Raw genomic sequence first — 57,671 nt, forward strand, 5'->3', positions numbered from 1 at the left:
TCGAAGGTGGAGTGGGGGTCGGTGCGGGTGCTGACCGAGGCGCGTGCGTGGCCGGTGGTCGATCGTCCCCGCCGCGCCGCCGTCTCCTCCTTCGGGGCGTCCGGTACGAACGCCCACCTCATCCTCGAACAGGCCGAACCGGAGCCCGCCGCGCGGCCCGAGGCATCGGGCTCCGGCACCATGTCGTCCCGGCCGGGCGACGCCGTGGTGCCGCTGGTGCTCACGGCCAGCACCCCGGCGGCACTGCGGGCGCAGGCCGAACGGCTGCTCGACGTCATCGACCGCGACCCGACCGACCACGACCCGACCGACCACGGCCCGACCGACCGCGACCCGACCGACCACGACCTGACCGACCTCGCCCGTGCGCTGAGCACCACCAGGGCGACACTGCGCACCCGCGCGGTGTCGGTCGTGAGCACCGTCGCCCAGGCGCGCGCCGCCCTGCGCGCCGTGGCCGACGGACAGCCCGGCGCCGACGTCGTCACCGGCACCGCCCGTGCGGAGACCCACGACGTCGTGTTCGTGTTCCCGGGACAGGGGGCTCAGTGGGTGGGCATGGCGGCGGAGTTGTGGGACTCGTCGCCGGTGTTCGCCCAGGCGATGGAGGAGTGCGCGGCGGCGCTGGCCCCGTTCGTGGACTGGTCGTTGGCGGATGTGCTGGGCGACGAGAAGGCGCTGGCGCGGGTGGATGTGGTGCAGCCGGCGCTGTTCGCGGTGATGGTGTCGCTGGCGCGGTTGTGGCGTTCGTTCGGAGTGGAGCCCGCGGCGGTGGTGGGCCATTCGCAGGGGGAGATCGCGGCGGCCTGCGTGGCGGGCGCCTTGTCGCTGGAGGACGCGGCACGGGTGGTGTGTGTACGGTCGCGGCTGATCGCACAGGAACTGGCCGGGCGCGGCGGGATGATGTCTCTGCCACTCCCTCTGGCCGAGGTGGAGGACCTGATCGCGGCCCGCGACGCCGAGCTGTCGATCGCTGCGGTCAACGGCCCGCTCTCGGTGGTCGTATCCGGCGCGCCCGAGGACCTCGACGAGCTGATGTCCCACTGCGCACGACAAGACGTACGGGCCCGCCGGATCGACGTGGACTACGCCTCCCACTCCGCGCAGGTCGACATCCTCGCCGACGAACTGCTGCGCGCCCTGGACACCATCACTCCCCGCCAGGCCACGGTGCCGTTCTTCTCCACCGTGACCGGGCGATTCGAGCCGACGGCCGCGTTGGACGCCGGGTACTGGCTGCGGAACCTGCGCCGACCCGTCCGCCTCGACTCGGCGGTACGTGGCCTCGCCGAGGCGGGCTTCGATACGTTCATCGAGGTCAGCAGCCATCCCGTGGTGCTGCCCGGGGTGCAGGACATACTCGCGGAGCTGGACGTTCCCGCGACCACGGTGGGTACGCTGCGCCGCCGGTCCGGTGGCATGGACCAGTTTCTGCGCGCGCTGTCCGCGGCGTTCGCCGGTGGCGCGGCGGTGGACTTCGGCCCGCTGTGGGCGGACCGCCCGCCCGCCTTCGTCGACCTGCCCACCTACGCCTTCCAGCGTGAGCGGTACTGGCTCACCGACACCGGAGCCGGCGACGTGTCCACGGTCGGTCTGGCCGGTGCCGAACACGGTCTGCTCGGCGCGGTGCTGGAGGTCGCCGAGACCGGGGCCACCGTGCTGACCGGCTCGTTGTCCATCGACTCCCACCCCTGGCTGGTCGATCACACCGTGCTCGGCTCGGTGATGTTCCCCGGCGCGGGCTTCGTGGAGATGGTGCTCAGGGCGGCGGACGAGGCCGACTGCGGGCGCGTCGAGGAACTGACCCTGCACACACCGCTGGTGTTCGAGGGCCATGAGCGGGTCGACATCCAGGTGGCCGTGGCGGGCGACCGCGCCGGGCGTCGTGAGGTGACGGTGCACTCGCGCGCGGCGGGCACCTCGACGGCATGGGTGCTGCACGCGACCGCGACCGTGGCCCGCGAACCAGCCCCGGCACCCCCGGTCTGGGAGGCATGGCCACCCCCGGGCGCCGTCGAGGCGGACCTCGGCGGCTTCTACGACGCCCTCGCGGCGGACGGCCTCCGGTACGGGCCGATGTTCCAGGGCGTGCGACGGGTGTGGCGCGACGGGGAGGTGCGCTACGCGGAGATCGCCCTGCCGGAAGCGGCCACCCCCGAGGGCTTCGTACTCCATCCCGTCCTGCTGGACGCGGCGCTCCAGGTGATGGCGCACGGCAGCCTGGCGGAGGGCGCGACGTTCCTGCCGTTCACCTGGTCGGACATCTCGGTGTCCGCCTCCGGCGCCCGCGCGCTGCGGATGCGGATGGAGCCCCGGGGCGACAGCGGTGTGTCGTTGCTGGCCACCGACTCCCGGGGCGTCCAGGTGCTGGCCATCGGCGAGGTCGTCACCATGAAGCTCCCCGCGGGCAGGCCGCTGTCCACCCACCGCGGATCGACCGCGAAGCTGCTGCGCGTCGACTGGGTACCGGCGCCCGTGGACACCCGGGCGCCCGCGGACACCTCGCCCCCGCCGAGGACGGCGGTCCTTCCCGGCCGGCCGGAGCCCGGGGAGTCCGCCCCGCCCCCCTTCGACGGTCTCGCCGCCCGCCCGTACGCCGGGCTGGACGCGCTGGCGGCCGCGATGGGCACCGGCACCGCCCCCGATGTCGTTCTGCTGCCCCTCGTGCCGCGGTCCGGCGACGCGGTGGCCGACGGGTACGAACTCACCGGACATGCCATGGCCGCCATCCAGACCTGGCTGTCCGACGACGCGTTCGCCGACGCCACGCTCGCGTTCGTGACGAAGGGCGCGTTCCCGGCCGGTCAGCGCCGGGGGCCCGATCCGGCCGCGGCCGCCGCCGCCGGGTTCATCCGCTCGGCGCAGAGCGAGCACCCGGGGCGCTTCCTGGTCATCGACCTCGACCCCGACGCCGATCCGCCCGTACTGCCGCCCGCCGCCGTCACCCCCGGCGACGAACCCGTCGTCGCCGTGCGGGGCGACGGGCTGTTCGTGCCCCGCCTCGCGGAGCACGCCCCCCTTCCCGCCCTCACCGTGCCGGCGGACGCCGAGGCGTGGAGCGTCGACCTGGACTCCGCGGACACCCTGGACGACCTGGCCATCGTGCCCGCGCCCGACGCGCTGGCGCCGCTGACGAAGGGCCAGGTCCGGCTGTCCGTACGCGCGATGGGCGTCAACTTCCGGGAAGTCCTGGTCGCCCTCGACGTCGTACCCGGCGGGGACCGGCCCGCGGGCGGCGAGGCGGCCGGTGTGGTCACCGAGGTCGGACCGGGCGTCACCGGCTTCTCGGTCGGCGACCGGGTGATGGGGCTGGTCACCGGCGCCTACGCCGGGCCAGTCGCCGTGGCCGACCACCGCACGCTGGTGCCGCTGCCCACCGGCTGGACCTACGCCCAGGGAGCGGCGGCCCCGGTCGCCTTCCTCACCGCCTACTACGGGCTGACCGACCTCGGAGGCGTCCGGCCCGGTGACCGGGTGCTGATCCACGCGGCGGCCGGCGGCGTCGGCATGGCCGCGGTGCGGATCGCCCGGCACCTGGGGGCCGAGGTGTTCGCCACGGCCGGCCCGGCGAAGTGGCCCGAGGTGCGGGCCGCCGGTGTCAGCGCGTCCCATCTGGCGTCCTCGCGGACCACCCGGTTCGAGCGCACCTTCCGGGAAGTGCTCGGAGAGCACCGGATCGATGTCGTACTGAACTCGCTGACCGGCGAGTTCGTCGACGCCTCCCTGCGGCTGACCGCCGAGGGAGGCCGGTTCCTGGAAATGGGCAAGACCGACATCCGCGACGCCGACGAGATCGGCCTGCGCCACCCCTCGGTGCGCTACCGGGCGTTCGACCTGGTCCTCGACGCCGGTGCCGACCGGATCCAGGCGATGCTGGCCGAACTGACCGCCCTGATCGGGCAGGGCGCGCTGACCCCGCTGCCGGTCCGCGCATGGGACGTCCGCCGCGCCGCGGAGGCGCTGCGGTACGTCAGCCAGGCACGTCACGTCGGCAAGGTCGTCCTCACCGTGCCCCGGCCGTGGGATCCGGCGGGGACGGTGCTGCTCACCGGCGCGAGCGGCACGCTGGGCGGCGTGCTCGCCCGGCACCTGGTCGCCGAGCGCGGGATCCGGCACCTGCTGCTGCTCAGCCGCCGGGGGAGGGACGCGGAGACGGCCGCCGCGCTGGAGGCGGAGCTCACCGCCCTCGGCGCGTCCTCGGTGACCTTCGCGGCCTGCGACGTCGCCGACCGGGAGGCGGTGCGCGGCGTCCTGGCCGCGATACCGCCACAGCGCCCCCTCACCGCCGTCGTCCACGCCGCCGGTGCCCTCAGCGACGGTCTGGTCGGCTCGCTCGGTCGGACCGATGTCGACGCGGTCTTCCGCCCCAAGGCCGACGGCGCCGCGGTACTCGACGAGCTGACCCGGCCGGACGACCTCGCGGGCTTCGTGATGTTCTCCTCGGCGGCGGGCGTCACCGGAAACGCCGGTCAGGCGAACTACGCCGCCGCCAACGCGTTCCTCGACGCACTGGCCGAACGCAGGGCCGCCGAGGGCCTGCCCGCGCAGTCGCTGGCCTGGGGGCTCTGGGCGGACACCAGCGATCTCACCGCCACGCTCAGCGAGACCGGCCGGGCGAGGATCGCCCGCTCCGGTGTGCGCGCGCTGTCCGCGACGGCCGCGCTTGACCTGTTCGACCAGGCGCTCTCCCGCGACGAGGCACTGCTGCTGCCCATCGACGTCGACCCGTCCGGCGAGGCGGAACCGCCGCCGCTGTGGCACAACCTGGTGCGCCGCCGGGTCCGCCGGGTGGTCGCCGCGACACCCGTGGCCGAGACCTCGACCGCCGACCTGCTGGCCGATGTCCCCGCCGCCGAGCGGGTACAGGTGCTGACCGACCTGGTGTGCGCGCACACGGCCGCCGTTCTCGGGCACGACGCCGACCGGGTGGACCCGCTGCGGGCGTTCGGCGAGATCGGATTCGACTCGCTCAGCGCGGTCGAACTGCGCAACCGCCTCAACGCCGCCACGGGGCTCCGGCTCCCCGCCACGACGGTGTTCAGCAACCCCAACCCCCAGGCCCTGGCCCGGAAACTGGCCGCCGAGCTGTTCCCCGGGGCCGACGCGCCCGAGCCCGACGCGCCTGAACCCGACGCGGCTACGGAACGGGCCGGGGAGGAGCGCACGCGCGACGGGGCGCTGACCGACGTGGACATCGACGGCCTCGGCGTGGAGGAGCTGATGTCCCTCGCGCTCGGCACGGCCGAACCGCACACCTCCGAAGGTTGACTTCCTCCCCCTCCTGAAGGAGGGGGATTCCTACGGCTCGCGCCGTGGGGGTTTCTGCTTCATCGCCGACTGCCCCATCCGGGAGGACTCCCGTTGAGGTCTTACACCAGCTCCACAGACAGACACCGCCAGCCCGGCGGCCAGAAGGTTCTTCGCGGCGTTCACATCACGGTCGTGGACCATTCCACAGTCGCACGTCCAGGTGCGGACGTCGAGCGACAGCTTCCCGGCGAGGGTGCCGCAGTGGGAACACAGCCTGGACGAGGGGAAGAAGCGGTCAACCGCGATCACTTCCCGTCCGTACCACCGCGCCTTGTACTCCAGCATGCTCCGGAACTCCGTCCACGCCGCGTCGCTGATGGCGCGGGCCAGACTCCGGTTCCTGACCATGTTGCGGACGGGCAGGTCCTCGATCACGAGCGTTTGGTTCTCACGCACGAGTCGAGTGGTCAGCTTGTGCAGGTGGTCGCGCCGGCGGTCGGTGATCCTGGCGTGGATCCTGGCGACCTTGCGGCGGGCCTTGGCCCGGTTCGCGCCATCGCCCCAGACCTTCTTCGCCAGGCGCCGCTGCGCGAGCGCCAGACGTCTGCGGTCGCGGCGCTCGTGCCGGGGGTTGGCGACCTTCTCGCCGGTGGACAGGGCAAGCAGATGGCTGAGGCCGACGTCGATACCGACCGCGTTCTCGGAGCTGGGCAGTGGCCGGACGAGCGGGTCCTCGACGAGGAGGGACACAAACCAGCGTCCGGCCGGGTCCTGCGACACCGTCACCGTGGACGGCTTCGCGCTCTCCGGCAGGGGGCGGGACCACACGATGTCCAACGGTTGCGTCATCTTGGCGAGGGTCAGTTTCCCGTCGCGGAAGCGAAACGCGCTGGTGGTGTACTCCGCGCTCTTGCGAGAGTTCTTCCGCGACTTGAACCGCGGGTACTTCGCCCGCTTGCCGAAGAAGTTCGTGAACGCGACTTGCAGGTGCCGCAGCGCCTGCTGGAGGGGAACCGACGACACCTCGTTGAGGTAGGCCAGCTCTTCGGTCCTCTTCCACTGTGTCAGCAGAGCCGACGTCTGGTTGTAGGTGACCCGCTCCTGTCGCGCCCATGCCTCCGTACGGGCCGCGAGGGCCATGTTGTAGACCTTCCGCACGCACCCGAACGTGCGCGACAGCTCGGCCGCCTGCGCATCGGTCGGATAGAAGCGGTACCGATACGCCCGCTTCACGTGCGTGGTCATGGCTCACAAACTAGCGCATCAGCTTGCGACTTCCTGCGGGTTCATGGGGGCGGACGCCGCTCCGCCCTGACGGCGAATCAGCTTGCCTTGCCCTGCTCCGCAGGAGTCCGTTTCCTCCCCGGCCTGACGGCCGGGGTATCCACGGAGGAATCACGATGACCGTCTCACCCGACCGCCTCGTCGACGCGCTGCGCTCATCGGTCAAGGAGGCCGAGCGACTGCGGGAGCACAACCGGGCCCTGACCGAAGCGGCCACGGAGCCGATCGCCGTGGTGGCGATGGCCTGCCGGCTGCCCGGCGGGGCCGACTCGCCGGAGAAGCTGTGGCAGCTGGTCGACTCCGGCGCGGACGTGCTCACGCCCCTGCCCCGGGACCGGGACTGGGACCTGGAGGCCCTCAGCCCCTTCGTCACGGACGCCTACTTCGTCGACGACGTGGGCGGATTCGACGCGAACCTGTTCGGCGTCTCACCCCGCGAGGCGGCCGCGATGGACCCTCAGCAGCGGTTGCTGCTGGAGGCCGCCTGGGAGGTGTTCGAACGCGCCGGGTTCGCGCCCGACGCGCTGCGGGACAGCGGTACGGGCGTGTTCGTCGGCGCGGGGCCGGGCGACTATCTGATCCGCCTCCTGGACAACCCGGACGCCGCGGAGGGCTATGTCGCCACCGGTACCGCGCCGAGCGTCACCTCCGGACGGATCGCCTACACCTTCGGCCTGCGCGGGCCCGCCGTCACCGTCGACACCGCCTGCTCCTCCGGGCTGGTCGCCCTGCACCTGGCCACTCAGGCGCTGCGCAAGGGCGACTGCTCGAAGGCGCTGGTCGGCGGCGTCTCGGTGATGTCCGCGCCATACGGCTTCGTCGAAATCGCCAAGCAGGGCGGCCTGGCCGCCGACGGACGCTGCAAGGCGTTCGCCGACGCCGCCGACGGCACCAACTTCGGTGAGGGCGTCGCCGCGGTGCTCGTCGAGCGGCTGTCCGACGCCCAGCGGCTCGGACATCCGGTACTCGCCGTGGTGCGTGGGTCGGCGATCAACCAGGACGGCGCCTCCAACGGGCTGTCCGCGCCCAACGGGGCCGCGCAGGAGGAGGTGATCCGGCAGGCACTCGCCGACGCGGGGGTCCGCGCCGACGAGGTCGACGCCGTCGAGGCGCACGGCACCGGCACCGCCCTGGGCGATCCGATCGAGGCGGACGCCCTGCTGGCCACGTACGGCCGGAACCGCGAGCACCCCCTGTGGCTGGGCTCGGTGAAGTCCAATGTCGGGCACACGCAGTCGGCCGCCGGTCTGGTCGGCCTGATCAAGATGGTGCAGGCGCTGCGCGCGGGCCGGCTGCCGAAGACCCTGCATGCCGACCGGCCCTCCCGGCACGTCGACTGGTCCACCGGCCCGGTGCGGCTGCTGCGCGAGGCCCGGCCGTGGCCCGCCGCCGACCGCCCGCGCCGGGCCGGTATCTCCTCGTTCGGGATCAGCGGGACCAACGCGCACGTCATCGTCGAGAGCGTTCCCGCGCCCGAGGAGCGGCCCCGCGCCGAGCTCTCCGGCCCGGTGCCGCTCATCCTGTCCGGCAGGACCGACGGCGCGCTGCGGGCCCAGGCGGCCCGGCTGCGCGCGCATCTGCTGGAGCGTGAGGAGCCGCTCGCCGATGTCGCGTTCACGCTGGCGACCACGCGCGCGCGGTTTCCGCACCGGGCCGTACTGCCGGTGCTCGACCATGCCGAGGCGCTCGAGGCGCTGCACGCCGTGGCCCTGGGAGAGCGGGCGCTCGGCACCGGGCGGCCGCCCCGCCGGGAGCGGGTCGCGTTCGTCTTCCCCGGACACGGCTCCCAGTGGACCGCGATGGGCGCGCGGCTGTGGGATGAGTCACCGGTGTTCGCCGAGGCCATGCGGGAGTGCGAGAAGGCGCTGTCCGCGTACGTCGACTGGCCGCTGCGGGAGGCGCTGTCCGACGAGCGGGCGCTGGCCCGGGCCGAGGTCGTGCAGCCGGCGCTGTGGGCGGTCATGGTCTCGCTCGCCGCGCTGTGGCGCTCGTTCGGTGTCGAGCCCGCCGCGGTGATCGGCCATTCCCAGGGCGAGATCGCCGCCGCCTGCGTCAGCGGTGGTCTGTCCCTGGAGGACGGCGCCCGTGTCGTGGCGCTGCGCAGCCGCCTCATCCACGAGCGGCTGTCCGGGCGCGGGGCGATGATGACGGTGATGGCCTCGCCGGACCGCGTGCGCGAACTGCTGGCGGACGAGGGGACGGAGGCCGTGTCCATCGCGGCCGTCAACGGGCCGCAGAACGTGACCGTCTCCGGTGATCCCGCGGTGCTGGACGCCGTCGAGCGCCGGCTGTCCGCCGCCGGGATCATGCGCTGGCGGCTCGCCGGGGTGGACTTCGCCGCCCACTCACCCCATGTCGACGGGATCGAGGCCGAGCTGCTGGAGGCGCTGGCGCCGATCCGGCCCCGGCCGGGGAAGGTGCCGTTCTACTCCACGGTGACCACCTCCCGCCTGGACACGGAGGGGCTGGACGCCGGGTACTGGTGCCGCAACCTGCGGCGGACGGTGGACTTCGCCGACACGGTGGACGTCCTGGTACGGGACGGACACGGGCTCATGGTCGAGGTCAGCCCGCACCCGGTGCTCGCGCACATCACCGCGGCGGGCCCGGTACTGGACACCCTGCGCCGCGACGACGGCGGACTGCGCCGGATGCTGGCCTCGCTGGCCGCCGCCGATCTGCACGGCCTGCCGGTGGACTGGACCGCGGCGCTGCCCGAGGCCCGCGCCGTGGACCTGCCGACGTACCCGTTCCAGCGCGAGCGCTACTGGGTGGCACCCGCGGAGCGGACGGCCGGGGGCCCCGCACCCGCGGCGAGCCCCCTCGACCGGTTGCGGTACCGGACCGACTGGACGCCGCTGCGGCTGTCCGCCGATCCGGTACTGGCCGGCACCTGGCTGGTCGTCACGGACCGGGCCGACGCCTGGTCCGACAGCGTCCTCGACGCGCTGCGGCGGTACGGCGCCGAAGTGGTCGTCCGGGCGCCGGGCGAGCTCGACCTCGCCGCCCTCCCCGAGCCGGCCGGTGTCCTCGCGCTGCTGGCCCACGACGAGGACCCCGAGCCGGACCACCCCGCCGTCCCCCGCGGCTTCGCCCGGACCGTGCGGCTGGTGCGGCAGTTGGGCGCGGCGGGCGTCGAGGCGCCGCTGTGGTGTGTGACCAGGGACGCGACGCGATCCCCGGCGCAGGCGATGACCTGGGGGTTCGGCAGGGTGGCCGGGTTCGAGCGGCCGCGCGCCTGGGGCGGTCTCATCGACCTGCCGCAGCCGCTGGACGACACCGGCCAACGCCGCATCGCCGCCGTGCTGCTGGGCGACACCCATGAGGACCAGGTCCGCATCGACCGGAACGGAGCGTTCGGACGGCGGATCGTGCGCGCCTCCGCGCCCCCGGAGAGCGGAGGGGACTGGCAGGTCCGCGGCACCGCCCTGGTGACCGGTGGCACCGGCGGACTCGGCAGCCATGTCGTGCGCTGGCTGGCGGCCGAGGGCGCGGAGCACGTGGTCGTGGTGAACCGGCGCGGGACGGACGCCCCCGGCGCGCGCGAACTGGCCGCGGACCTCGACGGCTCGGGGACGCGACTCAGCATCGTCCCCTGCGACCTGTCCGACCGCGCCGCCCTCGCCCGGGTGATCGACTCCATCGACCCGGCGGCACCGCTGCGCACCGTGGTGCACACCGCCGCCGTACTGGACGACGCCGCGATCGACGCCCTGACCATGGAGCAGTTCGACCGGGTCTTCGCGGTCAAGGCGCGGGGCGCGGCCCATCTGCACGAGCTCACCCGCGACCTGGACCTCGACGCGTTCGTGCTGTTCTCCTCGCTCGCCGGCACGGTTGGCGCCGCGGGTCAGGGCACCTACGCACCGGCCAACGCCTACCTGGACGCGCTGGCCGAACGGCGGCGTGCCGAGGGGCTGCCGGCCACGTCGATCGGCTGGGGGGTGTGGGCCGGGGACGGGATGGGCGACGGCCCCCTCGGAGAGGCCGCGCGACGGCATGGAGTACCGGGAATGTCCCCGCGGGACGCGACGGCGGCGATGCGGACGGCGGTGGAACACGGCGACGCCGCGGTCGTGCTCGCCGACATCGAGTGGGACCGCTATCACACGGCGGTCACCGCCTTGCGGCCGAACCCGGCGCTCTCGCGGATCCCCGAGGTCAGGTCGCTGCTCACCACCGAGACGGCGCCGGCGGAGGCCACCGATCCGCTCGCGGTCGTACGCGCCCAGACCGCGGCGGTCCTCGGCTACGCCTCCGGGACCCAGGTCGAGCCCTACCGGCCGTTCAACGAATTGGGATTCGACTCGGTGACCGCCGTCGAGTTCCGCAACCGCCTCAACGCCGTGACGGGGCTGTCCCTGGTGACCACCGTGGTCTACGACCACCCGACGCCCGCCGCGCTCGCCGACCATGTGCGCGCCGAGCTCGGTGGCGGCGGTCCGGACGGGACCCCGGCGCACCCGGTGGCCGGCCCGGACCTCACCACCGACCCCGTCGTCATCGTCGGAATGGCCTGCCGCCTCCCCGGCGGCGTCACCTCGCCCGACGAGCTGTGGGACCTGCTCGCCGAGGAACGCACCACGGTGGGGCCCCCGCCGCCCGAGCGGGGGTGGGACCTCGCCGCGCTGCCCCCGGACTGTGTGACCACGGCCTCCTACCTGGAGGACATCGCGGCCTTCGACGCGGAGTTCTTCGGGATCTCCCCGCGGGAGGCCATGGCCATGGATCCGCAGCAGCGGCTGGTCCTGGAGACCTCGTGGGAGGCGCTCGAGCACGGCGGCATCGCGCCCGGCAGCCTGGCCGGCAGCCGCACCGGGGTGTTCCTCGGCAGCACCGGCCAGGACTACTACGCGCTCCTGACCGGGGCCGCGGCCGACAGCGCCGCCGGTCACGCGGGCACGGGCAGCGCGGGATCGGTGCTCTCCGGCCGGGTCGCGTACGCGCTCGGACTCGAGGGCCCGGCCGTCACCGTCGACACGGCGTGCTCCTCCGGGCTGGTCGCCCTGCACCTGGCCGCGCAGTCCCTGCGGAACGGCGAGTGCGCCACGGCGCTCGTGGGAGGGGTGACGGTCATGACCACCCCCACGGGCCTGGTCGAGTTCTCCCGCCAGGGCGGACTGGCCCCCGACGGCCTGTGCAAGGCGTTCTCCGACTCCGCCGACGGCACCGGATTCGCCGAGGGCGCGGGCATGCTGGTGCTACAGCGGCTGTCCGACGCCCGTGCCGCGGGACGCCGCGTATGGGCCGTGGTGCGGGGTTCGGCGATCAATCAGGACGGCCTGTCCAACGGCCTTTCGGCGCCCAACGGCCGTGCCCAGCGGGAGGTCATCCGCCAGGCCCTGGCCAACGCGCGGCTGTCCGCCGGGGCCGTCGACGTGGTCGAGGCGCACGGCACCGGGACACCGCTCGGCGACCCGATCGAGGCCCACGCCCTGCTGGCGGCCTACGGGCAGGACCGGGCACGGCCGCTGCTCATCGGGACGCTGAAGTCCAACATCGGCCACACCCAGGCCGCCGCCGGTGTCGCGGGCGTGATCAAGACGGCGCTGGCCCTGCACCACGGCACGGTGCCCGCGACCCTGCACGCCGGCACGGCGTCGTCCCAGGTGGACTGGACGGCGGGCAGCGTCGAGCTGGTCCGCGACAGGACCCCGTGGCCCGATACCGGCGCACCGCGCAGGGCCGGGGTCTCGGCGTTCGGCATCTCGGGCACCAACGCGCACGTCGTGCTGGAGGCGGACACCCCACCGGCCGCCGAGCCGCGGGCGACCGGGGAGACGGCGCTGATTCCGCTGGCCGTGTCCGGACGGGGGCCGGAAGCCCTCGCGGAGCAGGCGAGGCGGCTGTCCGCGCTGCTGGACGGCGGGACCGATCCGGTCGACATCGGCTGGTCCCTGGTCACCACGCGCTCGTCGCAATCCCACCGGGCCGTGGCGCTCGGCCGGGACCGCGCCGAACTGGCCGCCGGACTCACCGCCCTGGCGAGCGGCACCTCCGCACCGTCGGTGGTCTCCGGCGTGGCCGCCGGCCAGGACCCGCGCCCGGTCTTCGTCTTCCCCGGCCAGGGCTCCAGCTGGGCCGGGATGGGACGCGCGCTGATCGAGTCCTCGCCCGTGTTCGCGGCCTCGATGGCCGAGTGCGCGCGGGCGATGGCCACCGAGGCCGACTGGGACCTGCTGGAGGCGCTCGGCGAGGAGGACATGCTGCGGCGGGCCGACGTCGTCCAGCCCGCCCTGTTCGCGGTCATGGTGTCGCTGGCCCGGCTGTGGGAGTCCTACGGCGTGACCCCGGCCGCCGTGGTCGGGCATTCCCTCGGCGAGTACGCCGCCGCGTGCGTGGCGGGCGCGCTGACGGTCGAACAGGCGGCGGTCGCGGTCGTGCGACGCGGCCGGGTGATCGCCGACCGCCTCTCCGGCGACCATGGAGTGCTGTCCGTTCCGGTCGCCGCCGAACACATCCGCTTCGACGGCGTCGAGATCGCCGCGTTCAACGGGCCCTCGTCCACGGTGGTCGCCGGGACCAACAGCGCGCTCGAGCGCGTACTGGAAGCCGTGCCCGCGGCCAAACGGGTGCCGATGGACTACGCCTCGCACACCTCCGCCGTCGAGGCGGCCGAGGACGCGCTGCTCGCGGAGCTGGCCGGAGTGAGCCCGAAGGGCGCCGACATCCCGTTCTACTCCACGGTCACCGGGGGAAGGCTGGACACCACGGCCCTCGACGCGCCCTACTGGTACCGCAATCTGCGCGACCCGGTGCTGTTCGAGACCGCGGGCCGCCGGCTGATCGAGGACGGGCACACGGTGTTCATCGAAATGAGCCCGCGCCCGCTGCTGGCGGCGGCCCTCCACCAGACGGCGGAGGCGCTGGACCAGCAGGTGCACACCGTCGCGTCGCTGCGCCGCGACGACGGCGGCATGGACCGCTTCCTGCGCTCGCTCGCCGACGCGCACACCCGGGGGGTGGCCGTGGACTGGAGCCCCGCGCTGCCCGGCGGCAGGGCCGTCGCGCTGCCGACGTACGCCTTCCAGCGCAAGCGGTTCTGGCCGACGGCCCGGCCACCGCGGCGCCCCGGGCAGACACACCCGCTGCTGGGTCCCGCCGAAGAGCTCGCGGGCTCCTCGGACGTGGTGTTCACCAGCACCCTCTCCACCCGGACCCACCCATGGCTGGCCGACCATGTGGTGCGGGACTCGGTGCTGCTGCCGGGTACCGCGTTCCTGGAGATGGCGGTACGGGCCGCCGACGAGACCGGCTGCCATGGAGTCGCCGAACTCGTCCTGGCGGCGCCGCTCGTACTGACCGGCGGCGACATCCGGATCCAGCTGACCGTGCACGGCCCCGACGCGTCGGGGGACCGGCCGTTCTCCGTGCACAGCCGGGGCGAGCACGACTGGGCGCGACACGCCACCGGCCGGCTCTCGGCGGTGGCGTCGCCGGTGCCTCCGGCCACGCCGGTGCTGCCGCCCGACGCCGAACCGCTCGCACTGGACGACTTCTACGGTCAACTCGACGGCGCCGGCTACCGGTACGGCGAGTCGTTCCGCGGCATGCGCGCGGCCTGGCGGTCGGGCGACGAACTCTTCGCCGAGGTCGCCCTGGCCGACACGGTCACCACCGACGGGTTCCAGTTGCATCCCGCGCTGCTGGACGCGGCCTGCCAGGCGATGACGCTGGCCGGCGGGGACGAGCCGGGACTGCCGTTCCTGTGGTCCGATGCCGAACTGCACGCACACGGCGCGCGGGAGCTGTTCGTCCGCCTCGCCCCGGCCGGGCCTGACGCGATGTCGATCACCGCGGTCGACCACGAGGGCACGCTCGTCTTCCGCGCGGGCCGGCTGCTCACCCGGCCGTTCGCCCGGCCGGGCACGGGCGCCGTGCCCGCCGACTCGCTGTTCACCGTGGACTGGGCCCCGCTTCCGGAGCCGGGACCCGCCGCCGACCGGGAGTGGGCGCTGCTCGACGGCCCCGAGGCCGACCACGGTCTCGGCGTCCCCGCGTTCACCGAGCCGTCCGACGTGCCCCCGGGCGCGTCGATCGTGCTGACGGCCGTCGACGCGTCCTCACTGCCCCGGACCCTGGCCGCGGTGCAGGCCGTGATCGCCGCCGACCGCCCCGAACCGCTCGTGGTGCTCACGCGTCACGCGGTGGCCGTGCGCCCCTCGGACGAGCCGGTGCCCGACCGGGCCGCGGTGTGGGGGCTGCTGCGCACCGCGCAGTCCGAGCACCCCGGACGGTTCGTGCTGCTCGACAGCGACCGGCCGGTGACCACGGCCGACCTCCGCGACGCCCTGGCGACCGGGGAACCGCAGGTCGCCCTGCGGGGCGCCGACCGGTACGCGCCACGGCTGACCCGGCGGCCGGCCGCGCTGGAGCCGCCCACCGCCGAGGCGTGGAACCTCACCGCCTCGCCGAGCGGCAGCCTGGACGGTCTCGCGCTGACCCCCCGTGCGGTCGAGCCGCTGACCGACGGACAGGTCCGCATCGCCGTCCGTGCCGTCGGGGTCAACTTCAAGGACGTGCTGATCACCCTCGGCATGGTGCCCGGCGACCTGACCCGGCTCGGGGTGGAGGCCGCGGGAGTCGTGCTCGACGTCGGTCCCGGGGTGCGCTCCCTGCGCCCCGGCGACCGGGTGTTCGGCCTCGCCGACGCCGCGTTCGGCTCGGTGGCCGTCACCGACCAGCGCCTGCTGGCGCGGATACCCGACGGCTGGGGCTTCGCCCGGGCCGCGAGCGTGCCCGCCGTGTTCCTCACCGCCTACTACGCACTGCGCGATCTGCTCGGCATCCAGCCGGGGCAGCGGATCCTGGTGCACTCGGGCGCGGGCGGTGTCGGGATGGCGGCGATCCAGCTCGCCAGGGTGTGGGGCGCCGAGGTGTTCGCCACCGCGAGCGAGCACAAGCAGGACGCCGTCGCCGGACTCGGGGTCGCCCGGGACCACATCGCCTCCTCCCGGACGCTCGACTTCGAGCGGGCCTTCACCGAGGTCACCGGCGGCAAGGGAGTGGACGCCGTGCTGAACTCGCTCGCGGGCGAGTTCGTGGACGCCTCACTGAGGCTGCTGCGCCCGGGCGGCAGGTTCGCGGAGATGGGCAGGACCGACGTCCGCGAGGCTGGCCCTGACGGCGTGGAGTATCTGCCCTTCGACCTGTCGGACGCGGGGGAGGAGCGGATCGGTGAGATGCTGGCCGAACTGCTCACCCTGTTCGGCGCCGGGAAGCTGTCGACCCTGCCGGTCACCACATGGGACATACGCCGGGCGCCGAGCGCCTTCCGGTATCTGAGCCAGGCCCGGCACACGGGCAAGGTGGTGCTGACCGTCGGCCGGGACCTCGACCCGGACGGCACCGTGCTGCTCACCGGTGGCACCGGCGGACTCGGCGCGTCGCTGGCCCGGCATCTCGTACGGGTACGCGGTGTGCGCAGCCTGGTCCTGGTGAGCCGTACGGGGATCGACGCGCCCGGGGCCCGCGAACTGCGGGACGAACTGGCCGGGGCCGGCGCCTCGGTCACCGTGGCCGCCTGCGACATCGCCGACCGCGCCGCACTGAGCCGGGTCCTCGGCGCCGTCCCGGCCGCGCACCCGCTCACGGCCGTGGTGCACGCCGCGGGGGTGCTCGACGACGCGACCATCGGCGAACTCGACGCCGGCCGGCTGGAGACGGTGCTGCGCCCCAAGGTCCGGGGCGCGCGCCTGCTGCACGAGCTGACCCAGGAGCTGGACCTCAGCGCGTTCGTGCTGTTCTCCTCGGCCGCTGGGGTGTTCGGCGCGGCGGGGCAGGGGAACTACGCCGCCGCCAACGCCGTGCTCGACGCCCTCGCCCGGCAGCGCGTGGCGCGGGGTCTGCCCGGGGTGTCGATCGACTGGGGGCTGTGGGACCTCCCCAGCCCGATGACCGCGGGCCTTGACCACGCGCGCTTCGCGCGGTCGGGCCTGATGCCGCTGGCCGAGGAGCAGGGCCACGCGATCTTCGACCATGTGGCCTCCGGCGGGGACGCCCAGGTCGTCGCCGCTCGGCTGGACCTGACGGTGTTCCGCGACCTGCCGGACCCGCCCCGGCTGATGGCCGGGCTGGTGCGCGGACCGCGCAGGGCGGCGGGCACCACCGCCGCGAGGCCGGCGCGTACCGAGGAGGGGCTGCTGGAGCTGGTGCGCGCCACGGCCGCCGATGTGCTCGGCTACGCGGGCACCGAGGAGGTCGACCGGGCGGGTCTGTTCGCGGAACTGGGCCTGGACTCGCTGACCGCCGTCGAACTGCGCAACCGCCTCGCCTCGGCCACCTCGCTCAGGCTGCCCACCTCGATCGCCTTCGACCACCCGACTCCGGAACGGCTCGCCCGGCACCTCCTGACCCTGCTGACCGTCGAACCCGCCGCGGCGACGGCGCCCGCGGCACCGCCGTCCGACCTGGTCGCCGACCTGTGCGCGGCGGCGTTCGAGGCGGGCGACGGAAAGCGGGCGTTCGACCTGCTGCGCACGGTCGCCCGTAACCGCCCGGCCTTCCGCACCGAACCGGGCACACCGGCCTTCACTCCGCTGGGGTCGGGTGCCGAAGCCCCCCGGCTGGTCTGTCTGACCCCCTTGGTGCCGCTGGCGGGGGCCTACACCTACGCCCGGTTCGCCTCCGGGTTCCGGGGCAGCCGTACGGTCGACGTGCTGGCCACCCCGGGCTTCCTCGACGGCGAGCCACTGGCGGAGTCGGGAGAGGTACTGGCCCGGGTGCAGACCGAGCGGGTCCTCGCCAGGACCGGGGACGACCCGTTCGTCCTGGTGGGATATTCCTCGGGAGGGCTGCTCGCTCTGGCGATGGCCGCTTTGCTGAGCGAACGCGGCGCACCGCTGCGGTCGGTCGTCCTACTGGACACGTATCTCCCCTCGCCGGACCGGATGGACGAGTTCGTGGCCGCGCTGATGCGGGGCATGACGGACCGCCGCGGCGTCGTGCGGGGCCTGACCGGTACCGGGCTGTCGGCGATGGCGTGGAACTGCGATCTGTTCGCGGAATGGTCGGCGGTGCCGCTGCCGGTGCCGGTGCTGTCCGTGCGGGCCGAGGTTCCGCTGCCGGCCGGTGACGGTTCGGTACCGGTCGTCACGCGTGCGGATGTCCGTACCACGGCTGGTGATCACTTCACCCTGCTGGAGGAGCACGCTTCGCGGACGAGTGCCCTGGTGGCCGAGTGGCTGGCCGAGAACGAGCACGAGCACGGGGACGGGGACGTGCACGGGGCCGGGGACGGGGACACCGACGGGGACGTGCACCTGGCGCCGTAAGGCCGACGCGCCGCCCCGCCCGGCCGGTGCACGCCGGTGGCGGAACTGCCCGGGGGCAGTTCCGCCACCGGCGAATCCTGGGTAAATGCCTGGCGTTTGCTCGTTCGCCGACGCTATGCCCGCGGTGAACCGGAAGATGTGGAAGAGGCCGTTCCCCCGGGTGTCCGCGGGCACGCGCCTCCCCTGCCGGGCGCCATGCCGGCGGGCATGACCGACCCCTGGGAAAGCGGCGTGCGTATGTCGGATGACCTCGGCAACATCGATCTCAACATTCTCATCGCCCTGAACGCTCTGCTGGCCGAACGCAGCGTGACACGGGCGGCGGAGCGGGTCTTCGTGGGACAGCCGGCGATGAGTGCCTCACTCGCCCGGCTGAGGAGCCATTTCGGAGATCCGCTGCTCGTCAGGCAGGGGCGGGGGATGACGCTGACCCCGCTGGCCGAGTCGCTGGTGCGGCCGACGCAGGAGGCCCTGGAGGCGGTTCAGGCCGTCATGGGCGCGAGCAAGACCTTCGACCCCGTCACCGGCCCTCCACGCACCTTCACCGTGATCGCCAGCGACTACGCCCAGACGGTGCTGATCCGGCCCATTCTGCGCAAGGTGGAGGCGGAATCGCTGAACATCCGCGTCAACGTCTTCCCCGCGCAGGCCGACTTCATCGACCAGCTCCGCCGGGGCCAGTGCGATCTGCTGATCTGGCCGACCAGCCTGGCCCAGAATCTGTCCGGCTTCTTCAGCGAGACGCTGTTCACCGACGAGTTCGTGGTGGCCGTCGACGCGAACCACCCCGGAGTGGGTGACACCATCACCGTCGATGAGCTGCGGCGGCTGCCGTTCCTCGGGATCAACGGGCCGATGACATCGATCGTGGAGTCCCATTTCGACCGCCTGGGCGCCGGGCTCCGGGTCGCCGCCGACGTAGGGGGATTCGCCATGGCCCCCCACCTGGTGCCCGGGACCCGTCTGGTCACCGTGTTCCAGGGACTCCTCGCGGATGACGCCGCGGGGTCGGGGCTCAGGACGATGCCGCTGCCGGTGCCCATGACCACGCTGACCGAGGCCATGTACTGGCATCCCCACAACAACCAGGACGCCGCCCACCGCTGGTTCCGTCACCAGCTCCTGGAGGTCGCCGCCGGACTCAGGCTGTGACCCGGCGCTTGCGGATCAGGGTGATGCCGTCCGCCATGGGGATCAGGGACATCTCCACGCGAGGATCGTCGCGGACCAGCGCGTTGAACGCGCGGACCCCTTCGGTGTCGGCGTCCCGCGCCTCGGGATCGACCACCCGGCCGAAGAACAGGGTGTTGTCCACCACGATGAGGCCGGTGTCGCCGACGAGGGTCAGCGACCGCTCGTAGTAGTCGGGAAGGCCCCGCTTGTCGGCATCGATGAACACGAGGTCGAACGAGCCGGCCCCCCGCTCCTCGACGAGGGCCTCGAGGGTGGTCGCCGCGTCACCGACGCGGACCTCGATCCGGTCCTCGACACCGGCCCGGCGCCAGTAGTCGGCGCCGATCCGGGCCCAGCGGTCGGTGATATCGCAGGTGACCAGCTTTCCGCCCGGTGCGAGCGCGCGGGCCAGGCACAGCGTGCTGTACCCGGTGAAGGTGCCGATCTCCAGGATGCCGCGCGCCGGGGTGAGGCCCGCCAGCAGCGTCAGCAGCTGGCCCTCCTCGGGCATGACCTGCATCGCGCTGCCCGCGGGCAGTTGGGAGGTCTGCTCGCGCAGCTCCGCGAGGACGGTGTCCTCGCGGAGGGAGAACTCCCGGACGTAACTCGAGAGCGCGGCCGAGAGCTCCAACTGGTCCGCCATGCTGTGTCATCTCCTCGTCGGAACGGGCCGGGGCTGTGCCGCTGTCCGGCTGGGCGCGTTCCCGCGCTATGCCAGGCGGGGGGCGTGCAGCTCCATCGTGGGTGGGGGGTCATGGGGTTCGGGCAGCAGGTGGAGGCGCTCCACACCCGGCTCCCGTGGCGGGGCGAGTCCGGCCCGGCACCCGCACGGCTCGCCGGTGAAGCCGGCGAGGCGGTAGGCGATCTCCATCATCCGGTTGCGCTCGGTCCGCCGGAAGTCGGCGATCAGGTGCGCGCCCGCGCGCGCGGCCTCGCCGACCAGCCAGCCGAGGATCACCGAGCCGGCGCCGAACGACACCACGCGGCAGGAGGTGGCCAGGAGCTTCAGATGCCAGACGGACGCGTGCTTCTCCAGCAGTTGCAGGCCGACCGCGCCATGCGGCCCGAACCGGTCGGTGAGTGTGGTCACCAGTACCTCGTGGTGCGGATCGGCCAGCAGCCCGCGCAGGGCCGCGAGGGAGTAGTGCACACCCGTGGCGTTCATCTGGCTGGTGCGCAGGGTCAGCTCCTCGACCCGGGAGAGCTCCTCCTCGGTGGCGCGCTGAATGCGCATCACCAGGCCGAGGGAGCGCAGGAAGTCCTCGCTCGGCCCGGTGAACTCCGCCTCGGCCGACTTCCGCTGGAATCCGGCCTGGTACATCTGCCGGCGGCGGGCCGCGTCCACGGTCACGGTGGGCGGGCTGAACTCCGGCAGGTCGGCGAGGCCGGAGAGCTGCTCGGGGGTGTAGGCACGGACCTCCGGCAGATGGAACTGGACCTCCGCCCGCTCCGCCGGCTGGTCGTCGACGAAGGCGATCGTGCCGAGCGCGAAGCCGAGTTCGGCGGCGATCTCGCGCACCGAGTCCGACTTCGGGCCCCAGCCGATGCGCGGCAGGAGGAAGTACTCGGCCACGCCCAGCGCTTCGAGCCGCTGCCACGCCTGGTCGTGGTCGTTCTTGCTGGCGACCGACTGGAGGATGCCGCGGCTGTCCAGCTCGGCGATGAGCTTCTCGACCGGGGCGGGCAGCGTCACCTCGCCGTCCTCCAGGAGCGTGCCCTGCCACAGGGTGTTGTCCAGGTCCCACACCAGGCACTTCACGATGGTGGCCGATTCCGTCACTGCTTCTCCTCGTCTCAGCTCGCTGCCATCGACACCGCGTGGTCGGCGAGGATCAGCTGGCAGATCTCCGTGCTGCCCTCGATGAGCTCCATGAGCTTCGCGTCGCGGTACGCGCGCTCCACCACATGACCCTCGTGCGCCGCGGCCGAGCCCAGGACCTGTACCGCCGTGGCGGCGCCCTGCGCGGCCTGGACCGCGCTCACCTGCTTGGCGAGGACGGTGGCGATGACCATGTCGGGAGAGCCGCTGTCCCAGCCGCGGCTGGCGTGCTCGCACACCCGGGTGGCGATCTGCTCGGCGGTCAGCAGATTCGCCAGGTGGCGGGCGACGAGCTGGTGGCGGGCGAGTGGTTCACCGAACTGCCTGCGGTCGCGGGCGTGGCGGCGGGCGGCGTCGAGACAGGCCCGCAGGATGCCCACACAGCCCCAGGCGACCGAGAGCCGCCCGTACGCCAGCGCCGTCGTCACCAGCAGCATCAGCGGCTGTCCACCGCCGAGTACCGCATCGGCGGGCAGCCGCACCTCGTCGAGGTGTACATCCGCGTGGCCCGCAGCCCGGCAGCCGGACGGCAGCGGCACCCGGCGTACGGTGACGCCCGGAGCCGAGACGGGGACCACCACGGCCGCCGCACCGGAGCCGTAGCGGCCGACGACGACGATCACATCGGCGTAGTGGGCGGCGGTGGTCCACACCTTCCGCCCACGGACGACGACCGCGTCCCCGTCGGGTTCGATGGTCGTGGTCATCGCCGACAGATCGCTGCCCGCCTCCGCCTCGCTGAACGCGACGGCGGCGAGTTGGCCACCGGCCAGCTTCGGCAGGTACATCGCGTGCTGCCGCGGACCGCCCAGGCGCTGGATGGCCCACGCGGCCATGCCCTGCGACGTCATCACGCTCCGCAGCGAGCTGCACCGGCTGCCGACATACGCCGTGAACTCGCCGTTCGCCGCGCTGGTGGCGCCGAGGCCGCCGAAGTCCGCCGGCACCCCCGCGCACAGCAGACCGCGGGCCGCCGGCGTCCGCAGCACCTCATCGGGAATCTCACCGGACCGATCCCACTCCGCGGCCCGGTCGCCGACGAGGTCGTCGACGAGCTCGCGCGCCCCGGCGAGCGGCTCAGGCATCGGCGGGCTGCCCGGCGTCGCGCAACCGCAGCACAAGGGCGGTCATGGCCGCCACGGTGCGGAAGTTGTCCCGCTTGAGGTCGTCCCCCAGGATCTGCACCGAGAACGCCTGCTCCAGGTGGACGACGAGCTCCATCGCGAACATCGACGACACCAGCCCGGAGGCGAAGAGGTCCTGGTCGGCGGGGACTTCCGCGTTCACCCGCCCCGCGACGAACCCCGTGATCCCCTGCTCGATCCCCTCGGCGGTGATGGCCTGCTCCGCGCTCATGAAAGCACCCCTTCGTAGTCATAGAACCCGCGCCCCGTCTTGCGGCCCAGATCGCCGCGGCGCACCTTCTCCCGCAGCAGGTCACAGGGGGCGAAGGCGGGATTTCCGGTCCGCTCGGCAAGCAGCCGAAGAGCGTCCGCGAGATTGTCGAGCCCGATGAGATCGGCGGTGCGCAGCGGCCCGGTCGGATGGCCGAGGCACCCCTGCATCAGCCGGTCCACGGACTCGGCGCTCGCGGTGCCCTCGGCCACGATCCTCGCCGCCTCGTTGATCATGGGGTGCAGCAGCCTGCTGGTGACGAACCCCGGCGCGTCGTGCACCACGACCGCCTTCTTCCCCAGGCGGTCGAGCAGGGAGAACACCGCGGCCACGGTGTCCTCGGCGGTCCGCGGGCCGCGGATCACCTCCACCATCTCGATGAGATAGGCCGGATTCATGAAGTGCACCCCGGCCAGCTCCGCGGGCCGCCGCACCGACTTCGCCAGCTCGTCGATGGGAATCCCCGACGTGTTGGTGATCAGCGTGGTCCCGGGGGCGACCACGCCGGAGACCTCCGCCAGCATCCGTGCCTTGAGCGAGGAGTCCTCGGTGATCGCCTCGATCACCGCGGTGGCATCCGCCGCGGCCTCGCCGGACAGCGTCGTCGTCAGCGTTCCGGTCGCCCGGGAGCCGGGGAAGGCGCCCATGAACCGCCCGTGCCGCAGCTGCTGGGCGATTTCCGCCTCAGCGGCGCGCAATACGTCGTCCGAGACGTCGACGAGGACGACGTCCACCCCACGGCCCAGTGCCAGTGCGGTGATGCCGCACCCCATTACCCCTGCGCCGAAAACGGCGATCGTGTCCGAGCGCGGATTCGCCGTCACTCTGCCTCCGTGATTCGTCCCGTTCGGTGTGCCATGACGCTAGTCCGCTGGTCGAACGCCCCGGAAGGCAACTGGTATCGATCAAGGGCATCGGCGCCAGGGATACCAGACCTATCGAGCAAACCGCCCAGCGCGCGCATACCGGGCCTCTCGGAGCGCACCCGGAGGGCTCCTCTAGGATCTTCGGCATGGCGAAGCGCGCGGTCCATCGGCGGGCCCGGAAGATCCTGGGCGAGGAGCCCGTGGCCCTGGTCTGGTGCGAGATCCACAAGCCCATTCCCACGCCGCCCAAAGAGGTGCACCGCGCCGCGGGCGGGGGACGGCTGAAGCCGGGTCACCACTGGCTGCTGTACGTCGGTGCCGTGGTGTTCTTCTTCATCGTCGTCCCGATGATGCTGCTCGACAAGCTGGGCGCCGGTCGACGTGACCGGCCGGACGCCCGCTCTTCCGGCTCCGGCCGCAGCCGCGATCGCGGACAGGGTCCGGCGAACCACGTCTTCGACGGCGACTGGAACCTGACGGCGGGCCAGCTGCTGCTGCATTGGTACGGGCACTCACCCAACCCGAAACGCCTGGTGATGCTGGCCCGCGAGCGGGTCTGTATCGCCGCGTCCCCTCGCCGTCGGCTGTCGCCCACCAAGGCCGACGACTTCCGGATCGTCGCGGAGTTCCCCCTCGATCAGGCCCGCGTCGAGGGCGAGGCGGGCCAGCCGCGCGGATTCGCCACCTTCCGGCTCCGCTTCGCCGACGGCTCCTGGCTGGAAGCAGGACGGCTGGGTGAACCCGAGGACGCGGACCACTTCCTTCGCACCATCAACGGCTGACCGCCATGGCCACCCCTGACTCGCCCCTGTCCCGCGACGAGCGGCGCACCGAGCTGCGGGAGTTTCTGCGCAGCCGCCGAGCCCGGGTGTCGCCGGCCGATGTCGGCATGCCGGCCGGCGGCCGGCGGCGCACACCGGGTCTGCGGCGCGAGGAGGTCGCGGTGCTGGCAGGCGTCGGAGTGTCCTGGTACACGTGGCTGGAGCAGGGACGCGACATCAAGGTGTCCGAGCAGGTCCTCGACGCGATCGCCCGGGCACTGCTGCTGGGCCCCGCCGAGCGTGCCCACCTCTACCGCCTGGCCGGACTCAACCCGCCGCAGACCCCCTCCGCGCCCTCGGCGGCACCCTCACCCGAGGTGCGGCGGTTGCTGGACGCCTGGTCACCGCGGCCCGGCTATGTCCGCGACCGCCACTGGAACTTCACCGCCGTCAACGACGCGGCACGCGTGGTGTTCGGCTATGGCGACAGCGACCACAATTGTCTGGTCTCCTTCTTCACCAACGTCCGCTACCGGGTGCTGCACCGGAACTGGGCCGGGACCGCGACCGATGTGGCCGCCGCCTTCCGGGCCGACGCGGCGCGCTACCCGGACGATCCGGAGTTCGGCCGCATCGCCGCCGACCTGGCCGCGGTCAGCCCCGAATTCGCCGAGCTGTGGGCGCGCCACGATGTGGCCGAGCACACCAGCGCGGTGAAGGCGGTCGATCATCCCGATGCCGGGACGATGATCTTCGATGCCACCCTGCTGCCGCTGCCCGAGCACCCCGGGCACCATCTGATCCTGCACAACCCGCGCCCCGGCACCGACACCCAGCAGCGGTTGGAGACGCTGCTGCGGCGGCACAGCCTGGTGGTGCCACACCCAGGATGAGTGAACACTGCCCGCGTCGCCGCCGTGCCCGCAGGATCGTGGACATGGACAACAGCAGCAGGCAGATGAAGGCAGTGACCATCCCCGAGTTCGGCGACGCCGAGGTGCTCCGCGTCGCCACCGTTCCCGTCCCCGAGCCCGGGCCGGGCCAGGTCGCCATCGACGTGGCGTACGCCGGCGCCAACTTCGCCGAGGTTCTCTACCGGCGCGGCGTGGTCGACGTGCCGCTTCCCTTCGTGCCCGGTATCGAGGTGTCGGGGCGGATCCGGGCGGTCGGTGAGGGCGTCGGGGACCTGACCGTCGGGCAGCCGGTGGCCGCCCTCTCGATCGTCGACGGCGGTGGCTACGCCGAGGTGGTGGTCACCTCGGCCGACCTGGTCGTGCCGCTGGACGGCCTCGGTATCGGAATGGACGTCGCCGCGGCGCTGCCGTCCAACAGCACCACCGCGTTCCTCGTGCTCGACCGGGTGGCCCGGATCGAGCCCGGAGAACGCGTTCTGGTCCATGCGGCGGCCGGCGGTGTGGGAAGCCAACTCGGCCAGGCCGCCCGCCTGCTGGGCGCGGGCCATGTGGTCGGCACCGTCGGCAGCGCGGCCAAGATCGAGACGGCCAGGCGCTTCGGCTACCACGAGGTGATCACGCGGGACCGGATCGCCGACGCGGGCGAGTTCGACGTCGTGGTCGACATGGTCGGCGGCCCGGCCCGCCGTGCCGGGCTGGACCGGCTGGCCCCGATGGGGCGCCTGGTGGTGATGGGCAACGCCTCCGGCGCCGAGGACATCGGTATTCCGGCCAACGAACTGTGGTTCACCAACAGGACCGTCTCCGGCTTCAATCTGGCCGCCTTCTCCGCCGCCTTCCCCGAGGAGACACACCGTGCTCTGCGCCGCGCGGTGGCGGCCGCGGCCACGGGAGATCTGCGGACGCGGGTCGAAACCCTGCCGCTGGAACAGGCCGCCGAGGCCCACCGCCGCATCGAGTCGGGCACGACCACGGGCAAGCTGGCGCTCGAGGTCGCGGCGCTGTGACCTACGGCCGGGAGTTCGCGGGCGTATCGCTTTCAGCCGTCGGGGCGCGGGTGCTCGACGGGAAGGCGGGCGGGCAGGCCGCGCAGCAGCGTGTCGAGGAAGAGGTCGAAGCGGGGTGAGGGGCCGTCCACGGAGACGCCCTGGTCGACCCGCCCAGCCACTGGACGACGCCGAGGCCGAAGACGTACCAGCTCTGCCGTGCCGCCTCCGGGGCGGCGCCGGCCGCGATGAACGCGGCCTCCACCCGCTCGCGCAGCCGCCCGAACGAGGCCGGGTTGTGCCGGTGCGGATGCGCGACGCGGGCGGCGTATCCGGGTACGGCCAGGAACTCGTCATGCATGGCCCATGCGAGGCGGGCCGGCCATGAGCGCCAGGTGTGCTCCGTGGGGTCGTCCGGCGGCAGGATGCGCTCGACCATGACCTCGCTGATCAGGTCGAAGAGCCCTTCGCGGTCGCGGACCCAGCGGTAGAGCGCGGAGTGCGAGACGCCGAGGCGGGTGGCGAGTTCCCGCATGGTGAGCGTGGAGAGGTCGCACCGCAGGGCGGTGGAGACGATCAGCTCACGGCTCAGCCGTGCGGGGCGCCCCCGTGCGGGGGGCGCGGTGCTCGTCGTTTGGCGGCCATCCCGACGCACGCTCAAGGGCTGTCCTCGATCAGGCGTCGCAGCGAGGGCAGCAAGGAATCGAGATCCTGGCTGGTCCGGAACGCGACGAGGGTGGTGCCGTCATCGCCCCTTCCCCCGGGGGACTGCGGCGTCGGGAAGAGAGCGAGGACCTCACGCATCGCCTCGTCGACCTCTGCGACGGGGTCGGCGGACTCGCCCCGGAGCCAGCGGCGCAATACGTGGTTGTGAGCCGCCACCACTGCCGCCGCCATGAGCTCGGCCCGAAGCGAGGCCGCCTCGGTGGGATCCCCCATCCAGTCCGCGATGAACTCGCGGAACAGCCGCTGGTAGCGCGCCACGCTGGCGATCTCCCGATCCCGCAGGGCGGAGACCTTGCTGGTGAGCGCGTACCGGCGGCGCGCGAGGTCGCCCTCGTCGATGTAGTGCAGCAGCACCAGGCGTACGGCGTCGGATACGGCGACCAGGGCGGTGCTCTCACTGGAGGTCGCCAGGCGGTCCCTGATCAGCTCCAGCAGCCGGTCATGATCGGGGAAGATGACCGCTTCCTTGGACCGGTAGTGCCGGAAGAACGTCGTACGGCCCACTCCGGCCCGTTCGGCGATGTCATCGACGGTGGTCCGCTCGTATCCGCGTTCGTCGAAGAGAACGAACGCGGCGTCCGCGAGCCGGATCCGCGCGGCTGGCTTGCTCATGACCGCTCATCCTTCCCTGTCTCAGTGCTCGGAGACCACTTGCCCCTCCGTGCGGTACTGAGTACCGTTCATAAGACATTGAGTACCACAGGAGGCTGCGGCGTGGATTCCGTTACACAGAGTGCCGAGGACGTGGTGGACATCGACATCCACACCACCGCCGGTAAGCTCGCCGATCTCCAGCGCCGTATCGAGGAGGCGACGCACGCCGGCTCCGCACGCGCCGTCGAGAAGCAGCACGCCAAGGGCAAGCTGACGGCTCGCGAGCGGATCGAGCTGCTGCTCGACGAGGGCTCCTTCGTGGAGCTCGACGAGTTCGCCCGGCACCGCTCCACCAACTTCGGCCTGGACGGCAACCGCCCCTACGGCGATGGCGTCGTCACCGGTTACGGCACGGTCGACGGCCGCCCGGTGGCCGTGTTCTCCCAGGACTTCACCGTCTTCGGCGGCGCGCTGGGCGAGGTCTACGGCCAGAAGATCGTCAAGGTGATGGACTTCGCGCTGAAGACCGGCTGCCCGATCATCGGCATCAACGACTCCGGCGGCGCCCGCATCCAGGAGGGCGTGGCCTCCCTCGGCGCCTATGGCGAGATCTTCCGCCGCAACACCCACGCGAGCGGTGTCATCCCGCAGATCAGCCTGGTCGTGGGCCCGTGCGCGGGCGGGGCGGTCTACTCCCCGGCGATCACCGACTTCACGGTCATGGTCGACCAGACCTCGCACATGTTCATCACCGGCCCGGACGTCATCAAGACCGTCACCGGTGAGGACGTCGGCTTCGAGGAGCTGGGCGGCGCCCGCACCCACAACTCCACCTCCGGCGTGGCCCATCACATGGCCGGGGACGAGAAGGACGCCATCGAGTACGTCAAGCAGCTGCTGTCGTACCTGCCGTCCAACAACCTCTCCCGGGCGCCGGTCTTCCCCGAGGAGGCGGATCTCGCCGTCACGGACCAGGACCTGGAGCTGGACGCCCTCGTGCCCGACAGCGCGAACCAGCCGTACGACATGCACAGGGTGATCGAGCACATCCTCGACGACACCGAGTTCTTCGAGACGCAGCCGCTGTTCGCGCCGAACATCGTCACCGGCTTCGGGCGGATCGAGGGCCACCCGGTGGGCATCGTGGCCAACCAGCCGATGCAGTCCGCCGGCTGCCTGGACATCAAGGCGAGCGAGAAGGGCGCGCGCTTCGTACGCACCTGCGACGCCTTCAACATCCCGGTCATCACCTTCGTCGATGTGCCGGGCTTCCTGCCGGGGGTGGGCCAGGAGCACGACGGCATCATCCGGCGCGGCGCCAAGCTGATCTACGCCTACGCGGAGGCGACGGTCCCGCTGATCACGGTGATCACCCGCAAGGCGTTCGGCGGCGCCTACGACGTCATGGGCTCCAAGCACCTGGGCGCCGACCTCAACCTCGCCTGGCCGACCGCCCAGATCGCCGTGATGGGCGCCCAGGGCGCGGTCAACATCCTGCACCGCCGCACCCTCGCCGAGGCGGAGGCGGAGGCCGAGACCGGCGGCGATGTGGAGGCGACCAGGGCGCGGCTCATCCAGGAGTACGAGGACGCCCTGCTCAACCCCTATGTCGCGGCCGAGCGCGGCTACGTCGACGCGGTGATCATGCCGTCCGAGACCCGTCGGCACATCGTGCGCGGCCTGCGTCAGCTGAGCACCAAGCGCGAGTCGCTGCCGCCCAGGAAGCACGGCAACATCCCCCTCTAGTCCGGACCGCTCCTACTGGTCCCGTCTGACGAGCAGACCCCGACTCATGGAGAAGACAGCATGAACGACCTGTTGGAACGAGCGGAGCATCCCGGCGCCATCGCGGCACCGCCCGCGCGTGTGGTGCACCGGCTGACCGCGGCAGGGAACGAGCCGGAGTCGGCATGCTGACGAAGGTGCTGATCGCCAACCGTGGCGAAATCGCCGTCCGTGTGGCCCGGGCCTGCCGGGACGCCGGGATCGTGAGCGTTGCCGTCTACGCGGATCCGGACCGGGAGGCTCCGCACGTCCGCGCCGCGGACGAGGCGTTCGCGCTGGGCGGTGACACCCCGGCGACCAGCTACCTGGTGATCGACAAGATCCTGCACGCGGCACGCGAGTCCGGCGCGGACGCCATCCACCCCGGATACGGCTTCCTCTCCGAGAACGCCGAGTTCGCGCAGGCGGTCTTGGACGCCGGTCTGATCTGGATCGGCCCGCCGCCGCGGGCCATCCGCGACCTGGGCGACAAGGTCGCCGCCCGGCGCATCGCCCAGCGCGCCGGTGCCCCGCTGGTGGCCGGGACCCCCGACCCGGTGAGCGGGGCCGAGGAGGTGGTGGCCTTCGCCGAGGAGCACGGTCTCCCGATCGCCATCAAGGCGGCCTTCGGCGGCGGCGGCCGCGGTCTGAAGGTCGCCCGCACCCTCGAAGAGGTCCCCGAGCTGTACGACTCCGCCGTCCGCGAGGCGGTGGCCGCGTTCGGCCGTGGCGAGTGCTTCGTCGAGCGCTACCTGGACAAGCCCCGCCATGTCGAGACCCAGTGCCTGGCCGACACCCACGGCAACGTGGTCGTGGTCTCCACCCGTGACTGCTCCCTCCAGCGCCGCCACCAGAAGCTGGTCGAGGAGGCCCCGGCGCCGTTCCTGTCCGAGGAGCAGGTCGCGCAGCTGTACTCCGCCTCCAAGGCCATCCTCAAGGAGGCCGGTTACGTCGGCGCCGGCACGGTGGAGTTCCTGGTCGGCCTCGACGGCACGATCTCCTTCCTGGAGGTCAACACCCGGCTCCAGGTGGAGCACCCGGTCACCGAGGAGGTCACCGGCATCGACCTGGTGCGCGAGATGTTCCGCATCGCCGACGGCGAGGAACTCGGCTACGACGACCCCGAACCGCGCGGCCACTCCTTCGAGTTCCGCATCAACGGCGAGGACCCGGGCCGCAACTTCCTGCCCGCCCCGGGCACGGTCACCACGTTCGCCCCGCCGTCCGGCCCGGGCGTGCGCCTGGACGCGGGGGTGGAGTCGGGCAGCGTGATCGGCCCCGCGTGGGACTCGCTGCTGGCCAAGCTGATCGTCACCGGCGCCACCCGCGCGCAAGCCCTGGAGCGCGCGGCCCGCGCCCTGGCCGAGTTCCGGGTCGAGGGCATGGCGACCGCCATCCCGTTCCACCGCGCGGTGGTCAGGGACCCGGCGTTCGCCCCCGAACTGACCGGCTCCACCGAGCCGTTCACGGTCCACACCCGCTGGATCGAGACCGAGTTCGCAGGCGAGATCAAGCCCTTCGCCGCTCCCGCGGACGCGGAGACGGACGAGGAGCCGGGCCGCGAGACGGTGGTCGTCGAGGTCGGCGGCAAGCGCCTGGAGGTCTCCCTGCCGTCCTCGCTGGCCATGTCGCCGTCCCGCACCGGCCACGCCGCGGGCGCCCGCCCCAAGCGGCGCGCGGCCAGGAAGTCCGGCCCGGTCGCCTCGGGTGACGCCCTCGCGTCCCCGATGCAGGGCACGGTCGTCAAGGTCGCCGTCGAGGAGGGCCAGGAGGTCAAGGAGGGAGACCTGGTCGTCGTCCTGGAGGCGATGAAGATGGAGCAGCCGCTGAACGCGCACAAGTCCGGCACCGTCAAGGGCCTGGCCGCCGAGATCGGCGCCTCCCTCACCTCCGGCGCCGTGATCTGCGAAATCAAGGATTGACGAACGCATCAGCCAGGAGAATTCGCCATGTCCCATACAGTGATCGAAACCGCAGCCAACGGCCCCTTCGAAGGGGACGGCGTCTCGCCCGCCGCACCGCGGATCGACGCGGACCAGCGCGGCGGCCCCATCCCGGCAGGGGGGATCTGGGACGGGGTGCTGTACTTCCAGCGCTGCCGCTGGTGCCGTACCGCGGTCTTCCGCCGTCTGCTGTGCCCTGTCTGCGGCTCCACCGACATGACCGAGGAACGCAGTGACGGCATCGGCGTCATCCACCACGTCACCGTTGTCGGCCGCAGCGCGGGCAGGCCCCGCGCCATGGCCATCATCGACATGCACGAAGGGTTCCGCCTCCGCGCCAGGGTCAGTGCCGTGCCGCTGGCCAGGGCGTGTGTCGGAGCCCAGGTACGGCTCGGGTTCGGGCCGCAGCCGCAGGAGATCGCCTTTCAGCTCTGCGACGCATAGCGGGACCCGCGCTCGCCTGGCCCCGTGGCCACGCCCCACCTTCGCGGCCGCTCTCCGTACAGTCCGATGGCCGACTAAAATTTTGATCACGCAGTCGCCCCGCTGACGTCGCTCCGGACCCCACAGGGGTGAGTACGGATGACCGGTAGCCCTGGTGATGATCAAAACCCCATGACGCCGACCGGTGCGGGCAACGGCCCCGCCGTCTCCCACCGCCAGTTCGACGCGCTCTTCGAGGCGGTCCGTACGTGGGGCCGCTGGGATCCGGCCGACCGGGGCGCCTGGAACCGGGTGACCCCGGGCCATGTACAGCGGGCCACCGCCCGGGTGCGGTCCGGGACGGTCGTTCCGCTGGGCCTGCCCTGGAACACGCGGTCCGCACCGGACAACCGCGGGCCCGCCCTGCACCACATGACGGACCTCGGCGATGTGGAGGCCCCGGAGCCCTCCGTCCACAAGGACTTCATCGCCGTCGACTACCACGGCAAGGGCGTCACCCACCTCGATGCCCTGTGCCACATCGCCTATCGGGGGCAGCTCTACGGCGGGTGGACGGCACGCGAGGCCATCGACGCGTCGGGCGCCCACCACGGCGCGGTCACCGCACTCGGACCCCTGGTCACGAAGGGTGTGCTGCTCGACCTCCCCGCCGTCCGGGGATCCGCCTGGCTGGAACCGGGGCAGGCGGTCCACGCCGAGGACATCGCCGCGGCCGAGGAGGCGTTGGGTGTGAGGATCGGCGACGCCGACGCGGTGCTGCTGCGCTCCGGGCGCTTCCGCCGCCGTGCGGAACTCGGCGCCTGGGACGCCGACGCGGCGAGCGCGGGGCTGCATGTGGACGCCGTACCGCTGCTGGCCGAGCGCGGTATCGCGCTGCTCGGCGGCGACGGTGACAGCGACGTACGTCCCTCGCCGGTCGAGGGGGTGCACTCTCCCGTCCATACGCTCGCCCTGGCCGCGATGGGGGTGCCGTTGCTGGACAACCTCGATCTCGAAGCGCTCTCCGCCGCCACCGCCGAGGCGGGCCGCTATGAGTTCCTCCTGGTCGTGGCGGCTCTGAACATTCCGGGTGGGACCGGCTCGCCGGTCAACCCGGTCGCGGTTCTGTGACCTGCCGCCTTCTGTACCGCGCTATTGTCGAAAAGGGGATATTTTGGACTCATGGTCCGGGAGAGGCGTGATCCAGCGCGGCGCGGAACCGATTCTGGTGGGGCTCGCGAGAAGTGACATCGGGCCCGCATATCCGCGTGAGCGGTTCCTGGAGGGGGAGGCGGTCCAGGGCGGCGTCCAGGGAGGCGTGCGCAACCTCATTCTGAATTCCTGGCAGCGCTGCCGCTCCCTGGGGCTGCCGCTGGGCGGAATGGAACTGCCCTACCGGGAGGACGTCGACCCGGAGAGCAGGCTGGTCCGGGCGGCCGCTCCGGTGCTCGACCGGCTGCGGGCCCGGTTCCTGGGCAGCCAGATGAACATCTCGCTCGCCGACGGAAGCGGGATGGTGCTCCTGCGCCGCTTCGGAGATGAGGCGTGGGCCAGAACCCTCCCGGATATCCAGCGGGTACCGGGTTTCGTTTTCGCCGAGCGGTTCGCCGGTACCAACGGCATCGGCCTCGCGCTCGTGGAGAGGCAACTCATCCAGGTCTACGGCGCCGAGCACTTCGCCGAGCGCGGCCAGGCGAACGGCTGTCGCGCCATACCCGTTCACGACCCGTTCAGCGGGCGCGTCGAAGGCATCCTGTGCCTCGGCTATCCGCGCGACGCCTCGCACCCCGCGCTGGACGAGGTGGTGCGCAAGGCGGCTCAGGCCATCGAATGGCGGCTGCTGGAGGAGAGTTCGGCGCGAGAGCGCGCCCTGTTGCGCGCATACCTGGGGGCGGACCGGGTGCGGATGGGGGAGCCGCCGGGAGGCGGGCAGGCCATCGGGGTGGACGCGCTCGTCGAGCGGCTGCACCACCATGACCGGATGGTGATCAAGGAGAAGGCCGCCGAACTGCTCTCCCGCGCACAGCGGGCGGCCACCGCCGTCTCCCTGTCCGACGGACGGCGGGTCACCCTGATCAGCCGCCCCACGACGAGCGCGTCCGGAGTGGAGGGCATCGCCGTCGAGGCCGTCTTCCACGACCGCGCACCGCGACAGCCGCTCACCCTCCCGCGCCGTCCCGACATCCCTCGCCCCGCCGTGCCGGGCCGGGGCGCTCCGGCCGCCGAGCGGGCGAGCGGCACGGCCGGTACCACGGACGACCAGGCCACCAGAGGGCTGGTACTGGTGGGCGAGCCGGAGGTGGGGAAGTACGCCCTGGCCGCGCGACGCCGCATGGAGCTGCTGTCCGAGGCCAGCGCGCGCATCGGCACCACCTTGGATGTGCGCCGCACCGCCCAGGAACTCGCCGAGACGGCCGTACCGCAGCTGGCGGACTTCGTCACGATCGACCTGCCCGACGCCGTACTGCGCGGCGAGGAGCCTCCCGACCTCCGGAACGACCTGCGCCGTGCGGTGGTGCACGGCATCCACGACGACTGCCCCTTCTACCCGGTCGCCAAGCGGATCGACTTCCATCCGACCACCCCTCAGCTGCGGTGCGTGAACACCGGGATGGCGATCCTGGAGGAGGACCTGGAGACCGCGGCCGGCTGGCTCGCCCAGGACCCCGAGCACACCGAGCGGCTGCTGGCCCACGTCCGTTCCCTCATCGCCGTACCCCTGATCGCACGCGGCGTCGTCCTGGGCATCGCCAGCTTCTACCGCTCGCTCGACCCCGTGCCCTTCGGCGACGACGACCGTTCACTGGCCCAGGAACTGGCGACCCGCGCCGCGCTCTCCATGGACAACGCCCGGCGCTACACCCGCGAGCACAACATGGTCCTGGCCCTCCAGCGCAGCCTGCTTCCCCAGGGCGTGCCCGACCAGAACGCCGCCGAGGTGGCCCATCGCTATCTGCCCGCCGAGTCGCGGGTGGGCGGGGACTGGTACGACGTCATCGCGCTGCCCGGCACCCGCTTCGGCCTCGTCGTCGGCGATGTCGCCGGTCATGGCCTGCACTCGGCCGCCACCATGGGGCGGCTGCGCACCGCCGCACGCAGCTTCGCCGAACTCGACTTCCCCCCGGACGAGGTCCTCACCCACCTGGACAACCTCGTGGTACGCCTCGACCGGGAGGAGCGCGGCGACGGATTCGGCATCATCGGCGCGACCTGCCTGTACGCCGTCTACGACCCCACTTCGCAGCGGTGCACCATGGCCCGCGCGGGCCACCCGCCACCGGCGCTGGTCAGCCCCGACGGCAGCGTGTCCTTTCCCGACCTGCCCGCCGGCCCCCCGCTCGGCCTGGGCGGACTTCCCTTCGAAACCGCCGAGATCGAGGCCCCCGAGAACAGTCAGCTGGTCCTCTACACCGACGGACTCATCGAGGACCGGCACCGCGACATCGACGTGGCCCTCGACCAGCTCCGCGATGCCCTGGCCCACCCGGAGCGCACGCCCGAGGACACCTGCCAGGCGGTCCTGGACGCCGTGGCCCCCGCCCACCCCGGCGACGACATCGCCTTGCTCGTCGCCCGCACCCACGCCCTCGCCCCCCACCAGATCGCCACCTGGGATCTGCCCGCAGATCCGGCCGTCGTCTCCGAGGTCCGTGCCGCCGCCGCCCGACGGCTCACCGAGTGGGGTCTGGAAGAGGCCTCGTTCGTGGTGGAGCTGGTGCTCAGCGAGCTGGTCGCCAATGCCATCCGCCACGGCACCGGGCCCCTGCGGGTGCGGCTGCTCCATGACCGCACCCTGATCTGCGAGGTCTCGGACACCAGCAGCACCGCACCGCATCTGCGCCGGGCCGCCACCACCGACGAGGGCGGCCGTGGGCTGTTCCTCGTCGCGCAACTGGCCCAGGCGTGGGGGACGCGCCACACCCCGGACGGCAAGGTCATCTGGGCCGAGTGCACCCTCGGCCCACCCTGAGCGGCCGGTCCAGGACCGACGGCCCGGCACCGGACAGACAGCCGAACGCCCCGCCGATCAAGCTCCTGATCAACTGATCCGTTGGAGTAACAGAGCCCCGGAAGACCGCCGGATTCCGGAGATATGCCGGTCGGTCCCGCTATTGTCGTGGGTGAGTTCGCGACAGTTCGCCAGGCCGACCCGGAGATGTCCGTGCATGACGCCACCTCGGTGAACGCATCCCCGGCCGCCCGACCGGACCCCCTCGTCCGCATCCGGGGTCTCAGCAAGCGGTTCGGCGGGACCCTCGCGCTGGACCGCGTCGACCTCGACCTCCACGGCGGCAGTGTGCTCGCGCTCCTCGGCCCCAACGGCGCCGGAAAGTCCACCCTCATCAAGGTGCTCGCGGGCGTTCATCCGGCCGACGGGGGAGAGGTGACGGTGGCCGGGCACCCCCTGGGCACCGAGGCCGCCGCTTCGAGCATGTCCTTCACCCACCAGGACCTCGGCCTCGTGGAATGGATGACGGTCGCCGAGAACATCGCCCTGGCCACCGGGTATCCACGCCGCGGCGGGCTGATCTCCTGGCGGCGGACCACGGAGCGCGGCACGGAGGTCCTGCGGACCGTCGCCGGGCAGCTCCCGGCCGACGCCAGGATCGCCGACCTCGCCCCCGCCGAGCGTTCCCTGGTCGCCGTCGCCCGTGCCCTCGCCACGAACGCCCGGCTCATCGTGTTGGACGAGCCGACCGCCGGCCTCCCCGCCGCGGACTGCGCCCGGCTCTTCGACGTCCTGCACACCCTGCGCGACCGGGGGCACGGCATTCTCTATGTCACCCATCGCCTGGACGAGGTGTACGAGGTCGCCGACGCCTTCGCGGTGCTGCGCGACGGCCGCCTGGTCAGCCGGGGCCCGCTGGCGGACCACGGCCCCGCCCGGCTGGTGCGGGACATCGTCGGCGACCAGCCGACCGGCTACCGGCCCGGCACCGCCTCCGCCGGCGGCCCGGCCGTGCTGACCCTCGACGGCGTCCGGACGGCACACACCGGACCCGTCGACCTCGAACTGCGCGCCGGGGAGATCCTCGGTCTGGTGGGCCTCACCGGCGCCGGGCACAGGGAACTCGGCCGCGCCCTCGCCGGCGCCCGGCCCATCCGCGACGGGCGGGCCCTGCTCGACGGCCGGCCGTACCACCCCCGTACCGTCGCCGCCGCCGTTCGCTCCGGAGTCGGCCTGGTGACCGGCAACCGAATGGAGGAGGGCTGCGCCGCCGAACTGACCGTACGGGAGAACCTCCTGGCCAACCCCCGTGCGGGCGGTCTGCCCGCACTGCGCCGGCTCAGCCCCCGCCGCGAGCGTGCCGAGGCCGCCGCCCTGATCGAACGGTTCGCGGTGCGCCCCCGCGACACCGAGGCCCCGATCGCCACCCTGTCCGGAGGCAACCAGCAGAAGGTCATGCTCGGCCGGTGGCTCCGGGTGGACCTGCGGCTGCTGATTCTCGAGGAGCCGACCGCGAGCGTGGACATCGGGGCCAAGGCCGCGATCTACCGCCTCCTCGACCAGGCGCTGGCCACCGGCCTCGCGGTACTGCTCATCTCCACCGACGCCGAGGAGGTCGCGGGCGTGTGCCGACGCGCCCTGGTGTTCGTCCGGGGCGCCGTGACGGCCGAGCTGAGCGGCTCGTCGCTCACCGCCGAGGGACTCACCCGGGCCGTCTCGGCGACGCCGGACCCCCGGACATGAGGGACCGATGACGAGCCCTCCTCCGCCACGGTCCCGGACGGGCCCACTCGGCAGACCGGGCCGGGGGCGCGGCCGGGGCCGGGCGGGCGGGCATCTGATCGGCACCTACGGCCTGCTCGCCCTCACCGCCCTGCTGTTCCTGATCTTCTCCGTGACCCTGCCGCGCACCTTTCCCACCCTGGACACCATCTCCTCGATCCTGACCACCCAGTCGATCCCGGCCATGCTCGCGCTCGGTGTCACGGTCCCCATCGCGACCGGCAATTTCGACCTCTCCATCGGCTACGGGCTCGGCCTGGCTCATGTCCTGGTGATGCGGCTCATCGTGAACGAGGGGTGGCCCTGGCCGTTCGCCTGCCTCGTGGTGATCGCCGGATCCACCGTCGTCGGCGTGGTCAACGGTGTCATCGCGGAGTTCGGCCGGATCGACTCCTTCATCGCCACGCTCGGCACCGGCAGCATGCTGTACGCCTGCACCGGCTGGATCACCGGCGGCGGCAGGATCGTTCCCGGCCCGCAGGGGCTGCCGGCCGCCTTCACCGACCTCTACGACTCCACCTTCCTCGGACTTCCGGTGCCCGCCTTCTACGTACTCGCCCTCGCGGTCGCCCTCTGGCTCCTGCTCGAGCGGCTGCCACTCGGCCGGTACCTGTACGTCATCGGCTCCAACCCGCGCGCCGCCGACCTCGTCGGCATCCCCACCCGTACCTACACCGTCTGCGCCTTCGCGGTATCGGGGCTGGTCGTCGGCTGTGCCGGGGTGCTGCTCGCGGCCCAGCAGCAGATCGGCAACCCGAGCGTCGGCATCGACTACCTGCTCCCCGCCTTCGCCGGGGCGCTGCTCGGCTCCACCGCGATCAAACCCGGCCGCCCGAACGCCCTGGGCACCCTCGTCGCGGTGGCGGTCCTCGCCATCGGGCTCGCCGGTATCGGCCAGCTCGGCGCCCAGTTCTGGGCCACCCCGCTGTTCAACGGCGGCACGCTGCTCATCGTCGTCGGCCTGGCCGGCTACTCCGCCCGCCGCCGGCTGCGCACCGGGGTCGGAGAAGCCTGACGTGCGCCGCGACCGCGCCATCCCGCTCACGGCCGTCGTGCTGCTCGCGGCGACCGCCCTCACCGGCTGCGAACGCGGCTCATCGGCCGGTCCCGGAGAGTCCACCGCGGGCCCGAGCGGCTGCCCCGCGGCCCAGACCAGGGCCGAGGCCGCCGTCAAGCGGGCCGAGCGTACCGATGTCCCCTGGAGCGGCCCGACCGGTGGCCCCACGGCGACGCGCGGCAAGACCATCGCCTATGTGGCGCAGACCATGACCAACCCGGGCGTCGCGGGCGTCGCGCAGGGCGTGCGGGAGGCGGCGAGGGTCATGGGCTGGAAGGTGCGGGTGATCGACGGCGGGGGCACCCCCGTGGGCATCCAGGCGGCACTGAGCGAGGCGATCACCCTCGAGCCCTCGGGCATCGTCATCGGCGGCTTCGACCCCAGGGCGACCTCCCGGCAGGTCGCCCGGGCCAACGCCGCGGACATCCCGGTCATCGGCTGGCACGCGGTCGGTTCCCCCGGCCCCAGCAAGCGCCCCGAGCTCTTCACCAACATCACCACCGAGGTCGAGGAGGTGGCCGGGGCCAGCGCGGACTGGGTGATCGCACGGTCCGACGGCCATGCCCGGGTCGTGGTGTTCACCGACGACTCGATCCCCTTCGCCAGGAACAAGGCCCAGCTGATCAGAAAGGGGCTGGCCAGGTGCCGGGGCGTACGGCTGCTGGCCTACGCGAACATTCCGATCCCGGACGCCGGCAGCCGCACCCCTCAGGAGGTCTCCTCCCTCCTCTCGCGCTTCCCGACCGCATGGGACTACTCCATCGCCATCAACGACCTGTACTTCGCGGACGCCGCCCCCGCCCTCCGGGCGGCCGGCAAGCGGGGCACCGGCCCGCCCTTCAACATCGGCGCGGGCGACGGCGACCCCTCCGCCTTCCAGCGCGTCAACAGCGGGCAGTACCAGGCGGCCACCGTTCCCGAACCGCTGTCCCAGCAGGGCTGGCAGGTGATCGACGAGTTCAACCGGGCCTTCTCCGGCCGGGCCCCCAGCGGGTACGTCGCCCCCGTCCACATCGTCACGGCCGCCAACAGCGGAGGTGCCACGAGCTGGAACCCGCCGGGCTATCGACGGGCGTACCGCGAGATCTGGGGCAAGTGACGCGCGAGGCCCCGCTTCCGCCGGCCATGCGGAAGCGGGCCCACGGGTGCGGGTGGATCAGAGGGCTTCGGCGGCGCTACGGAGGTTCTTGGCGGCCAGCGCCAGCCCCTCGGTCTGGGAGTAGGCGGCGTCCTCGTGCTCGATGTTGACGGCCATGTCGGGGTTCACCTCGGCGAGGGCGCGCAGGAACTCCGTCCAGAAGGGGACGTCGTTGCCGAGGCCGACGGCGACGAACTTCCACGCCGGGTTCTCGGGCCAGGCGTTGCACCAGAAGCCGTAGCCCGTGGGGACCTTGCCGGGGGCGTCGGCGGGGACACGGGTGAAGGACGTGTCCAGGACGCCGCGGATGTCGGCGCCGGGGCAGAGCGTGGCGTCCTTCGCGGCGGCGTGGAAGACCAGTGGGCCGAGCCACTTGACGGCGGCGACGATGTCCATGCCCTGCCACATCAGATGGGAGGGGTCCATCTCGGCGCCGACGTTGGTCGCGCCGGTCTCGTCGACGAGCCGCTTCAGGGTGACCGGGGAGAAGACGACGTTGTGCGGGTGCATCTCGATGGCGACCCGGACGTCGTTCTCCCGGGCGAGCGCGTCGATCCCCTTCCAGAACTCGACGGCCACGCCCCACTGGTAGTCCAGGACGTCCATGTAGACGCCGTCCCAGGGATTGACGACCCAGGAGGGGTACTTGGCGTCGGGGTCGGAGCCCGGGGTGCCGGACATGGTGACCACGTGCTCGACGCCGAGCAGGCCCGCGAGGCGGATGGTGCGGCGCAGGTCGTCGGCGTGTTTCGGGCCGACACCGGGGAGCGGGTTGAGCGGATTGCCGTTGCAGTTGAGGCCGGTCAGTTCCATCCCCCGGTCGGCGAAGGCCGACAGATACTCCTCGCGTGCGGTGGCCGAGGACAGCAGCAGGTCGACCGGGCAGTGCGGGGAGGGGATGAAACCGCCAGTGTTGACCTCGACCGAGGTCAGACCGTTCTCCTTGAGGATGTCCAGGGCCTCGGAGAGGGGGCGGTCGTGCAGACAGGCGGTGTAGGCGCCGAGCTTGAGGGCCATGGGTACTACTCCCTACGGGTGGTTCAGACGGCGGGCGGGACGTCGACGGCGGTGCCGCCCTGACCCGAGGACTCGACGACGGCCTGGATGATCTCCATCGTCCGCAGGGCGCCGGCGAACGTGGCGCAGGACGGCAGCGGTTCGGCCACCCCCGCGACCTGGTCGAGGAAGGACCGGGCCTGGTAGGTGAACATCTCGGCGTTGCCGCCGCCCACGCCCGGCGCCTCCATCGGGTAACCGCCCTTGAAGTAGGGCAGGTTCGGGCCGGCGATGATCTGCCGGGCGCCGCTCGGGCGGGCGTCGGGCTGGGCGCCGTCGAAGAGGTACTCGGCCGGGCGGTGCTGGTCGAACGCGGCCCGGCCGCCCACGCCCAGGACGTCGAAGGAGAGCCCGTTGGGCAGGCCGAAGGCGGTGCGCGAGACCGAGAAGGTGCCGACCAGACCGGACTCGAAGCGGGCGGTGAAGGACGCGGTGTCCTCGTTCTCGACCGCGCCGAGCTCGTCCGAGACCGGCGCGGCGTTATGGCCGACGACCGCGCCCAGCGGCAGGGGCCGCTTGGGGATCTGCGTCGACAGCGTGGCACCGGACACCGCGGTGATGGGGCCCGCGATGTACTCGGCGGTGTCGATCACATGCGCACCGACGTCCCCGAGCGCACCGGAACCGGGCCCGCCCTTGAACCGCCAGCTCAGCGGCCCCTTCGGGTCGGTCGCGTAGTCGCACCAGTACCGGCCGCTGAACAGCGTCAGATCGCCCAGTTCATCGCGTAGGACATGATCGCGGATCGCGGCGATGGCGGGTGAGCGGCGGAAGGTGTACCCGACGGCGGTCACCACATCGGCGCCGCGCTCCAACTCGGCCATCGCACGGGCGTCCTCGAGCGTTCCCGCCAGTGGCTTCTCGCACAGCACATGCTTGCCCGCCGCGACCAGCGCCTCGGCGATCGGACGGTGCAGATCGTTTCCCACGACGATGCTGACGGCGTCGATCGTCGGGTCCTCGGCAACGGCCTCCCAGCTCGGCAGCGCCTTCTCATAGCCGTAGCGGCGGGCGGCGTCCTCGCCCAGCGCGATGTTGGCGTCGGCTATCGCGGCCAGCCGGATCGGCGGCAGACCCGCGTCGAAGACGGTGTTGACGTTGCGATAGCCGGCGGCATGGGCGCGGCCGGCCATCCCGGCTCCGATCACCGCGACGGAGAGGGGTCGGGCGGACGTGGTCATGGCGGATGCCTTTCGATCTGGGTGTGGGGCGATGGGAGCGCGGCCGGTCAGGAATGGGCGGCCAGATATTCGTCGATCTTCTTCCGCATGAAGGCGGAGGACTCCCTGGCCCGTTCCTCCCAGGCGAAGACGCAGGCGGTCAGGGTGGAGTCGAAGCCGTGTGCGCGCAGTTCGCGGAAGAGCTCGTCGAAGTCCACCTCGCCCTGGCCGATGTCGAGGTGCTGATGGATCCGGGCCGGGGTGCCGGGCGGGTTGAGGATGTAGCGGTTGCCCGAGGACGCGGTGTGGTCGAAGGCGTCCGCGAGGTGGACATGGGTGAGGAGGTCGCCCGCGTACTCGATGATGCCGGGCGCGTCGTCGCCGATGTGGAAGGTGTGCGGGGCGCAGTAGAGGAAGCCGACGTGGGAGTGGTTGATGCCCCGGATCAGGTTGATCGCGTCATAGCCGTTCTCGATGAAGTCGTCCGGGTGGGGTTCCAGCGCGAGCTTGATGCCCTCGCGCTCGAACACCGGGAGCAGTTCCTCCATCGAGCGCCAGAACTGCGCCTCGCTGCGGTCCGGGTCCTCGGGGCGTCCGTTGAACTCCGAGATCATGCTGTCCACTCCGAGGTCCGCACAGATCTGGATCGAGCGCTTCCAGTACCGGACCGCGGCCTGTCGTGCGTCCTCGTCCGGGCCGGACCAGCGGAACAGGGGCAGCAGGGAGGAGACGCCCACTCCGGCCGCGTCCAGCGCCTTGCGGAACTTCCGCACCGTGGCGTCGTCGACACGGGGGTGGCGGAAGAAGGGGATGAAGTCCTCCCGGGGGGAGAGTTCGATCCACTCGTAGCCCAACTCGGCTACCACCGAGGGAAGTTCGAGGAGCGGAACGTCGCGGATCATAAACGGGTCGAGGGCGATCTTCATGGGGAATCCCTTCGGGCGGGGAGAACATGGTGGCGACCTTCGCCTTGCCGCCGCCCTCGGACACGGCCTGTACCGCGGTGAGCGCGATGGGGGCGGCGAGCGTGACCACCTCGTCGATGGAGCCGTCCTGCTTGAGCTTGGCGTTGATCGTCGGCGAGGGTGACGGCGATGCCGTCGACCTTCTGGTTGATCGCGTTCCGCACCAGGTCGGCCTGGTCGCCCGCGTTCTCGTCGCCGGAGTAGATGAGCTTGACGTTGTCCTTGGCGGCGGCTGTCTGGGCGCCCTCGCGGACGGTGTCCCAGAAGGTGTCACCGGCGGGCGCGTGGGTGGGGGCCGGGGGAGAGATACGCGGCTCATGCTGCGTGCACCTCGCTGTGCATCGGGGAGGGGAGGGTGGATCACCAAGCTGCCGGTGGGGCGGGCGGACGCCACGACGGCTCCGATCGACGCACCTTTGTTGGAACGACAGGACAATTTAAAGCGCTTTAAGTCCTGGTACTATCGGCCGTGCTGCGCGAGGGTGTCAAGGGTGTCGCACGAGGAGATTCGCGCCGGGGAGGCACAGATGGAGGACGGTGGTTCCGGGCGTCACCAGAACGGCGCGCCCAAGCGCCCCAGGCTGGAGGACGTGGCCGCGCGGGTGGGCCTGTCCGCGGCATCGGTCTCCCTGGTGCTGCGGGGGGTGCCCGGCCCCAGCGAACGGACCCGGCAGCGCGTCCTGAAGGCGGCCGCCGACCTCGGCTATCAGGCGGACCGCACCGCCAGCACACTGGCCAGCAGACGCAGCCGCCTGCTCGGCGTCATGGTCGACATCCACAGCCCCTTCCACGCCGAACTGGTCGAGCACCTGCACACCGCGGCCGAGGAGGTCGGCTACGACCTGGTCCTGAGCACCCTCACCCGCACCCGCGACGAACGGACCGCGGTGGACACCCTGCTGGCCTTCCGCAGCGAGGCGCTGATCCTGCTCGGCCCCACCGCACCCGCGGACGCGCTCGCCGTGCTCGACAACAAGGCCCCCGTGATCGTCGTCGGCCGCCGGATCGCGGACGCCGCCCTGGACGTCGTACGCACCGCTGACGACGACGGCGTGAGCCAGACCATCGATCACCTGGTCGGACTCGGTCATCGCGAGATCGTCCACGTGGACGGCGGGAAGGGCGTCATCGCCACCGACCGCCGCCGTGGATACCGCACCGCCATGCGCCGCCACGGCCTCGGCGACCACATCCGTGTGCTCGCCGGAGACAACACCGAAGCGGCCGGCGAACGCGCCGCCCGCCACCTCCTCGACGGCGGTCGGCTGCCCACCGCGGTGGTCGCCTACAACGACCAATGCGCCATCGGCGTCCTGGCCGCCCTCGCGCGCGCCGGAGTCGCCGTCCCGGGCGAGGTCTCCGTGGCCGGCTACGACGACGACACGTTCTCCCGGCTGAGCTGCTTCAACCTGACCACCGTCAGCCAGAACGCCCGGGAACAGGCCCGGCACGCGGTGACCGCCGCCGTGGAACGCCTCGATCAGGACCGCAACCGCACCGAACCCCGCGAGGTCGTCCTCACCCCGCGCCTCGTCGTACGCGGCACCACGGCCGGGCGCGGATAGGGGAGGATCGCGCTCGACGCGGTCGGGCCCGGGAGCCCACCAGGGCTGTCGGCCCTCCGTATCCGACGAACCCGGTGGCGGACCGGCGCGCCGTGTCACCGCCGTTCTGCTGCTGGCCGCCTTCGTCGTCGCCTTCACGCAGGGCGCCGTCATCCCCGCGCTTCCGCTGTTCCGGCGTCAGCTGGGCGTCTCCGCGTCATCCGCGGCCTGGCTGGTCACCGCGTTCATGCTGGCCTCGGCGGCGGTCGCCCATCGCCGGGCGGCTGGGCGATCTGCTCGGCCACCGCCCCGTCCTGCTGGCCTGCCTGGGATGTCTGGCGGCCGGTGGTGTGCTGGCCGCGGTGTCCGACCGCGCGGGATGGTTGGGCGGTGTGCTCGCGGGGCGGGCGTTGCAGGGCGTGTCCGGCGGTGTGTTCCCCCTGACGTTCGGGCTGGCCCGGCGCTGGACGCCGCCCGAACGGCTGCACGGTGTGATAGCCGCGCTCAGCGCGATGTTCGGGGTCGGCGGGGCACTCGCGATGGCGGTCGCGGGGCCTCTCGCCGGTGCGCTGGGTACAGCGGCGCTGTCCCCGCTGTCCGTGCTGATCACCTTCCTGGCCCTCGCCGGGTTGCTCACCCGGCTGCCGCGCGGCGGCGCCCCGGCGCGGGGCGCACGGCACGGCACGGTGCTGGATCTGCCCGGCACCCTGCTCCTGGCGGCGGCGCTGGTGGCACTCCTGCTGGGCGTGACGCAGGGCCGGACGTGGGGATGGGGCATGGCCTTCCTGGCATCCGCCGCGGTCGCCGCCGTGGCCCTCGCACTGTCGGCCGCCCTACCGGGGAAGCGGACGTCGGACGGCCGCCGTCCGACCCGATCGCCGTCGAGGCCGTGCGCTGTCCGGCGGACCCGGCGAACCCGGCGGGACAGCGCACACACCTGACGTGGGCCCGGACTACCCTCGTGCCACCGCGATCGAGCCCTGGAGCCGTTCCCCGGCCTCGAAGATCATGTACGGCACTCCATGGTCGGTGCCGAACGACGGCGCCGCCGACCTGCCGTTCTCCGGCGGCCCGGAGCGGGAGTTGTAGAAGACGCCCAGATGGCGACGGCGCGAGAAGTCCGCGCCCACCTCGGTGATCATGAGGTCGCCGCCGCTCTCCTTGTCCTTGTTGTAGACCACGTACGCGGAGCCGTTGCGCGTCAGCAGATGGGGACCGCCGACGTTCACCGCGCCGACGTCCGAGTGGCGTACCAGCGGGGTCTGGTCGAAGGTCCAGTTCCGGCCGTCGGCGGACCAACCCCAGCAGATATCACGGTGGTTGGTGGTGTTGTTGAGCATGAACAGCATCACATAGCGGGCCCCGCGCGACGGCAGGTCGTGCCGGAAGACCCTGGCGTACGACGTCTCGGTGGTGCCCGACGGCATCATCGAGGTGGACAGGACGACCTTGTCGTAGGTGAAGTGAATGCCGTCCTTGGAGCGGGCGAGCCGTGTCGTGGTGTTCTCGCCGTGGAAGTACAGCCAGAACTCCTTGGCGTCCTCCTTCCACAGCACATGCGGCGAGGAGACATGGCTGACCGAGTAGTGCGGGGCCCACTTGTTGGACACGATCGGGTTCGCCGGGTACTCCGTGAACGGGCCCTCCAGCGAGTTCCCGTAGGCGAGGCAGATGCCGCCGGGCGCGTCGTGCGGCGCGTAGTAGAGGTAGTAACGGCCGAGCGGCGAGGCCAACTTGTCGTAGACGCCGCGCACGGTCGGGAAGATGATCTCGCCCGTCGGGTTGTACTTCAGCTGTGACGGCGTCAGCAGCGTCCGTACGTAGGTGTAGTCGGGAAAGCCTCCGGGCGCGGCCGACGCGGTCCGCGTCGACAGGCCGCCGAGGGTGAGGGCGGCGCCGGTGACGGCGGTCGCGCGCAGAAACATACGACGATCCGGGCCGGACTGCGGCTCTTGCATGATCGGCTCCTGAGGTCGGTTGCTGTTCGGAAGGGTTGCTGTCGGAAGGGCTACTGTCGGAAGGACGTCACAGTTGGGTCGCGGCGGTGACACACAGGCCCCCGAGCGCCACGGCCCACACGTACGGCAGCGTCCGCACCATCACCTGTTGCGGTGAGACGCCCGCGTACTGGGCGGCCCACACGGTCTGGGTGCTGGTCGGGTCGGCGACGCCGAAGACCTGGTTGTACGAGGTGGCCATGCCGAGGACGGCGGCCGCCGGGTAGATGCCGGTGGCGATGAGGACGCCCGCGATACCGGCGCCGAGGCCGAAGACATTGAGCGGGCCGCGGTACAGGCACAGCGGCACCAGCAGCGTGAAGACCAGCACGAACAGCACCGCGTTCTGCGGGCTGACCGCCTTGACCAGCGGCTCCAGCGCATCGACGGCGCCGGGCAGCTTCACCGCCGCGAGCAGGATGCCGATCGCCACGAACAGCGTGATCGGGGGCGCCGCCACCTCGAAACCGCCGTACAGGGTGCGCAGCAGACGGCGGTTCATCTCGCGCGGCCGTGTCGTCGTCACCAGCGCGTACACCACTCCCGCCAGCAGCGAGGGGATGATGGCCAGTTCGAAGCCGAGGGCAAGGACCAGCGGTACCACCGGCGTCAGCAGCGCGTACCACGGGGCATCGCCGAGCAGCTGCCGTCGGCCGCGTGACGCAGGCCCGCCCTCGAGCGACTTGAGCGACCAGGTGTGCTCCACACCGCGCCGCCGCGACTCCACCAGGACATACGCGACGGCCGCCACCAGCGCGAACGGGAACAGCTTCACCATGAAGCCGCGCACGGTGTCCACGGGAAGTTCCAGCGCCGTGGAGAAGAACTGCCACACCGGCAGCTCGAACGGGACACCCACCGCGATGCCCATGAGGATCGTGCCGGCGGCCGTCACCTTGGGGATGCCCACCGCGATCATGGCCGGGATCCCGATGAGCCCCGCGAGCATCGCCGCGGGCGCGGACCCCGTCACCGTGCCCACGAGGGCCGACACCGCGAGGACACCGAGCGCCACGAACACCGGCCGATCGCCGCCGAACTCCACGATCTTGCGGACCAGGGTGGCCGCGATGCCGGTCTCCTCCAGGAGCTTGCCGAGCCACGAACCGAGCAGGATCGCGACCATCGTGGCCGCCAGCGCGGGCGCGCCCTCCTGGAGCACCGTGTCGAGCACGCTGTTCTTACCGGTCAGCGGTGCGCCCGCGGCGAACGCGATCGCCACGGCGAGCAGCACCAGCGCGAACGCGGTGGGCAGCCTGCGGGTGAGCATGGCGGCGACGCCCGCCGCCATGAGGAGCAGAATCACGACACCCATCGATCCGTCTCGCTTTCGGGCACCTCTGGTTTTTTGGACATTGCGGCGGCCAGCGCCTCGGTGAGCAGCAGGGGGCTGCGGCCGAGGCCGCAGGCAGCGCGGGCGTAGGCATGCGCGGCGAGTTCGTCGGCGCCCGCGACATGCGCGTACAGACGGCGTGGCCCGAGCCGCAGCGCGGTGTGGCCGAGCGCCCGCTTGAACTCGGCCCGGACACGCGGGTGATGGAGCCAGGCATGCGCCCGCTCGTGGGCGAGGGCCGCGGCCAGCACCGACCCCGTGGGAAACCAGTTCCGCCAGCCGAGCTCGGCGACGAGCCGTTCGGCGCGTTCGACCGTGTCGACGTACACCTCGACCACCGGCGGCCGCGACCGGTACCGGGCCAGCAGCCCGGCGGCGAGCCCGCCGTCCCGCTCGACCACCCGGACCGGCAGCGGACCGGGGCGCATCCGGCGTCCGAACTCCTCGGCCGCCTCGGCCCATCGGCGCAGGACCAGCGGATCGCGGCCCTCGTGTGTGGGCGTCCCCGCGAGCAGCCGCACGGCGAGGTCCAGGTCGTGGTCGAGACCGGGGTCGTGGTCGTGGTTGAGACCGGGATCGTGGTCGTGGCCGTGGACGAAACCGCGGACGTGGTCGGGGCCGTGGTCGCCCCTCATGCGCGGGACTCCACGACCGCGACCACCGGCTCATCCGCCGCGCGCGTACGCAACTCACTGCGGGCCAGCGCCAGCAGCGCCTCGGGTTCGAGCACTCCGGACAGATCCGCGATCCGGCCGCCCACCAGCAGGCGCACCGCGGGCGCCCGCACCCCGCCGTCACCGTACGAGGTGGCCTCCCGCACCAGCGAGGCGAGCGCCTCGCCGGCCGCGCCCACGGTCGTCGTGCGCACCCGCGCGTCCGAGACCCCGAGCCGCACCACCCCGTCCGCGTCCACGACCCGCACCGGCTGCCGCCCAGCCCGCAGCCGGCGCCGCACCTCCGTGCCGTACACCGTGTACGCGTCCGTGCCGGCCAGGATCCGCACCCGCTCCTCCCGCGCCCTGAGGCTGGCGGCGGCCGCGCGCAGCCGTTCGGCGTCATCGGCCCGGTGCGCCCGGTCCCGCGTGCGCAGTTCGGTCGCGCCGGTGGCGACAGCCCGTACGGTGCTGGTCTGCGGGTCGACCGTCACCTCGACCTCCACACCGTCGGCCACTGCGCCCTGTGCGACCACCGCCCGCTCGGCCTCGGCGCGCACGGCGAGGATGTGCTCCTGGGTGGCGCCGGGGATGATCCGCTCGACCTGCTCGCGGACCAGCGCGAGCGCCACCCCGATCGGGCTGATGACCTCGTGGTGACGGGCGACGCGCCCCTCCAGACCGGCGGCCTCGGCCAGATGCGGGGTCACGGCCGCCGCTCCGCCGCCCCCGCCCACCAGGACGGTGGTCTCCCGGCCGAGCCGGTAGTCGCGGATCATCGTGTCCACGACCGCCCGCACCGACGCCGTCCCCGCGTCCAGCACGGCCCGCGCCGCGCCCGCCACATCCAGGCCGAGCAGGGCGGCGAGCGGGGCGAGCGCCGCCCGCGCCACCTCCGGGTCGCAGCGCGCGAAGTCGCCCTCGCCGACCCGGCCGAGCGCGTTCGCCGCACATGTCATCGTCACGGCGAACCGGCCGCCCGCCGCGTCCAGGACCAGATGGTCGTCGGAGTCGCCGTCCATCGGCCGCACCGTGGTGACCTTCGCGTCCCGCAGCTCGTCGGTCGAGGCGTAACAGGCGTAGGGAAGCCCGGCGATATGCGCGCTGCGCGGACCCACGCCCGTGACCTTCCCTCCGGAGACCCGCACCATGGACCCGCCGCCGACACCGACGGTGCGCACATCCAGGGCGTTGAGGTACGACGCCCGGCCGAGGATGGTCGCGTGCCGCACCGCCACCTTGCCGCGGCGCACCACACTGATGTCCGTCGACGTGCCACCCGTCTCCAGGAACACCCCCTCGCTGATCCGCTCCCGCATCAGCGCCCCCGCCACCCCGGCCGCAGGACCCGACAGGACCGTCAGCAGCGGACGGCGCCGCATCTCGTCCAGCGACATGACACCGCCGTCGCACCGCATCACCATCAGCGGCGCGGTGACCCCGGCCTTGGTGATGGAGGAGTCGACGAGGTCGGCGGTGGCCAGCATGCGCGGCAGGATCGCCGCGTTCACCACGGCGGTACGGGTCCGCTTGTGCAGCCCGTACAGCGAGGTGATCTCGTGCGCCGCGGCGACCGGCAGCCCCGTGGTCCGCGCCACGTCGAGCACGGCCTGCTCGCCTTCGGGCCGGTCCACCCCGAACGGCTCGGTGGCGACGATGACTTGGGCGCCCTCCTGCTGTACGTAGCTCACGGCCGCCCGCACCGCATCGCCGTCGAACGGGTCCGCCACATGCGCGTACACCAGCGGAAGCCGCTTGCCGGGGGCGACCTCCAGCTTCCGGAACGCGGCGAGGCGCCGGGTGAACACGGCACCCGCCCCCGTGCCGATCCCGATGAGCCCGACCTTGGCCACATCGCCCTCCAGGAGCGCGTTGGTGGCCTGGGTCGTGCCGTGCGCCAGGAACGTGACATCGGCGGGGGTGCGCCCGGTCTGTTCGAGGAGACGGCCGAGCGCCTGGACGATGCCGTGTGCGACGCCGTCCTCGTGGTGGTGGCTGGTGGGCACTTTCACCTGGCCCACGAGTTCGAGCGTCGCGGCATCGACGGCCACGGCGTCCGTGAACGTGCCGCCCACGTCGATACCGACGCGGACGCGACGGTCAGGGGACATGTCGGGCACCTCCTTGTGCGTTGACGTGCGTATGGCGTGCGTATGACGTGCGTACGTTGCCGATCGGGAAGGCGGTCAGTAGCCGCGGACGTCGGGCCAGCGCCGTTGCACACCCGCCCGGTCCAGCACCCGCGCGAACTCCTCGAACCGCTTGTCGTCCGCCTGCACCTGGTGCGGCTCCACGTCCTCGGCCAGGCAGTGCGTGGCGAGCGCGCCCGCGACCTCGCCGACGTTCCATTCCACGGGGTGCAGGCGGTAGCAGCCGTTGGTGATGTGCGTCGTGCCGATGTTCTTGCCGGCCGGCAGCAGATTCCGCACCCGGCGCGGCACCATCGCGCCCAGCGGGATCTCGAACGGCACCGAGCCGATGTCGATGTAGGTGTCGCCGCCGGTCGAGGGGTGCAGATCGATGCGGTAGCCCCCGACGCCGACCGAGTCCCGGTAGTGCTTGGTGCCGTACGGTCCCACCACGTCGATGGCGACGTCCTGCTCGACGACGGTCGTCACCGCCTTGATACGCCGCGACTCGCGCACATAGGCCGCCTTGGCGAGGCCGTCCGCCGTGCCCGTCACATCGGGGCGGACGCGCAGCCCGGGGAAGCCGGTGCCGCCGTCCGCGCGCGGCGCCTCGGTCTGGAGCCAGTACAGGACGGACAGCGACAACTGCCGTGCCTCGTGCAGCGCTTCGGCCTCCTGGCCGATGAAGGGCTTCAGCCAGTAGTCGTTGAGGGGCCAGTTGACCAGCGTGATGTCCGAGTCGAAGGCCCCGGGCCGGTGCAGCTTGCGGGCCAGGATCCGGCGGAAACCCCACAGCTCCTTGTCCCCGGCGTCCGCGCTCTGGTCCGCGCTGACATCCAGCGGATCCAGCTCCGGGTTGGGCACGAACGTGCGCGGTACGGGCTCCAGGGTGCGCGGGTCGGGGGCCTCGAACCCGAGCAGCGGCCCCGGCCAGAATTCGGGGCGGTAGCCGCGCCAGAAGTCATACGTCTCGGGCCGGTCGACCGTGTGGTCCTCGCCCTCGTGGTGGGAGAGCGCGAAGCACACCGTGATGCCCTGCTGGTTGCCGGGCTGGGCCTGGGCGGGGGCGTGCGGCTCCCCGAACTCCTCCCGTGACTCGGCGCCGCTCGCGTGCTCCACACCGGCCGCCTCGAGCAGCTCACCGGTCTCGGTGGCGTCGATGACGTAGGGGGCGGTGACGGTGCGCAGGGTGCCGGTACGCAGATCCCGTACCGTGACGGCCGTGATGGCATCGTTGTCGTGCTCGGCGGAGACGACCCGGTGCTCGGTCAGGACGGTCAGCAGCCCGGAGGCCCGGTGGGGCGCGAGCATCGCCTCCAGGACGGCGAGCGCCACGCGCGGCTCGTGGCACAGCTTGCTGACGCGCCCGGCGCCCGGGTTGAGCTCGGTGAGCCCGAGCGCCTCGCCCCGCAGCGGATACCACTGCCGGTAGTAGGCCCGGATGCCCTCGCGCAGGGCCCGGTACGTCGCCGTCGTGCCGAACCGCTCCACCCACGGGTGCTCGTCCGGCGGCACGGCCTGCGCCGTCAACTGCCCGCCGATCCAGTCGGTCTCCTCGGTCATCACCACGCGCCGGCCCGCGCGGCAGGCGGCGAGCGCGGCGGCGACGCCGCCGAGGCCGCCACCGACGATCAGGATGTCTGGCTGGGGTATCACCGTGCTCCTCGTGGTCGTGACTGAACTTCGTTCCGTGGCATCGGAGTTGCTGCTGCGGCGCCGGTCGCTACGGTGGCGGGACGGGCGGCCCCGCCGTCTCGCCGGCCCGGAACTCGCAGGTCACCAGCGGCTCCCGCGCCTCCTCACCGGCCACGAGCGCGGCGAGCAGCCGGACGGCCGCGGCGCCGAGCCGGTGCCGGGGGATGTCGAACCCCATGGGCACGGGCCGGGCGGCGAGGTCGGCGGGCGGGCTCCCGAGCAGCCCCAGCGAGACCTCGCCCGGGCAGCTGAGCCCGGCCTCCCGGACGGCGGCGTTCAGCGCCCGCCACGCCGCCCCCGTATCGGTCTCCTCGGCCACGAACGCGGTCACCCCGTCCGCGACCAGGGCCCGCACCCGCGGCGCGGTCAGCTCACGCGCCGGATCGGCGCAGCGCAGCACCGCGCCGGTGCCACCCGTGATGCCCGCCGCCGCCAGGCCGTCCAGGAACCCCTGCTGGCGGTCCGTGGACGGGGGAGCGTCGTCGTCCTCCCGTACGAGTACGATCCGCCGGTGCCCCAACTCGGCGAGATGGGTGACGACTTCACGGCTTGCGCTGACATAGTCGGCGCCGACCCAGGCCAGCCCCTCCAACTCCTCGCGGCGCCCCAGATGCACCACCGGAAACCCGTCGGCGACAAGCCGCTTCAGCTCCGCGCGCGGTACGTGCCGGCCGAGGAAGAGGCATCCGTCGGCCAGCCGGACCCTGCTCAGCGCGTCCGGCCCGGTGGCGCCCGCGCCACCGGTGCTGGACCCCGTGAACAGCACCAGGTCATAGCCCCGGGCGGCCGCCTCCTGCTCCACGCCCACCAGGAACGGGTAGTACGAGTGCTGTACGTCGGTCGGGAAGGTGGCGGTGAAGCTGAAGACGCCCAGCAGGTTGTTGCTGGCCGCCGCCAGTCGCCGGGCCGCCGGGTCCGGCACGTAGCCGAGACTGCGGGCCGCGTCGAGGACGCGCTGCCGGGTCTCCTCGGAGATCGCGGCGGCTCTGCCGTCGCCGCGCGCCGACAGGACCAGTGACACCGTCGCCTGGGACACCCCGGCGAGCCCGGCCACCTCGGCCTGCCGCGGCCGTGACGTACGGCTCGCGGGCGCCGGATTCCGCCCCGGTTTCGCCCGCTTCTTCGGCTGATCCACCCCGTGCGTCCCCTCGCTCACCGATCCGTTAATGCGCATTACTAATGCGCATTAACGAACTCTGGCGTGAGCTTCACCCACCGTCAAGAGTCAGGACGGAACCATTCCCGATCAAACAGCGCTGCTCGCGGCTAGACCCGCTTCTGGCCGTCCGCCAGTACCACGCAGGCGCTGAGATGCCAGGTCTCGTCCTCCTCCGAGGACAGCTCCAGATCCACATCGCGTCCGGAGGGCCCGCCGTCCAGCGGGATCCGGAGCCAGGTGAACTCCCGGCCGTCCAGCCGCTCGCTCCGGGCCCGCTCGATTCCGTCCACGCGGACGATCAGCGACCTGTTGAAGGTGTTGGGGTCGCCGGTGAGCAGATGCGCGGTGCAGCGTCCGGCCGGCAGTCTCAGCCGCAGCACGGCGGGGGCGCTGTCGCGTACGTAGTCCCGGCGGACGACATCGAACAGTCCGGTGTCCGTGGCGTCGGGCGTGTTGCCGACCCAGCCGAACCCGGCGCCCTCGTGCCAGCCGCTGCCCGGCGACAGGCGGGTGTAGTCCTTCAGCACCGGCGCCGAGGCGGGCCCGGCGTCCAGCGCGTGGACGCATCGCGCGGCGGGTGGGACGACCACGACCTTGGCCAGGGCGCGCAGCGAGGAGTCCAGCACCGGCACCGCGCCCGACCTCGGGCGCGCGTGCAGCGTGGCGAGCGCGGGTGTCGGCGGCGGCACCACGGGCATCTTCACCGTCTCGCCCTCCCGCGAGGCCACGTAGGCGGTCGCCTCCTCGGACCGCCAGCCCTCGGGCACGTCCAGCGTGGTCACCGTGCGCAGCCCGGCGCCCGTCGCGTTGACCACCTGGACCGGAAGCTCATTGCGCTCCCCGCCCAGCAGCGCCGTGTCGGCCGGGGCGACGATCGCCTGGAGCCAGCCGCGGCGCTCGTCGCGGATCCGGCTCAGCTCGAACCAGTAGGCGACCAGGGTGTCCCGCCACTTGGCGGCCTCGGCGAGCTGCTCCCCGAACTGGCGGTGCACCTCGGTGAACCGCCGGTGGTCGACCCGGCGGCGCAGCCCCTCCCAGTCCGTGAGCGTCTCCGCCACCCGCGCCGCGCCGGAGAAGTGGGTGTCGTAGATGTGCTGGATCACGGTCTTTCCGCTGTCCAGCCGGTGGGTGTACGGGACATGGTGAAGGAAGAGGAGCAGTTCCTCGGGGCAGTTCTCCAGCGACTCGTAGGCGTCCCGGGTCGCCGGTGCGTACAGCTCGGTGTAGCCGTCGCCGGTGGCGGCGGTGCGGTCGTAGCCGATGCCCTCGCGGTCCGACTTGTGGAACTGGGTGGTCGTCGTCGGGCTGGGATCGAAGTGCCCGGTCACCGAGCCGTCCGGCGGATGGGTGAGATATCCCGTGCCCAGCGGCGAGGTGTAGTCCTCGTAGGTGCGCCAGGAGTCCAGCAGCAGGGCGGAGACGGTCTTGACGACGTGCGGGTCGTTGCCGAAGGTCATCCGGGTCCACTCGTCGGCCAGGTCCCGCGCGGACAGGCCCGGGTTCCAGGAGAGCCGTCCGTAGCCGTGGGTGTTGGCGGCGGCCAGGTGTGAGCCGGTCCAGTTCCTGGCATCGCCGAAGTTCATCACGCCGGCGAACCCGGAGTGCGCGTAGGAGTGCACCCTGCCGGTCACGACTCGGGCCACGGTGCTGCCCTCGCCCGCCTTGAGCGTGTCGAAGTCCAGGACCTCCTTCCACTGCGGAACCAGATAGCACAGATGGGTGGCGTGCCCGGTGTACTCCTGCGTCACCTGGAGCTCGATCATCGAGTTGGTACGCGGCAGCGAGCCGAAGAGGGGGTGGGCGGGCTCGCGGACCTGGAAGTCGATCGGCCCGTTCTTGATCTGCACAACCGCGTTGTCCGCGAACTTCCCGTCCAGCGGGGTGAAGTCGAGGTACGCCTGCCGGTCCCACTTCGCGTCAGTGTCGTGCACGAAGGCCCGCCACATCACGACCCCGCCGTACGGTCTCACCGCGCCCGCCAGCAGGTTGGCCCCGTCGGCGTGGGTGCGTCCGTAGTCCAACGGCCCGGGTCGGCCCTCGGAGTTGGCCTTCACCAGGAAGCCGCCGAAGTCCTCGATCTTGCCGTAGATCTCCTTGGCCTTCTTCGTCCACCAGTCGCGCACTCCCGGGTCGAAGGGGTCGGCGGTGTCCAGCCCGCCCAGGTCGATCGGGGCGGCGAAGTTCGCCGTGACGTACAGCGCCACGCCGTAGCGGCGCAGCACACCGGCCAGCGCGGCCAGCTTGGTCAGGAACGGCTCGGCGAGGTAGTCCGCCGGGGTGTTGACATTGTTGATCACGGCGCCGTTGATGCCGAGCGAGGCCAGGGCGCGTGCGTAGTCCGTGTACCGGTCGTCGAGGCGCGGCAGCTTCTCCCAGTCGAAGAAGGACCGGCCGGCGTAGCCGCGCTCGATCGAACCGTCGTCGTTGTCCCAGTGGTTGGCCATGCGCAGCGGGGCGGCCGGGCGCTCCGTGAGATCGACGCGCTCCAGCGGCCGTCGGGTCTGTACCAGGCGCAGCAGGTGGAACGCGCCGTAGAGCACCCCCCAGTCCGCGTGGGCCGCCACCACGGTGAAGTCCCCGGCGCGCCGGGTGACCCTGCGGACGACATAGCCCTCCTCGCCCAGCTCGGCCAGGTCGGCCGCGGGGACGAGCTCGCGGATGAGGGCGGACGTCGCAGGGGTACCCACCACGAGCGCCGCGTGGGCGGGGGCGTTGGCGCGTGGCCTCACCCGTATGCCGAGCAGCCCGCCGAGCCCGCGGACCAACTCATCCACCGCCGACCGCTGGAGCGGCCCGCCTCCCTGCCAGACCAGCGTCCCCAACGCGACCCGGTACCAATGGAGTTGGCCCGGATCCGCCACCCGTCGGTACCGCAGCCACAGGTCGTACCCGTCCTCGGCGGGCGGCGCGGCCGCCGACGCTTCGGCGCTGGGTACGGGCTGTGCGGAAGCGGAAGCGGAGAGACCGAGCGAACCGGCCGCACCTCCCAGCGCGGCCGCGGACAGAATGCTGCGGCGCCGAATTCCTGAGCTCATGAGTCCCACTTCCGTCGATGAACGAACAGTGCGCACATCCAGACCAGGAGCAAGTCCCGCAACCGTCACACGCGTCTCGACAGATGTCAACACAATGAACCACAAACCAACAGGCCGGAGCCCAAGCCCGGAGCCAGCCGGAGCCCAAGCCGACGCCGACGGGCCAGGGCGATGCGAGCGCGGCAGGTTCTGGGAGCCGGTCACTGGCAAGAACGCCGCCGTGGTATCGCTCGATCACCGGGTGGCTCTGTTGTCGCTGCCCGCTCACCCGAGTTGGGGGATGAGTGAACGGCCTGTGGGTGCCAGTCTCAGTGTCCGGGGGACCGCCGTCTGTTCTCTCCCGATGTCCGTCAGGATTTCCCGGGTGCGGGGGTGGGCCCGCGTCTCGGCGATGTGCCGGCGATGCGCGCCTTCGTCGGGGTAGGAGGTGAGGACGACGGCGACGTTTTCTCCGGTGCGGACCGGCAGCCTGGTGAAGGTGTTGTGTGCCGTCTCGGTGGTGAGGGCGGCCAGTGGCGCGGGTCCGGTCTCGTGGAGCACGGGCAGAAGGCCGTGCCGGATGAGGGTGATGCCCTCGGGCTGTCCGGGAGGGAAGGACCACACGGTGGCGGACACGAACCCCTCCGGTGCCGGTGCCCCGGGTCGGGGCCGGTGGGAGGGGCGGACGGTGAGGCCGCTTCCGGCCGTCAGGGGCCGTAGCAGCAGCACATCGTCGGAATCGACCATGGTGGCGTTGGCCTGGGGACCGTGTTCTGACCAGACGGGTCCGTCGTAGAAGGCGGTCAGCGCACGGTGCCGTACCGTCATGTCCTCGAACCCGCGCAGCCAGACGAAGCGGTCCGGGTCATCGAGGTCCCGGAACTGGCCGAGTACGACCATCCCGGTCTCTTCCTGGGTTTCGATGAACTCCCGGTCGAAGAGTTCGATGAGCTCCTCACGCCGGCCGGGGCGCAGCGTGTAGTGGCGAAGCTCGATCACTGCGGGGCTGCTGACGGCGTCGGTGGGGGTCATGTTGCGGCTCCTGTCCGGGGTGCTTTTCCTCAGGCGTGCCACGTCCGGCCGGTTCGGTCGGTCGGGGCCGGGCACCGGCTGACGCTAGGGGAGTGGTGTGCCACGTGCTGTCAGGGTTTCCGGGCAGAATTGCGTCCATGTCCGCAGGCCGGTTGCTGTCGCTGTTGTTGTTGCTGCAATCCCGCGGCCGCGTCTCCGCCCGCGCCGTAGCCGGTGAGCTGGGGATATCCGTGCGGACCGCCTACCGTGACCTGGCACGCCTGCAAGCCGCCGGGATCCCGGTCTACGCCGAGCCGGGCCGCGGAGGCGGCTATCAGCTGCTCGAGGGCTATCGCACCCGCCTGACCGGGATGAGCGAGGGTGAGGCGAGGGCGCTGTTCTTCGCCGGGCTGCCCGGCCCCGCCGCCGACCTGGGGCTGACGGCGGAGGTGAGCGCGGCGCGGCTGAAGCTCCTGGCCGCGCTGCCGGCGCAACTGAGTGAGGAGGCGGCGCGGACCGCGGCGGTGTTCCACCTGGATGCCCCCGCCTGGTACCGGGAACCCGAACCGACCCCGCACTTGGCCGTGTTCGTCGACGCGCTGCTCACCGGGCGTGCGGTGGAGGTGCGCTACCGCCGCTGGCGCGCCCCGCAGGAGGTCAGCCGCCGTCTGCGCCCGTACGGCCTGGTGCTCAAATCCGGTGTCTGGTACCTCGTGGCCGCCGGGGAGAGCCGGATCGCCACCTACCGGGTCGCCCAGGTCCTCGACGCGGTGCTGAGCGAGGAGCGGTTCGACCGGCCGCGGGGATTCGACCTGGGCGCGTACTGGACCTCCTACCTCGAGGATTTCCAGGCACGCC

General features: G+C 72.3%; 36 protein-coding genes and 1 pseudogene (1 of these 37 running past the window's edge). 17 read left to right on the plus strand and 20 right to left on the minus strand.

The features are described 5' to 3' along the window. The first annotated feature begins 21 nt into the window (after window positions 1–21). Window positions 22–5,268 (plus strand): SDR family NAD(P)-dependent oxidoreductase, encoded by a 5,247-nt coding sequence (locus tag ABD329_RS33585; RefSeq protein WP_344317361.1) that lies wholly within the window; start codon window positions 22–24, stop codon window positions 5,266–5,268. Window positions 5,269–5,298: 30 nt separating this feature from the next. Here the strand turns inward: ABD329_RS33585 and ABD329_RS33590 are convergent, their stop codons facing one another. Next, entirely contained in the window at window positions 5,299–6,495 is a 1,197-nt protein-coding gene (locus tag ABD329_RS33590) for an RNA-guided endonuclease InsQ/TnpB family protein (RefSeq protein ID WP_198275515.1), read from the minus strand. Window positions 6,496–6,650: 155 nt separating this feature from the next. Between ABD329_RS33590 and ABD329_RS33595 the strand changes: the two genes are divergently transcribed. Further along, on the plus strand, window positions 6,651–17,807 hold the full coding sequence (locus ABD329_RS33595) for a type I polyketide synthase (protein WP_198275516.1): 11,157 nt from the start codon (window positions 6,651–6,653) through the stop codon (window positions 17,805–17,807). A 237-nt stretch (window positions 17,808–18,044) separates the two neighbouring features. Further along, entirely contained in the window at window positions 18,045–18,959 is a 915-nt protein-coding gene (locus tag ABD329_RS33600; RefSeq protein ID WP_246618202.1) for a LysR family transcriptional regulator, read from the plus strand. Here ABD329_RS33600 and ABD329_RS33605 read toward each other — a convergent pair. The 5 genes from ABD329_RS33605 to ABD329_RS33625 form a co-directional block, all read right to left on the minus strand. Continuing rightward, entirely contained in the window at window positions 18,949–19,623 is a 675-nt protein-coding gene (locus ABD329_RS33605; RefSeq protein WP_198275518.1) for an O-methyltransferase, read from the minus strand. The two genes, ABD329_RS33600 and ABD329_RS33605, sit on opposite strands and share 11 nt — an antisense overlap. Before the next feature lie 66 nt (window positions 19,624–19,689). After that, window positions 19,690–20,760 (minus strand): HAD-IIIC family phosphatase, encoded by a 1,071-nt coding sequence (locus tag ABD329_RS33610; protein WP_198275519.1) that lies wholly within the window; start codon window positions 20,758–20,760, stop codon window positions 19,690–19,692. 14 nt (window positions 20,761–20,774) lie between these two features. Beyond that, window positions 20,775–21,884: an acyl-CoA dehydrogenase family protein gene (locus ABD329_RS33615; RefSeq protein WP_198275520.1), complete on the minus strand. Its 1,110-nt coding sequence runs from the start codon at window positions 21,882–21,884 to the stop codon at window positions 20,775–20,777. Beyond that, on the minus strand, window positions 21,877–22,155 hold the full coding sequence (locus ABD329_RS33620; protein WP_198275521.1) for an acyl carrier protein: 279 nt from the start codon (window positions 22,153–22,155) through the stop codon (window positions 21,877–21,879). The genes ABD329_RS33615 and ABD329_RS33620 overlap by 8 nt, the downstream gene beginning before the upstream one ends. After that, window positions 22,152–23,018 (minus strand): 3-hydroxyacyl-CoA dehydrogenase family protein, encoded by an 867-nt coding sequence (locus tag ABD329_RS33625; RefSeq protein ID WP_309142621.1) that lies wholly within the window; start codon window positions 23,016–23,018, stop codon window positions 22,152–22,154. Before ABD329_RS33625 ends, ABD329_RS33620 begins: the two co-directional genes overlap by 4 nt. A 188-nt stretch (window positions 23,019–23,206) precedes the next feature. Here ABD329_RS33625 and ABD329_RS33630 point away from each other — a divergent pair, with 188 nt between their 5' ends. The 3 genes from ABD329_RS33630 to ABD329_RS33640 are packed head-to-tail and all read left to right on the plus strand — an operon-like array spanning window position 23,207 to window position 25,742. Then, on the plus strand, window positions 23,207–23,842 hold the full coding sequence (locus tag ABD329_RS33630) for a hypothetical protein (RefSeq protein WP_198275522.1): 636 nt from the start codon (window positions 23,207–23,209) through the stop codon (window positions 23,840–23,842). Between the two features lie 5 nt (window positions 23,843–23,847). Beyond that, entirely contained in the window at window positions 23,848–24,714 is an 867-nt protein-coding gene (locus tag ABD329_RS33635) for a helix-turn-helix transcriptional regulator (RefSeq protein WP_198275523.1), read from the plus strand. Window positions 24,715–24,758: 44 nt separating this feature from the next. Then, entirely contained in the window at window positions 24,759–25,742 is a 984-nt protein-coding gene (locus tag ABD329_RS33640; RefSeq protein ID WP_198275524.1) for a quinone oxidoreductase family protein, read from the plus strand. Between the two features lies 1 nt (window position 25,743). On the opposite strand, the gene ABD329_RS33645 is transcribed toward ABD329_RS33640, so the two are convergent. Next, window positions 25,744–26,382: a TetR/AcrR family transcriptional regulator gene (locus ABD329_RS33645; RefSeq protein ID WP_246618200.1), complete on the minus strand. Its 639-nt coding sequence runs from the start codon at window positions 26,380–26,382 to the stop codon at window positions 25,744–25,746. Then, the gene (locus tag ABD329_RS33650) at window positions 26,379–27,059 is read right to left on the minus strand and encodes a TetR/AcrR family transcriptional regulator (protein ID WP_198275525.1); all 681 of its coding nucleotides are present in this window, start codon (window positions 27,057–27,059) and stop codon (window positions 26,379–26,381) included. Before ABD329_RS33650 ends, ABD329_RS33645 begins: the two co-directional genes overlap by 4 nt. Window positions 27,060–27,161: 102 nt before the next feature. Here ABD329_RS33650 and ABD329_RS33655 point away from each other — a divergent pair, with 102 nt between their 5' ends. The 8 genes from ABD329_RS33655 (at window position 27,162) to ABD329_RS33690 (ending at window position 39,058) form a co-directional block, all read left to right on the plus strand. After that, window positions 27,162–28,787: an acyl-CoA carboxylase subunit beta gene (locus ABD329_RS33655; protein ID WP_309142622.1), complete on the plus strand. Its 1,626-nt coding sequence runs from the start codon at window positions 27,162–27,164 to the stop codon at window positions 28,785–28,787. A gap of 167 nt (window positions 28,788–28,954) precedes the next feature. Next, window positions 28,955–30,727, plus strand: a complete 1,773-nt coding sequence (locus ABD329_RS33660) for an acetyl/propionyl/methylcrotonyl-CoA carboxylase subunit alpha (RefSeq protein WP_198275531.1) — start codon at window positions 28,955–28,957, stop codon at window positions 30,725–30,727. Between the two features lie 27 nt (window positions 30,728–30,754). Further along, entirely contained in the window at window positions 30,755–31,192 is a 438-nt protein-coding gene (locus ABD329_RS33665; RefSeq protein WP_198275526.1) for a Zn-ribbon domain-containing OB-fold protein, read from the plus strand. Window positions 31,193–31,330: 138 nt separating this feature from the next. Then, window positions 31,331–32,302 (plus strand): cyclase family protein, encoded by a 972-nt coding sequence (locus ABD329_RS33670; protein WP_198275527.1) that lies wholly within the window; start codon window positions 31,331–31,333, stop codon window positions 32,300–32,302. Window positions 32,303–32,369: 67 nt separating this feature from the next. Beyond that, entirely contained in the window at window positions 32,370–35,141 is a 2,772-nt protein-coding gene (locus ABD329_RS33675) for a SpoIIE family protein phosphatase (RefSeq protein ID WP_344317363.1), read from the plus strand. Between the two features lie 186 nt (window positions 35,142–35,327). Beyond that, a complete protein-coding gene (locus tag ABD329_RS33680) occupies window positions 35,328–36,863 on the plus strand; it encodes a sugar ABC transporter ATP-binding protein (RefSeq protein WP_198282211.1) in 1,536 nt (511 codons plus the stop codon). 7 nt (window positions 36,864–36,870) lie between these two features. Next, window positions 36,871–37,917 (plus strand): ABC transporter permease, encoded by a 1,047-nt coding sequence (locus ABD329_RS33685; protein WP_344317364.1) that lies wholly within the window; start codon window positions 36,871–36,873, stop codon window positions 37,915–37,917. A gap of 1 nt (window position 37,918) precedes the next feature. After that, the gene (locus ABD329_RS33690) at window positions 37,919–39,058 is read left to right on the plus strand and encodes a substrate-binding domain-containing protein (RefSeq protein ID WP_309142650.1); all 1,140 of its coding nucleotides are present in this window, start codon (window positions 37,919–37,921) and stop codon (window positions 39,056–39,058) included. Window positions 39,059–39,115: 57 nt separating this feature from the next. Here ABD329_RS33690 and ABD329_RS33695 read toward each other — a convergent pair whose 3' ends face one another. The 4 genes and pseudogenes from ABD329_RS33695 to ABD329_RS33710 all read right to left on the minus strand — a co-directional run. Continuing rightward, on the minus strand, window positions 39,116–40,114 hold the full coding sequence (locus ABD329_RS33695) for a sugar phosphate isomerase/epimerase family protein (protein WP_198275916.1): 999 nt from the start codon (window positions 40,112–40,114) through the stop codon (window positions 39,116–39,118). 23 nt (window positions 40,115–40,137) lie between these two features. Further along, complete coding sequence (locus ABD329_RS33700; RefSeq protein WP_198275915.1) at window positions 40,138–41,334, minus strand: Gfo/Idh/MocA family protein; 1,197 nt, start codon at window positions 41,332–41,334, stop codon at window positions 40,138–40,140. A gap of 47 nt (window positions 41,335–41,381) precedes the next feature. Beyond that, window positions 41,382–42,239 (minus strand): sugar phosphate isomerase/epimerase family protein, encoded by an 858-nt coding sequence (locus ABD329_RS33705; RefSeq protein WP_198275914.1) that lies wholly within the window; start codon window positions 42,237–42,239, stop codon window positions 41,382–41,384. A 28-nt stretch (window positions 42,240–42,267) separates the two neighbouring features. Beyond that, window positions 42,268–42,592, minus strand: a pseudogene (locus ABD329_RS33710) (substrate-binding domain-containing protein); the annotation flags it as partial. Window positions 42,593–42,805: 213 nt separating this feature from the next. On the opposite strand from ABD329_RS33710, the gene ABD329_RS33715 reads away from it, so the two are divergent. Both ABD329_RS33715 and ABD329_RS33720 read left to right on the plus strand, forming a co-directional pair. Then, window positions 42,806–43,843 (plus strand): LacI family DNA-binding transcriptional regulator, encoded by a 1,038-nt coding sequence (locus ABD329_RS33715; protein WP_198275913.1) that lies wholly within the window; start codon window positions 42,806–42,808, stop codon window positions 43,841–43,843. 92 nt (window positions 43,844–43,935) lie between these two features. Continuing rightward, the gene (locus ABD329_RS33720; RefSeq protein WP_198275912.1) at window positions 43,936–44,763 is read left to right on the plus strand and encodes an MFS transporter; all 828 of its coding nucleotides are present in this window, start codon (window positions 43,936–43,938) and stop codon (window positions 44,761–44,763) included. Between the two features lie 12 nt (window positions 44,764–44,775). On the opposite strand, the gene ABD329_RS33725 is transcribed toward ABD329_RS33720, so the two are convergent. The 8 genes from ABD329_RS33725 to ABD329_RS33760 form a co-directional block, all read right to left on the minus strand. Beyond that, window positions 44,776–45,780 (minus strand): glycoside hydrolase family protein, encoded by a 1,005-nt coding sequence (locus ABD329_RS33725; RefSeq protein WP_198275911.1) that lies wholly within the window; start codon window positions 45,778–45,780, stop codon window positions 44,776–44,778. 67 nt (window positions 45,781–45,847) lie between these two features. After that, window positions 45,848–47,134: a TRAP transporter large permease gene (locus ABD329_RS33730; protein ID WP_198275910.1), complete on the minus strand. Its 1,287-nt coding sequence runs from the start codon at window positions 47,132–47,134 to the stop codon at window positions 45,848–45,850. Next, window positions 47,122–47,787 (minus strand): hypothetical protein, encoded by a 666-nt coding sequence (locus tag ABD329_RS33735; protein ID WP_246618279.1) that lies wholly within the window; start codon window positions 47,785–47,787, stop codon window positions 47,122–47,124. Before ABD329_RS33735 ends, ABD329_RS33730 begins: the two co-directional genes overlap by 13 nt. Continuing rightward, a complete protein-coding gene (locus ABD329_RS33740; RefSeq protein WP_198275909.1) occupies window positions 47,784–49,916 on the minus strand; it encodes a hydantoinase/oxoprolinase family protein in 2,133 nt (710 codons plus the stop codon). Before ABD329_RS33740 ends, ABD329_RS33735 begins: the two co-directional genes overlap by 4 nt. Window positions 49,917–49,991: 75 nt before the next feature. Next, the gene (locus ABD329_RS33745) at window positions 49,992–51,590 is read right to left on the minus strand and encodes an FAD-dependent oxidoreductase (protein ID WP_198275908.1); all 1,599 of its coding nucleotides are present in this window, start codon (window positions 51,588–51,590) and stop codon (window positions 49,992–49,994) included. A 67-nt stretch (window positions 51,591–51,657) separates the two neighbouring features. Beyond that, on the minus strand, window positions 51,658–52,764 hold the full coding sequence (locus ABD329_RS33750) for a LacI family DNA-binding transcriptional regulator (protein ID WP_309142651.1): 1,107 nt from the start codon (window positions 52,762–52,764) through the stop codon (window positions 51,658–51,660). 131 nt (window positions 52,765–52,895) lie between these two features. Continuing rightward, on the minus strand, window positions 52,896–55,823 hold the full coding sequence (locus tag ABD329_RS33755; RefSeq protein ID WP_198275907.1) for an alpha-glucuronidase family glycosyl hydrolase: 2,928 nt from the start codon (window positions 55,821–55,823) through the stop codon (window positions 52,896–52,898). 264 nt (window positions 55,824–56,087) lie between these two features. Then, on the minus strand, window positions 56,088–56,834 hold the full coding sequence (locus tag ABD329_RS33760; RefSeq protein WP_198275906.1) for an NIPSNAP family protein: 747 nt from the start codon (window positions 56,832–56,834) through the stop codon (window positions 56,088–56,090). A gap of 137 nt (window positions 56,835–56,971) precedes the next feature. On the opposite strand from ABD329_RS33760, the gene ABD329_RS33765 reads away from it, so the two are divergent. Beyond that, window positions 56,972–57,671, plus strand: the 5' portion of a protein-coding gene (locus ABD329_RS33765) for a helix-turn-helix transcriptional regulator (RefSeq protein ID WP_198275905.1). Its footprint extends 278 nt past the window's final position; the window shows 700 of its 978 coding nt (coding positions 1–700); its start codon is at window positions 56,972–56,974; its stop codon lies beyond the right edge, outside the window.

The sequence above is a fragment of the Streptomyces javensis genome, assembly GCF_039525925.1.
GTDB classification, from domain to species: domain Bacteria; phylum Actinomycetota; class Actinomycetes; order Streptomycetales; family Streptomycetaceae; genus Streptomyces; species Streptomyces asiaticus.

Excerpts from the sequence above, each read along its gene's own strand:
- ABD329_RS33670 (WP_198275527.1), top strand. The coding sequence starts at position 31,331 with ATGACCGGTAGCCCTGGTGATGATCAAAACCCCATGACGCCGACCGGT.
- ABD329_RS33665 (WP_198275526.1), top strand. The coding sequence starts at position 30,755 with ATGTCCCATACAGTGATCGAAACCGCAGCCAACGGCCCCTTCGAAGGG.
- ABD329_RS33760 (WP_198275906.1), bottom strand. The coding sequence starts at position 56,834 with ATGACCCCCACCGACGCCGTCAGCAGCCCCGCAGTGATCGAGCTTCGC.
- ABD329_RS33685 (WP_344317364.1), top strand. The coding sequence starts at position 36,871 with ATGACGAGCCCTCCTCCGCCACGGTCCCGGACGGGCCCACTCGGCAGA.
- ABD329_RS33700 (WP_198275915.1), bottom strand. The coding sequence starts at position 41,334 with ATGACCACGTCCGCCCGACCCCTCTCCGTCGCGGTGATCGGAGCCGGG.
- ABD329_RS33605 (WP_198275518.1), bottom strand. The coding sequence starts at position 19,623 with ATGGCGGACCAGTTGGAGCTCTCGGCCGCGCTCTCGAGTTACGTCCGG.
- ABD329_RS33590 (WP_198275515.1), bottom strand. The coding sequence starts at position 6,495 with ATGACCACGCACGTGAAGCGGGCGTATCGGTACCGCTTCTATCCGACC.
- ABD329_RS33620 (WP_198275521.1), bottom strand. The coding sequence starts at position 22,155 with ATGAGCGCGGAGCAGGCCATCACCGCCGAGGGGATCGAGCAGGGGATC.
- ABD329_RS33615 (WP_198275520.1), bottom strand. The coding sequence starts at position 21,884 with ATGCCTGAGCCGCTCGCCGGGGCGCGCGAGCTCGTCGACGACCTCGTC.
- ABD329_RS33635 (WP_198275523.1), top strand. The coding sequence starts at position 23,848 with ATGGCCACCCCTGACTCGCCCCTGTCCCGCGACGAGCGGCGCACCGAG.
- ABD329_RS33705 (WP_198275914.1), bottom strand. The coding sequence starts at position 42,239 with ATGAAGATCGCCCTCGACCCGTTTATGATCCGCGACGTTCCGCTCCTC.
- ABD329_RS33740 (WP_198275909.1), bottom strand. The coding sequence starts at position 49,916 with ATGTCCCCTGACCGTCGCGTCCGCGTCGGTATCGACGTGGGCGGCACG.
- ABD329_RS33715 (WP_198275913.1), top strand. The coding sequence starts at position 42,806 with ATGGAGGACGGTGGTTCCGGGCGTCACCAGAACGGCGCGCCCAAGCGC.
- ABD329_RS33730 (WP_198275910.1), bottom strand. The coding sequence starts at position 47,134 with ATGGGTGTCGTGATTCTGCTCCTCATGGCGGCGGGCGTCGCCGCCATG.
- ABD329_RS33755 (WP_198275907.1), bottom strand. The coding sequence starts at position 55,823 with ATGAGCTCAGGAATTCGGCGCCGCAGCATTCTGTCCGCGGCCGCGCTG.
- ABD329_RS33650 (WP_198275525.1), bottom strand. The coding sequence starts at position 27,059 with ATGAGCAAGCCAGCCGCGCGGATCCGGCTCGCGGACGCCGCGTTCGTT.
- ABD329_RS33640 (WP_198275524.1), top strand. The coding sequence starts at position 24,759 with ATGGACAACAGCAGCAGGCAGATGAAGGCAGTGACCATCCCCGAGTTC.
- ABD329_RS33600 (WP_246618202.1), top strand. The coding sequence starts at position 18,045 with ATGTCGGATGACCTCGGCAACATCGATCTCAACATTCTCATCGCCCTG.
- ABD329_RS33695 (WP_198275916.1), bottom strand. The coding sequence starts at position 40,114 with ATGGCCCTCAAGCTCGGCGCCTACACCGCCTGTCTGCACGACCGCCCC.
- ABD329_RS33595 (WP_198275516.1), top strand. The coding sequence starts at position 6,651 with ATGACCGTCTCACCCGACCGCCTCGTCGACGCGCTGCGCTCATCGGTC.
- ABD329_RS33630 (WP_198275522.1), top strand. The coding sequence starts at position 23,207 with ATGGCGAAGCGCGCGGTCCATCGGCGGGCCCGGAAGATCCTGGGCGAG.
- ABD329_RS33725 (WP_198275911.1), bottom strand. The coding sequence starts at position 45,780 with ATGCAAGAGCCGCAGTCCGGCCCGGATCGTCGTATGTTTCTGCGCGCG.
- ABD329_RS33680 (WP_198282211.1), top strand. The coding sequence starts at position 35,328 with ATGTCCGTGCATGACGCCACCTCGGTGAACGCATCCCCGGCCGCCCGA.
- ABD329_RS33735 (WP_246618279.1), bottom strand. The coding sequence starts at position 47,787 with ATGAGGGGCGACCACGGCCCCGACCACGTCCGCGGTTTCGTCCACGGC.